Raw genomic sequence first — 56486 nt, forward strand, 5'->3', positions numbered from 1 at the left:
CGATCTCCAGCGACCCGATGGCACCCAGGGAGTGGCCGATCATCGACTTGATGGAGCTGATCGGGGTGGCGTAGGCGTGGGCGCCGAGGCTGCGCTTGAAGGCGCCGGTCTCGTGGCGGTCGTTCATCTTGGTGCCGGAGCCGTGGGCGTTGATGTAGTCGATCGAGGTGGGGTCGAGGCGGGCCTCGGCCAGGGCGGCGTCGATGGCGGTGGCCATCTCGATGCCGTCGGGCTTGAGGCCGGTCATGTGGAAGGCGTTGGCGCGGGAGGCGAAGCCGGCGATCTCGGCGTAGATGTGCGCGCCGCGGGCCTTGGCCGCCTCGTACTCCTCCAGGACCAGGATCGCCGCGCCCTCGCCGAGGACCAGGCCGCTGCGGGTCCGGTCGAAGGGCCGGCACGCGCTCTCGGGGGTGTCGTTGCGCGGGGTGGTGGCGTGGATGGCGTCGAAGCAGGCCGAGGTGATCGGGGAGATCGGGGCCTCGGTGGCGCCGGCGATCATCACGTCGGCGGTGCCCTCGCGGATCAGCTCGACGGCGTGGCCGAGCGAGTCCAGTCCGGAGGTGCAGCCGGTGGACACGACCGCGGCGGGGCCTTCGGCGCCGGCCGCTCTGCCCACCTCCGCGGCCATCGAACTGGGCACGAAGTGGCTGTACAGCTCGGGGATCGCGTAGGTGTGGTCCACGTTCCACAGCCGTCCGCCGTCGCTGGTGACGACGTACTCCCGCTCCAGGCTGGTGGTGCAGCCGACCGCGCTGCCCAGCGAGGTACCGATCCGGCCCGGGTCGAGGGCGGCGAAGTCGAGACCGCTGTCGGCGACCGCCTCCCTGGTGGAGACCACGGCGAACTGGGCGGCCCGGTCCAGGCGGCGTATCTCCTGGTGGCTGAGGCCTGCGGCCACCGGGTCGAAGTCGCACTCGGCGGCGACCTGGGAACGGAACGGGGAGGGGTCGTAGAAGGAGATCCGCCGGCTGGCGGTGCGTCCCGCGGTCAGCAGGTCCCAGTACTCCTTGACGCCGACCCCGCCCGGGGCCACCACACCGAGGCCGGTGATGACGACTCTGCGCATGGCGGCTACCTCGACTTCCTGAGTGAAACGGTGCGGGACACTGTGGAATCTCCTCCGTCGGGTGCGACTGTCCGTACGGCGGCCGGGGCGGTTCGGGATCGGGCCTGGCCGCCCCGGCCGTCCGACCGGACGGGAGCGCGCTCGTGACGTGCTGCCCTACGCCGGTGCCGTCATGGAACGGGCGCCTGCTCGACAGCCGCTCGCGTCCGCGTGGACAGGGCGTCGTACCTGTTCAGGGCGGTTGCCGAGGGGGTATCAGGTGGGCGGGTTGCCGTGCTTGCGGTCGGGTATCTCGGCCTTCTTGGAGCGCAGTGCGGCCAGCGAGCGGATCAGTACGGAGCGGGTCTCGCCGGGGTCGATGACGTCGTCCACGAGGCCGCGCTCGGCCGCGTAGTAGGGGTGCATCAGCTCGGAGCTGTACTCCTTGATGCGTTGCTGCCGCAGCCCCTCGGGGTCGTCGGACGCGGCGATCTCGCGGCGGAAGATGACGTTCGCGGCGCCCTCGGCGCCCATCACGGCGATCTGGTTGGTGGGCCAGGCGAAGGAGAGGTCGGCGCCGATGGAGCGGGAGTCCATGACGATGTACGCGCCGCCGTACGCCTTGCGCAGGACCAGGGAGATGCGGGGCACGGTGGCGTTGCAGTAGGCGTACAGGAGTTTCGCGCCGTGCCGGATGATGCCGTGGTGTTCCTGGTCGACGCCGGGCAGGAAGCCGGGCACGTCGACGAGGGTGACCAGCGGGATGTTGAAGGCGTCGCAGGTGGAGACGAAGCGGGCGGCCTTCTCGGAGGCGTGGATGTCGAGGACCCCGGCGAGGGCGGCGGGCTGGTTGGCGACGATGCCGACGGGGTGGCCGTCGAGCCGGGCGAGCGCGCAGACCACGTTGCGGGCCCAGCCCTCGTGGACCTCGAAGTGGTCGCCGTCGTCGACGATCTCCTCAATGACGTCGCGGATGTCGTAGGACCGGCCCGGGTCGGCGGGGACGAGTGCGGTGAGCGCGTCGGTGCGGCGGCCCGCGGGGTCGGCGGTGGGCTCCACGGGGGGCATCTCGCGGTTGTTGGCCGGGAGGAAGGACAGCAGGTGGCGGACGTCTTCGAGGCAGTCGCGTTCGTCGTCGTACGTGAAGTGGCTGACTCCGGAAACGGAGCCGTGGACGTCCGCGCCGCCCAGCCCGTTGTGGGTGATCCTCTCCCCGGTGACGGCCTGCACGACGTCGGGCCCGGTGATGAACATCTGGGCGCTCTCGCGGACCATGAAGACGAAGTCGGTGAGGGCCGGGCTGTAGGCGGCGCCCCCCGCGCAGGGTCCGAGCATGACGGAGATCTGCGGGAGGACCCCGGAGGCGGCGACGTTGCGGCGGAAGATGCCGCCGTACCCGGCGAGCGCGGTGACGCCCTCCTGGATGCGGGCGCCCGCGCCGTCGTTGAGGGAGACCAGCGGGGCCCCGGCGGACTCGGCGAGGTCCATCACCTTGTGCACCTTGGCGGCGTGCGCCTCGCCGAGGGCGCCCGCGAAGACGCGGAAGTCGTGGGCGTACGCGAAGACGGTGCGGCCGTGCACCTGCCCCCAGCCGATGACGACCCCGTCGCCGTGCGGCTTGCGGTCCTCCAGACCGAAGCCGGTGGCACGGTGCCTGCGCAGCGGCTCGATCTCGGTGAACGTGCCCTCGTCGAAGAGGAGGTGGAGGCGTTCGTGGGCGGTGAGTTTGTTCTTGGCGTGCTGGCGGCGGGTGGCCTCCGGGTCGGGGCCGCGGCCGACCTCCTCCTTGAGCCGGCGGAGTTCGGCGGTGGCGGAGGCCAGGTCGGGGGGCTCCGCGGCGGCAGGGCACGGGGCGACCGGAGCGGCGGCAGCGGTGGGAGGACGCGGCACTGTGGGAGCGGTGGGCGTCCGCGGGGTGGTGGGAGGTGTGACGGCGACGGGGGCGACGGGCCGGTGGTCATCGAGGATCGTCATCGGCGCACCGTAGGAACGGTGCCTAGAGCCCCGATGGAGGGGCCGGGGGGTGGGTGGCGGCCTCGTCAGCGTCCGGCGCCGGCGTGCGCGTCGTCGAGGTCCAGGTTCGGATCGGCGTTGAGGATCGCCTGGTGCAGGCGCTGGATGCGGGCGGAGGGCTCCAGGCCGAGCTCGTCGACGAGGGTGTCGCGCAGTCGCTGGTACTCCTCCAGGGCGCGCCAGGCGCTGCCCGACCGGTGCAGGGCGGTCATCAGCTGGGAGCAGAAGCTCTCGTGCATGGGATGACGGGCCATCAGTACCCGTAGCTCCGGCACGATCTCGGTGTGCCGGCCCAGCCGCAGGTCGCTGTCGAGGCGCAGTTCGAGCGCGGCCATCCGGTCCTCCTCCAGCCGCAGCACCTCCAGTTCCAGGACACCGCCGATGCGTACGTCGACCAGGGCGGGCCCCTGCCACAGGCCGAGCGCGCGGCCCAGCAGGTCGGAGGCGGCCCGGTGGTCGCCGGACTCGTGGGCGCTGCGGCCGGACGCCTTGAGCTGCTCGAACTCCTGGAGGTCCACCACTCCGGGCTGCACCTGGAGGAGATATCCCCCGTGCCGGGTGACCAGGACGTCCTTGGCCTGCCGGCCGGGACCGCCCTCCAGCGCGGCGGCGAGCTTGCGCCGGAGCTGAAGGACGTACGTCTGCAACGTGGTGGCGGCACTGCGCGGGATGTGCTCGCCCCAGATCTCCTCCATCAGCGTCGGCACCGTGACGACATGGTCGGACTGCATGGCGAGCAGGGCCAGGATCTGCCGTGGCTTCGCTGCGGTGGGCACGATCGAAATGCCCTGCTCGTCCACGGTGAGCGGTCCCAAAACTTTCACGTCCATGGACACGGTCCCTTCACGTCCCGGTGGAGCCCGAATACAGGAGCGCCATAGTGGCACCGCCCCGCACGGCCAGACCAGTGCGGGAATCATGACCCGAATCCTGAAGTTCGCATGCCCCAATGGTGACGATGACACTGGGCCAATTGATCGGGACGCACACAGAATCCTCACTGCGAGACGAGCACTCGACGCACACCCCATCACGTCTCAAGGAGATTCCTATGAGCACTACGGTCACTGCTGCCCCGAGTAACTTCGCCCCTGCCGCCTCCCCGGTCCTGTCCGAGGAGGAGCGCGTCGCGATGCTGAGCATTCGCCGCGTGCTGGAGCCCGAGCTGAGCCTCCAGTACGCGACGGACCCGCTCGCCGTCCTGGCCGCGTTCGGTCTGTCCGCGGCGGAGCCCGTCTTCACCTCCGCCGGCTCCTCGGCCACCGTGTCCATCGAGGAGCTGGACCGTCCCGGCCCGGCGACGATGCTGCTGCCGACCTGGCGCACCTTCAGCGACGCTCCGAAGACGGCATGACCCTCTCGCCCACGACCGGCGGCCTTCCGGTCGGATTCAAAAGGCATCTGCGGGTCGAAACGGTCGCGGGCGAGGCCGTCTATCTGCTGACCGAGAGCGGGACCACCGCGATACACGGCGCTCATGTCGAGGCGCTGGTCCCGCTGCTCGACGGCACCCGCTCACTGGCCGAGGTCCTTCATTCGGCGGCGGGCGCGATGCCCGCCGCCGATGCGGGCCGGACGATCACCGAGCTCGCCTCGTCGGGGCTGCTGGGCTACCGCACCCGGGTGGACTGCCCCGCCGAGCAGGCCGCACACGCGTACTGGGACGCCGCCGGGCTGGACGGCGCGCGCACTCAGCAGCAGGTGGCGGACACCCTGGTGGACGTGGTGGCGCTCGGCCGGACGGATCCGGAGGCCGCCCGTGCGGCCTGCCGGGCCGCCGGTCTCGACGTCGCCGGCCCCGACCGGACGGCGGCCCTCTCCCTGGTGCTGTGCGACGACTATCTGCATCCGGGGCTGCGCGAGGTGGACGCCGGGCACCGGGCGGCGGGCCGGCCCTGGCTGCCCGCCCGGATCTCCGGCAGCGAACTGTGGGTGGGTCCGTTCTTCGACGGCGCCGACCCGGAGCGTGCCTGCTGGTCCTGCCTGGCCCACCGGCTGCGCGGCCACCGCGCCTCGCAGTCGCCGGTCCGGCGGACCCTCGGGCCGGACGGCGCGCTGCCGCTGCCCGCCACCGCGCTGGCCCCCACCGGGGCGCTCGGGCTGCACCTCGCGGTGCTGGAGGCGGTGAAGTGGGCGGCCGGGCTGCGCGGTCCCGCCCAGCGCGGGGTGACCCGGTTCGACACCCTTTCCCTGAGTGCCGACCTGCACCCGGTGTCCCGGCGTCCGCAGTGTCCCGACTGCGGCGATCCCACCCTGGTCGCCCGGCGGGTGAACGCACCCGTCGTCCCCGTGTCGCGGCCCAAGCACCGGGCTCAGGGCGGCAACGACCGGGCACTGCCGGCCGCCGCGGTACTGGAGCGGTACCGGCATCTGGTCAGCCCGGTGAGCGGGGTCGTCACCGAGGTGCGGCCCGCCGACCGGACCCCCGACGGGACCTATCACTACGTGTCGGGCCGCAACCTGGCCCTGGGCGGCCAGGGGCTCGCCGAGCTGCGTGGCGGTATGCGCACCCACAGCGGGGGCAAGGGCACCACCGCGCTGGAGGCGGAGGTCGGCGCGCTGTGCGAGGCCGTCGAACGGTTCTCGGGCACCCGCCAGGGCGACGAGCCGGCCGTGCGGGGCACCCTGCGCGGGCTGGGGGCCGCGGCGCTGCACCCCAACGACTGCCAGCTCTACTCGGAGCGCCAGCTGCGCACCCGTGACGACTGGAACACCCGGTATGCCCGCTCGCCGTTCCAGCTGGTGCCACAGCCCTTCGACCCGCTGGCCCCGGTGGACTGGACGCCGCTGTGGTCGCTGACCTCGGGCTCCCAGCGGCTGCTGCCGACCTCGATGCTGTACTTCGGTCCCGGCCGGGACGGCCGCACCCACTCCCCCTGGGCCGACTCCAACGGGAACGCGGCGGGCAGCAGCCTGGAGGACGCCCTCGTGCAGGGCTTCCTGGAACTGGTCGAGCGGGACGCGGTCGCCCTGTGGTGGTACAACCGCACCCGCCACCCGGCCGTCGACCTGGACGCCTTCGACGAACCGTGGCTGGCGTCCGCCCGGCGGTCCTACGGCCGGGCCGGGCGCGAGGTGTGGGCGCTGGACCTCACCTCGGACTTCGGGATTCCGGTGGTGGTGGCGCTGTCCCGGCGCACCGACGGCCACACCGAGGACATCTGCTTCGGCTTCGGCGCTCACTTCGACGCGCGGCTCGCGCTGCGCCGGGCCGTGACGGAGATGAGCCAGTTGCTGCCGCCGGCCGACGCGAAGGTGGACCGGACGGTGTACGCGGGTGATCCGGAGGTGGCGCGCTGGTGGGACCGGGCGACGCTGGCCACCCAGCCCTACCTGCTCCCCGATCCGGGCCAGGTGCCGCGCACACCGGGGCACTGGGCGCCGTCCGCACGCGGCGACCTGCTCGACGACGTGCTGCTGGCCGGCCGGCTGGTGGCGGAGCGCGGCATGGAACTGCTGGTGCTGGACCAGACCAGGCCCGACACGGGACTCCCGGTGGTCAAGGTGGTGGTGCCCGGGATGCGGCACTACTGGGCGCGCTTCGCTCCGGGGCGGCTGTTCCAAGTACCGGTGGAAAGAGGCCTGCTGACGCGTCGTACACCGGAGTCGGAGGTCAATCCGGTGCCCATGTTCGCCTGAACAGTGCGTTTCTGGCGTTCCGTCATACGATGTGCCCATCGCATCCGAATGGGTGGCCGACGGACCGGACCCCACATACGATACGGCCGGTCCCCCACAGTCGCCAGGAGGCTGCATCCGTGACAGGCCCCGCTGAGGAATCCACTCCGGAAGGCGGCGTGGGACGCCGGACGGTGCCACGGGAACTGCTCGCCCCGCGGCTGGCACGGGGCATCGCCGTGATGGCCCTGCTCTGCTACAGCACGATCACCATGCTCAACGTCGTCGCGTCGTGGAAATTCTCGCCAACCGTCGCGGCGAGCCTGGTGTGCGTGGCGGTGATCTTCACTCTGCAATTCATGATCACTTCGCCCCGCTCGGCTCAGTGGCCGACGGACCGGCGGATCGTCGCACTGGTCACCCAACTCCTGCTGACCTACGTCCCGTTCATCTGGTTCGGGCTGAACTGGGGAGCCATGGAAGGGCCGATGGGAGCCTCCCTGCTCCTGCTGCTGCCCGGCCGGCTGGCCTGGCCCGCGTTCGCCGTACTGCTGGCGGCGATTCCCGTCTACTCGATGCTCGCGGGCACCCAGCCGGCGGAGGCCGCGTACTTCACCGTCTCGGCACTGCTGTGCTCGATCCTGCTGTACGGGCTGTCCAAGCTCAGCGAGATGGTGCAGGAACTGCACGACGCCAAGGAGCAGTTGGCGCGCATGGCGGTCAGTCAGGAGCGGCTGCGGTTCGCCCGCGACCTGCACGACCTGCTCGGCTACAGCCTGTCGGCGGTCACCCTGAAGGGAGAACTGGCCAACCGGCTCATCACCCGGCATCCGGATCGGGCCCAGGAGGAGATCCAGGCGCTGCTCGTGGTGGCCCGCCAGGCGCTGGCGGACGTGCGGATGGTGGCCAGCGGATACCGGCAGATGTCGCTGCGGGACGAGGCCCAGGCGGTGGCCGCGGTGCTGTCCGCCGCCGGGGTGCGGGCCGAAGTGGCCCTGGACCACGGCCGGTTGCATCCGATGATCGACACCGTACTGGCGACCGCCCTGCGCGAGGGGGTTACCAATGTCCTCCGGCACAGCCGGGTCCGGTTCTGTAGCATCAGCGCCACCGGGGAGGGCGAATCGATTCGCCTGGTCCTGGTCAATGACGGGGTGACACATGCGCTCGACTCCCACCCGAGCCGGGACGGGAGCGGGCTGGACAACCTGCGGACCCGCTGCCACGCGGTAGGGGGGCGGCTGCGGGCGGGTGTACGGGAGGACGGGCGCTTCCAACTGGAGGCATGGGTGCCGGAGAAGCCGCGGGAGCCCGCGGCATCCGTACCGCAGCCGGGGGGCGGGCCCCGGCCCGTACAGCCGCTGCACACAGAGTGAGCGAAGAAACGGGGGAACGATGCTGATGGTGAACATCCTGCTCGCCGAGGACGTGCACATGATCCGGGGCGCCCTGGTGGCGCTGCTGCACCTGGAGCCCGACCTCAAGGTGGTGTCCACCGTCGACCGGGGGGACCTCATCGTGCAGGCCGCCCTGGAGTCCAGACCCGACGTCGCGGTGATCGACCACGATCTCCCCGGCACCGACGGGCTCACCGCGGCGATGGAACTCCACGAGCGGCTCCCCGAGTGCCGCACCCTCATCCTCACCAGTCTGGGCCGCCCCGGCATCCTGCGCCGGGCGCTCCTCGCCCAGGTCCACGGGTTCCTGCTGAAGGACTCCCCGCCCGACCAGCTCGCCACGGCCGTGCGCAACGTGGCGGCGGGCAAGCGGGTGGTCGACCCCCAGCTCGCCCTGTCCGCCTGGGACTCCCCCGACATCCCGCTCTCGCCGCGCGAGGTGGAGGTGCTACGTCTCGCGGCGCGCGGCGCGGACACCTCCGAGATCGCCGGATGCCTCTACCTCTCCACCGGAACGGTCCGCAACTACCTCACCGCCATCGTCACCAAGCTGGGCGCCCGCAGCCGGATCGACGCCGTGCGCATCGCCGAGGACGCGGGCTGGATCCCCTGATTCCGCCGCCAGCAGCACATCGAGCAGCCCGCCGTCCAGGACGGTGTCGACGGACAGGTCCGCCAGATCGCCGAAGCCGGTGTCGTGCACCGCGGCACTGACCACGTACGCCGCCACCGGGAAGGTGCCGAAGACCCACGCACCGTGGTCGGCCGGCCCGCCCTCCGGGCGGGTCAGCCGGGCCCCGTCCGCGAGCAGTTCGAAGCCGAACTCGGTGAACCTGAACCGCAGTCCCTGCCCGAGCGCCTTGCTGTACGCCTCCTTGAGCGTCCACAGCCGGACCATCAGGTCGTTGCGCACCGCGGGTCCCGCCGCGTCCAACTGCCGTTTCTCGTACGGGGTGCAGGCCTGCCGCTCCGAGCCGGTGCCGGCCAGTCTGCGGTCGGCGCGCTCCACGTCGACGCCGATCCGGCCGCGCCGGGTGATGCCGACGACCATCATCTCCTCGGTGTGGCTGAGACTCACGTCGATCTGGTCGCAGCCGCGCACATAGGGCCTGCCGCCCGGCTGGTACGCCAGGTCGACCTGCTCGGGTGTCGAGCCGATGGCCGCGGCCGCGGCGTACCGCAGCAGCAGCCGCGAGGCCATCAGCCGCTCCCGCATGCGGGGCCGCTCCATGCTCTGGTAGCGGTGCCAGTCACGGCCCAGGAGTGCGCTGAGCCGTTCCTGGGACACGTCCGCGGACGGCTGCCACTCCGGCATGCTCGCGTGCACCAGCACCGTTCCGGAACTCGCCAGTTCCCGCGGCACGACGTCCCAGGGACCCGCGGGCCCGCGGACGTGGTGCGGGGCGAGGACCCGGGTACGCCGGGCCGCCACCCCGCTCATCCCCTCGCCAGGACGGCCGCCAGCGGGCCGGCGTCCAGCGTGGAGATCACTCCGGCCAGGTCGACGGCGTCGCTCCGGGGTCCCCGGCAGACGGGGAAGCAGTGCAGGCCCGCGTCGGCGCCCATCCGGTTGAGGAAGGGCGTCAGCACGGCGCGCGGGCCGATCTCCACCACGTGGGTGAGGCTCTGCTGGGCGAACAGCGCGCGGGCCGCGTCGGCGAACCGCACCGGGGCGGTCACCTGCTCCGTCCAGTACGGGGCGTACAGCGGCTCGGTGGCCAGCCGGCCGTACACCGTGGAGTAGAACGGCACCCGGGGCACACCGCCGGGCAGCCGGCGCACCGCCGAGGCGAACTTGGCGACCATCGGCCGCATCAGCGGCGAGTGGAAGGCGTGGGCGACCTCCAGCATCCGGGACGCCAGGCCCTGCCCGGACAGCCGGTCGGCGATCCGGGCGAGGGCGTCGACCGGGCCCGCCAGCACCGTCGCGCGGGCCGCGTTGATCGCGGCGATGCCCACCTCGGGCTCGTCGGCGATCAGTTCGGCCGCCTCGAAGGGGGCCGCGCAGGTCGCCATCATGCCGCCGCCCATGGGCAGATGCTGCATGAAGGCGCCCCGCAGCGAGACGAGCCGGGCGGCGTCCTGCAGCGTCAGCGCGCCCGCCACCACCGCCGCGGCGAACTCACCGATGCCGTGGCCCAGCACCGCGACCGGCCGCACCCCCGCGTCCTGCAAGGTGCGGGCCATCGCGTACTCGACGGCGAACAGGGCGGGCTGGGTGAAGCCGGTGAGGTGCACACGGGGGTCGCCGGAGAGGATCAGGTCGACGACCGACTCCTTGGTGTACGGGCGCAGTTCCTCGGCCGCCTCGTCCAGGTGGCTGCGGTAGCCGGTGGAGTTCAGGTACAGGCCGGAGGTCATGCCGGGGTGCTGGGAGCCCTGGCCGGTGAAGACGAAGGCCGCCCGTACGCGTTCGGCGGAGACGAGGACGTCCCGCTGGGCCATGCAGCGGGCAAGCTGGTTCACCGTGGGGTAGGACCAGATGTCGCCCGGCTCGGCGAGCGGGCCGAACTCCTCCTCGATGTCCCCGTAGAGACTGAGTGCGGCGACCGAGTCAAGGCCGTACTCGGCGAACGGCACATCGGGGTCGACCGGCCGCCCCAGGTAGTGCGTGAGGCGTTGCATCAGCCATTCGAAGTGGACGTGTTCGGGCCGGTCGTCGGGCGAGGTCGGCACTGAGTTCTGCATGGCGGTCCTTCATCCTGTGAGGGGGCGGGTGCGGGGCCCGTCAGGCCAGTGGTGAGGCATGGAGGTCGTAGCTGCGGCGGCCGTGCAGCCGGTCCAGCACTTCGGTGAACACCCGCTCCTCGGCGGCGGCGGGCCGCTCGCCCACCGGCAGCCCCAGCCGGCGCGCGAGCCTGTGCAGGGCCGCCGACACCCAGGCGGGATCGGCCAGGAACCCGCCCAGGGCGGACTGCCCCTGCCACACTCCGAGTACCGCCGCGGCGGCGGTCACCAGCGTGTACCGGTCACCGAGCCCGAGGTGGTGCGGGCTGGCGAGAGCACGCCGGTCGCCGGGCCTTACGTCGAGGAACGCGGCCCGCAGCTCGTGCAGTTCGGCCACGAAGAGTGCCGAGCGGGCTTGGATGTCCGCGTCCCCCGGGGTGCCGCCCGCCCGGTCCGCGCCCGCCACCAGGGTCGCGGCCAGCGGGTCGCCGTCGCCGAGCAGGGTGGCCCGGGAAAGCTCCAGCGGGGGCAGTTCCCCGTCGAGCGCGAACAGTGCGGCGGGTGCCGCCGGGCCCCGGAACCAGGAGGAGCGGGCGAAGTGCGGCAGCTGCGGCAGGATGCTGACCTGACGGCCCGCGCTGCCGGCGTGCCCCATGGAGGTGACGGGCAGATCGCGCAGCTGCTTCTGGAACATCCCGTACGCGCCGTCGCGTGCGAAGCTCTCCTCGCCGAGCACGGCGGACATCTCGTCCATCGCCTCCGCGATGAGCCTCGGCGCGAGATAGGCGGCGCCGGCCGCGTACGCGCTGGTCTCCCGCGGTATCAGGTGCAGCGCCCGGGTCGCCACCAGTGCCAGCGAGTCGCTGATCAGCAGGTCGAGGAAGGCGCCGGTGAGCACGGAGCGCACGTGCTGCACATCGAGGGACGAGCGGCCGTCGGCGCGGTGGCGGGCGGCGAACCGGGCGACCGTCCGAAGCGCGGTGTCCGCCCCGGCCAGCACGATGGAGGGAATCAGCCCGCGGATGATCAGTGAGGAGCGCAGCGAGAGTTCGTAGCCCCCGCCGGGCGCGCCGACCACCGCGCTGTCGGGGACGCGCACGTCGGTGAGGCGCAGCCCGCCGAACTCCGCGCTGCGCATCCCGTCGGTGATGCGCCGGTCCAGGTCGAGGACCCGGTCAGCCGGCAGGTCACGCCGGTCCAGCAGCAGCACGGTGTGGCTGCGGGCCCCGGCGTCGGCGTCCCGGGAGCGGGCGAACACCACCAGGCCGCTCGCCCGGGAGGCGTTGGCGATGGCCGACTTGGACCCGTCGACGACCAGTCCGCCGTCGGGGTGCGGCCGTACGGTGAACTCGTCCCGGACGAAGTCGTTTCCGTGCGCGACCTCGTGCCGGGCCACCGCGACCCGCTCCCCTTCCAGCAGCAGCCGGGCCACCTGTGCGCGCTGGCCGGCCGTGCCGCCGGTCCAGACCGGGGTGGCCGCGAAGAAGCAGTTGAGCCCGTACCCGAAGCCGAGCGAGGCGTCCCGGCGGAAGACCGGGCGCAGCACCCGGCCGAGCACGTCCATCCGCTCCAGCCGGCCGCCCAGTGCCGTCGGCACGAACTCCGCGTTGAGCCCGTGGTCGTCCAGCACCCGCTCGGCCTCCGCCGGGACCTCGCCCACCGCGTCGGCGGCGAGCAGGGCGGCGCCGCCCAGCGGGTTGGCCGGATCGTCGAGCGGCCCGAAGGCGCGTTCCAGCGCGTCGATGCGGTCCTGGGCCCGGTCCTGCCGGGGGCCGCCCCGGGCCTGGTGGTACTGAGGGATCATGTGCGCCTCCCGGCGGCGCCGGCGGTGTCCGTCGGCGCCTGCAGTTGTTCGATCTCGGGTTCCAGGCGCTGGTGCAGCGGGCTGATCCTGCCCTGGAGGAACAGGCCGCGCATCGCCGCGCGTTCGAGTTTGCCGCTGGTCGTGCGGCGTATCGTGCCCGGCCGCACCAGCAGGACACCGCCGGTGCGTATCTCGTACTGCTCGGCGAGCCGCCCCTCCACGGCGGCGGCGAGCTTGTCCAGGTCCAGGTCGTAGCGGCTGCGCGCCCGCAACTCCTGTACCACCACGACCCGTTCGCGGCCGCAGGTGACGCCGAACACGGTGGTCGCGCCGAACAGTGAGCTGACCTGTTGCACCGTCCGCTCCAGGTCCTGCGGGTAGAGGTTGCGTCCGGCGACGACGATCATGTCCTTGAGCCGGCCGGTGACGCAGAGCTCGCCGTCGCGCAGCATGCCCAGGTCGCCGGTGCGCAGATGGCCGCCCCCGCCGGCCTGCCGGACCCCGAAGACCTCGGCGGTCTCGGCCGGCCGCCGCCAGTAGCCCGGGGCCACCGCGTCCCCGCGCACCCAGATCTCACCGGTGGCGCCCGGGGGCACCGCCCGCCCGGTGTCCGGGTCCACGATCCGGACCTCCGTGCCCGCGGCAGGCGGTCCGCAGGACACCACCGGCGGCCCGCCGTCCGGATGGTCGAAGGTGCGCCACGGCATGCGGCCCCGGCCGGGCCTGGCGGCCACCAGAAGGGTCGCCTCGGCCAGGCCGTAGGCGGGGGTGAGCGCGTGGGGACGCAGCCCGGCCGGGGCGAACCGTTCGGCGAAGGCGCGCAGGGTCTCCGCGCGCACCGGCTCCCCGCCGCTGACCGCCGTCCGCCAGCGGGACAGGTCGAGTTGGGCGATCTGCGCGTCGTTGACGCGGCGCACACACAGCTCGTACGCGAAGTCGGGGGCGGCGCAGGCGGTCAGCCCGTAGTCGGAGATCATCCGCAGCCAGCGCAGCGGGCGCTTCACGAACGCCTGCGGGGTGAGCAGCACGGTGGTGCCGCCCAGCCACAGGGCGTGCAGCAGCTGGCCGACGAGGCCCATGTCGTGGTGGAACGGCAGCCAGCCGCCGATCCGCTCGCCGGGGCGGGTGCCGAACGCCTCGGACAGGGCGTGCTGGTGGGTGAGGAGTGCGCCGTGCGTGATGATCACGCCGCGCGGTTCGCGGGTGGAACCGGAGGTGTACTGGAGCAGCGCCACCGTCTCCGGTCCCGCCTGCGGCAGTGGCGGGTCCGGTACGCCGTGGGGGTCCGGTACGAGTTGCGGGTCCGGTACGTGCTGCGGGTCCGGTTCGCCTTGCGGGTCCGTCGTGCCGGGGCCGTCGCTCAGCACGCAGGTGATGTCGCCGTGCCCGGTGCGGGCGAGCAGTTGGGAGACCTCGGGTGCCAGGGCGCGCGGGGTGAGGGCGCAGACCGCCGCGGCGTCCTTGGCGATGCCGGCCACCCGTTCGTCGTGGTGGCCGGGTCCGCCGGGCGGTGCCACCGGAACGGCGACCACCCCGGCGTACCAGCAGGCCAGCAGCCCGGCCGCGAACAGCCGGCGGGAGGGCTGTACGAGCAGGACGCGCTCGCCGGCGGCCGCGTGCGGGCGCAGCCTGCGGGCGATCTCCCGGGCGAGGGAGTCGAGCTCGGCGTAGGTGACGGTCTCCTCGATGAGGGCGTCCGGCGCCGCGGCGCCCGCCCCGCTCCCGCGCGGGTCGCCCTCGGAGAGCAGAATCAGTGCCGCCCGCTGCGGCGTCTGGGCGATCCGGGCCCGGACGGCCTCGGTGAACGTGCGGTGCTCGTGCATGGTGTCCCCCTCTCCTGCGGCACCGGTCTTCCCGGCGGCGTCGACCGGTGCGGTGGTCACGGGCGGGGCCGGGCCGGGGTGCGGCGGCGCCCGCCGCCCTTGACGGTCCAGTGCGCCAACGCCGTCTCACGCGCCTGCGCGGGACGTTCGCCGCGGCGCAGGCACAGGATGAGCGCGGCGGTGACCGCGGCGAGTTCGGCGTCGTCGGGGCAGCCGCGGACCACCGTGAGGGAACCGAATTCCGTGGGTGGGTGTGTCATGCCCGCAGGATGGGCGCAGCTGCTTGAGGCGACCTCGGGTACGGAACGCGACTGGGCCGAGCAGATGTGGACTTCTGCTCCCGCACTGCCGGAGGCACGCCGCGGCCGCACCCCGGGACGGGTCCCGGAGGTGCGGCGGGCGGGGGTCAGCTGCGGTCGGTGGGTTCCTTGGCCCGCTGGTAGGCGAGGTGGCTGGTGCGTTCGGTGTGGAGCGCGGCGATCTCGGACAGGGCCCGCACCTCCTGCCGGTAGCCGTTGCCGCTGAGCGCGCGGTCGCAGTCCTCGGCGTGCCGCCACCACTGGAGGCCGGTGTAGGTCAGCGGGTGGACCGTGGAACGGAGCAGGTCGCTGCCGCCGAACCCGCCGGAGGCCGCGCACTGGTCGCCGAGCTGCGCGAACCGCCTCTCGAACGCGGGGCGTTCGCTCTCCGAGGGCAGTACCGCCCGGGTCACCACCACGTTCGACGCACCCTCCTCCGCCGTGTCGTGCAGCACCCGTCGCACGCTGACCGCCTGGTCGGCCTCGACCTCGGCCATCGGCCCCAGGCTGCGGACCTGGGCCAGGAAGGCGGGGTCCCCGACGGTGCGCAGGAATCCGCGCCTGGAGCGCCAGTGGCCGAGGTGCACGTACACGTTCGGCTGCTCGGTGACACGTACCGTGACCAGGAAGGCGAAGCCGTCGCGACCGCGCAGGAACTGGGAGTGCTCGTGGAACTCCCGCTCGAAGTCATGGGGGTCCCCCTTCGCCCTGAACCGGTAGATCACGGTGAACGGCTGATCCGGGTCACGGAACCGGTCATCGCGTGCCATGGGCTCCCTCCGTCGCTCCGGCCGCCTGCCGGCCGGCGAACTCCGCAGCGTGGCGCAGCGTGGCCGAGCTGTTGGCCCCGAGCGTCCGGCGCACCAGGGCGCGCGCCTCGTCGAGGGTGACGTCGGGGCCGAGCAGGGTACGCACGCCCTGCGGATCGAGGGTGACGGTGTGCCAGGAGGTGACCTCGAAGGTGCCGTCCACGTCGGGCACGATCGTCCAGCGGCCGGTGTGACCGGTCATCGCGGCCGGTACCCGCGACTGTTTGTAGACGATCTCGCGCCGGTCGGGGAAGGAGATCCGGGTGGAGACGGTGTTGTGGGTGGAGCCGTCGCCGCCGCGGGTGTCCATGTCCATGTGCTGCACTACCGCCTGGCTGTCGGTGGTGTCCTCGATGAGGTCGAGGCGGGCCACGTGCGGCAGCCTCTCGGGCCACCGGCCGGCCTGGTCGAGGAAGGCGAAGACGTCCCCGGGGTCGGCGCCGGAGACGGTGACGCTGTCGTGGAAGGTGAAGTGCAACTGCGCGCGGGCGGCACCGAGTTCGGCGGTCGCCTTCAGTGCGCCGAGTTCGGCGTTGCTGTTGCGGTCGATGGCCTGGGCGATGAGTTCCTCGGCCTGCGGGTCGTCGTCGACCGCCCGGTAGTCGTGCAGCAGCTCCACCCGGCTGCCCTCGCCGTCGGCCTCGATGCGCCACTCGCCGCCCATGGCGGCCACCGGGGCGGCGCAGACGACCTGGCGGAAGCCGACCGTGCGGGCCGCCGGGTCCAGTACGCGGCGCGAGGTCCAGTTGCGTACCTGGCCCGCCGCGGTGGCCCAGATCCGCAGGAGCTGCTCGCCGCCGGTCTCCGGGGCCTCTCGCAGGACATCGACATGCACGGTGGGGCCGAAGATCTGCGGCCAGCCGGACACATCGGCGACGAGCCGGTAGACGGCGTCGGGCGGGGCGGCCACAGCCACGGAGTGCGAGGTGGTGCGCGTGATGGGCGTAGCGATCGGCGCCACGGTGGACTTCCCTTCGGTACGGCCGCACCGGCGGCCCGGTACGACAGCGTGACAGAACCGGGCTCGCACGGTGGTGGAGCCCGGGTGGAGTTCTCATGCGGAGGTACGTCGAGGACTCCGGCGCAGGCTCTCGGGGGGGATCCCTCCGCGTACCTGCGCAGGGCCTCGCGCGGCGGGCCACGCGTCCGGGGCGCTCCCCCGGGCGGGCCGCCAGGTGCTCAGCCGGCCGGTACCCAGTCCGGCCTGCGCAGCATCTCGATCACCGCGCACCCCCAGCTGTAGCCCGCGCCCACGCCGATCAGCACGATGTGGTCGCCCGGCGCGGCCTTCCCCGTCACCAGCAGGTGGTCCAGGGAGGCGAACTGGTCGCCCGCCCCGAGGTGCCCCACGGTGCGGCTCCAGTCCCAGGTGGTCCGGGAGACGTCGATGCCGAACGGCTGGTGGTAGATGGACCGCAGTCTGCGCAGTCCGAAGTGCGGCAGCACCACCCAGCGGGCGTCGGCGAGTTCGATGCCGGCGTCGGTGAGGGCGTGCTTGACGACGGTCTGCTGTCCCTGGTGGGCGCGGGAGATGGCGTACGACATGCCCACCCGGCCCACGAACGCCTTCTTCGCCTCCTCGAAGTCGACCGGGATGCGGTGGCTGAACGGGGCGCGGGAGAAGGGTTCGTCGCCGCGGTGCATGGGTTCGAGGTCGGGGTCTGCGAGGACGGCAACCGACTTGAGCCGGGCGAAGCCGCCGCGCCGGGACAGCACCAGGGCGGACGCGCCGTCCGCGTACGGGGTGCCCGGGTCGGTGAGCCAGCGGTCGATGCCGGGCGGGCAGAACCGGTCGGCCGCGGTGAGCAGCGCGTCCGCGTGGCCGTGGCCCGCGCTCAGGTAGGCGGTGGCCAGGTCGAGGGCGGCGAGTCCGCCGTTGGACATCTGCCGGATCTCGATCGCCGGGGAGCTGTTGCCGACCGCCTCGCGCTGGATGTACGAGCCGACCGGCCACAGGTCCTGTCCCTGGTGGTAGGTGTCGGCGTGCAGCAGCAGATCGACGTCGCCCGGGCCGGACGCGGAGCGCTGCAGTGCGGTGCGGGCCGCGGCCGCCGCCATCTCGGCGGCCGACTCGTGCGGTGAGTGGGCGACCGAGAGCATGCCGGTCGCCCTGGCGACGCGTTGCGGGCACGATCCGTCGGCGACGGCGTCGGCGATGCTGAGGGAGGAGGGGAACCGGACGGAGGTTCCCCGTATGTAGGTGTCTTCCACGCGCACGGCTGGCTCTCCAGTCGGAAGTCGGTACGTCGGTGGGGTGGGCGGGGGCCGGTCAGGTGACGGTCGCGGGGACGGCGGTGCCCTGGTCGAGCAGGACGAAGTGCACGGCGTCCAGCAGCGCCCGCCAGCCCGCAGTCACGGTGTTGGTGTCCACACCGACGGTGCTCCAGCTGCGGCCGCCGCTGGGCCGCTCGCGCCCGTCGCGGTAGGAGATGAGGACCCGGGCGGCGGCATCGGTGCCGGTCTGCCCGCTGAGCAGCCGTACCTGGTAGTCGACGAGGACCAGCCGGGCCAGCGCGGGGAAGAACGGGTCGAGGGCGCTGTGCAGCGCGTTGTCGAGGGCGTTGAGCGGACCGTTGCCGGTGCCGGTGGCGCTGAGCGGCACGCCGTCCACGCGCAGTCGCACCTGCGCCTCGGTACGGGTGCCGCCGCCGCGCTCCCGGCTGACGCCCACGCTCCATTCCTCGACCTCGAAGGGGCGGTTTGCCCGGCCGCCCGCGAGTTCGTCGCGCAGCAGCAGCTCGAAGGAGGCGTCGGCGGTCTCGAAGCTGTAGCCGCGGCTCTCCATTTCCTTGATGCGCTCGGCGGCCCGTGCCACCGCCTCGGAGCCGGCCCGGACCTCGTATCCCAGTTCCCTGGCCTTGAGTTCGACGGAGGAGCGGCCGCCCATGTCGGAGACGAGGGTGCGCATCGTGTTGCCGACCAGGGTGGGGTCGGTGTGCTGGTAGAGGCCGGGGTCGACGCGCAGGGCGGAGGCGTGCAGTCCTGCCTTGTGGGTGAAGGCGGACGAGCCGGTGTACGGGTCGGCGGGCGAGGCGGGTACGCCGGTGATCTCGGCGATGGTGCGGCCGGTGGCGGCGAGGTCGCGCAGCTTCTCCAGCGGGATCACCTCACGGCCGCGTTTGAGGACGAGGTTGGCCGCGACCGTGAACAGGTTGGCGTTGCCGCAGCGTTCGCCGTAGCCGTGGGCGGTGCCCTGGGCGTGGATCGCGCCCGCGTCGATGGCGGCCATGGTGTTGGCGACGGCGCAGCCGGAGTCGTTGTGGCAGTGGATGCCCAGGGGGACACCGGTCAGGTCGAGGGTGTCGACGACGACCGCGCCGATCTCCTCGGGCAGCATGCCTCCGTTGGTGTCGCAGAGCACGACGGTGGAGGCGCCCGCCTCGGCGGCCGTCCGGACGACGGCCAGGGCGTACTCGCGGTTGGCGTGGTGGCCGTCGAAGTAGTGCTCGGCGTCGAGGAACACGGTCCGCCCGGCCCGCACCAGGTGGCGCACGGTCGAGCCGATCATGGCGAGGTTCTCGGCGAGGGTGGTGCGCAGCGCCCGGTCGACGTGTGCGGGGTGGCTCTTGGCGACCAGGGTCACCACGGGGGTCTCGGCGGCGAGCAGGGCCCGCACCTGTGGGTCGACGGAGACGGACACTCCGGCCCTGCGGGTTGCCCCGAAGGCCACCAGCCTGGCGTTGTCCAGGATGAGTTCACTCTTTGCGCGGCGGAAGAACTCGGTGTCCTTGGGCACCGCTCCGGGCCAGCCGCCCTCGATCCAGCCGATGCCGAGGCCGTCCAGCAGACGGGCGACGGCGAGCTTGTCCTCGACGCTGAGGACCAGCCCCTCCTGCTGAGTGCCGTCGCGCAAGGTCGTGTCGTAGAGCTCGAAGCTCTGCTCGGTCATCACCCCTCCTGTTCACGGTGTCCTCGTGCTTCCCCGCCCGGCCGTGGTTTTCCGGTCCTGGCGGTGCGGAGCGCCCACGGTCGGGCGGCCGGGTGGAGCACCACCACAACGCCGCTCGAACCGGGCTGGAACCTGGCGGGGCCCGGCGGGACCGCCCGCGGCCGACGTGCCCGGGCGGAAGCGGTCCCGGTCAGTGCGCCCGGACGGACGCGGCCTTGCTGAACCGCGGGGCGGGCACGGCGGGGCCGCCCGCCCGTGCCACCTGGTGCGGGTGCGCGGCGGCCTCCTGGAGCGTCAGCACCGGGGTGACGCAGCCCTCGGTGCCCTCGAAGCGGGCGGCCCACACGTCGCGGTCCGCGGTGGCGAAGCGGTCGGCGAACCGCCGTTGCAGCTCGGCCCAGTTGGCGGGGTCCTCCCGGTCCGGCAGAGCGGCCGCGTCGAGCCCGAGGCCGTCGAGCAGGGCGGCGTAGAACCGTTCCTCCAGCGCGCCGACGGCCACGTGCCCGCCATCCGCGCAGCGGTAGCACCGGTAGTACGGCGCCCCGCCGTCCAGCAGGTTGCTGCCACGTGCCGCGCGCCACTGGCCGGCCTCCGTCATCGCGGTGAGCATGGCGAGCATCGCCCCCGCGCCGTCGACGACCGCGGCGTCGACGACCTGCCCGAGTCCGCTGGAGCGGCGTTCGTACAGGGCCGCGAGTATCCCCGCGACCAGGAACATCGCGCCGCCGCCGAAGTCCCCCAGCAGGTTCACCGGTGGTACGGGCGGGCCGTCGGCCTCCCCGATGGCGTCCAGGGCGCCGCTCAGCGCCAGGTAGTTGATGTCGTGGCCGGGGGTACGGGCGAGCGGACCGTCCTGGCCCCAGCCGGTCATCCGGCCGTACACCAGGCCCGCGTTGACGGCGTGACAGGCGTCCGGGCCGATGCCCAGCCGCTCCGCCACCCCGGGCCGGAACCCTTCGACCAGGACGTCGGCGTCGGCGACCAACCGCAGCAGCGCGGTCCTGCCCTCCTCGCTCTTGAGGTCCAGGGCCGTGGACCGCCGGCCGCGGTCCAGCTCCCGGTGCCAGGTGGCGAAGGAGCGCCGGCCGTCGGCACGGTCGACCCGGATCACCTCGGCGCCGAGGTCGCAGAGCATCATGCAGGCGAACGGCGCCGGGCCGATCGCCGCGAGCTCCACGACCCGCAGCCCCCGCAGCGGTCCCCGGGCGCCGCCGGTCACCGCCGTTCCCCGCCCTGTGCCGCGTCGCGGACCGGCTTCCACCAGCCGGGGTTGTCCCGGTACCAGGCGACGGTCTCGGCGAGGCCGTGCGCGAAGTCCACCTGGGGTGCGTAGCCGAGCTCCTCGCGGAGCTTGCGGTCGGAGAGGGCGTAGCGCACGTCGTGGGCCTTGCGGTCGGTGACGTACCGGACCAGCGCGGGGTCGGCGCCGAGCAGGTCCAGCAGGAGGTCGGTGAGCTGCCGGTTGGTGCGCTCGTCACCGCCGCCGACGTTGTACGTCTCGCCGGCCCGGCCCCGGGTGAGGACGAGCTGGACGGCCCGGCAGTGGTCGTCGACGTGCAGCCATTCGCGGACGTTGCCGCCGGTGCCGTAGAGCGGGACCGGCTCGCCGTTGAGCAGGTTGGTGACGAAGCGCGGGATGAGCTTCTCGACGTGCTGGTGGGGGCCGTAGTTGTTGGAGCAGCGGGTCACCGACAGGTCGAGGCCGTGGGTGCGCCAGTAGGAGCGGGCGATGAGGTCGGACGCCGCCTTGGAGGCGGCGTAGGGCGAGTTGGGCAGCAGCGGGCAGTTCTCGTCCCAGCTGCCGTGCTCGATGGACCCGTACACCTCGTCGGTGGAGATGTGCACGAAGCGCGGTACGCCCGTGCTGACGGCGGCGTCCAGCAGGACCTGGGTGCCGCCGACGTTGGTGGTGACGAAGGCGGAGGCGTCGGTGAGCGAGCGGTCGACGTGGGACTCGGCCGCGAAGTGCACCACGGCGTCGTGCCCGGGGAGCAGGTCGCGCAGCAGGCCCAGGTCGCAGACGTCGCCGCGGACGAAGGTGAGGCGGGGGTGGTGGGCGGGCAGGTTGGCCCGGTTGCCGGCGTAGGTGAGCTTGTCGAGGACGGTCACCTCGGCGTCCTCGTAGCCGGGGTAGGCCCCGGCCAGCAGCGAACGGACGTACGTGGAGCCGATGAAGCCGGCTCCGCCCGTCACGAAGACCTTCATGCGGCGACCTCCACGCTGGCGTGGTCACCGACCACGAGACGGTTGCAGTGCGCGAACACGGCCGAGGATACGGTGGCGTCGCGGCCGATCACGGAGCCGCTGACCCCGCCGACACGCTGCACGCTGGCCCCGTCCAGCAGGATGGAGTAGTCGACGCCCGCGGCGCGCAGCACGCAGTCCCGGCCGATCGAGGTGTGCGGGCCGATCCTGCTGTCCTCGACGAGGGTGCCGGCGCCGATGATCGCCGGACCCTCGATGCGCGACCGGACCACCCGGGCGCCCGCCTCGACGCGCACGGCGCCGATCAGCTCGCTGGCTCCGTCGACCTCGCCCTCGACCGCGGGGGCGAGCGCGTCGAGGAACTCGCGGTTGCAGTCCAGTACGTCCTCCACCTTGCCGGTGTCCTTCCAGAAACCGGAGTGCACCCGGGCCCGGACGTCGGCACCGGAGTCCACCAGCGCCTGGATGGCGTCGGTGATCTCCAGTTCGCCGCGGGCGCTGGGTCCGATGGTGGCCACCGCGTCGTGGATGGCGGCGGTGAAGAAGTACACGCCGATCACCGCGAGGTCGCTGCGCGGGTGCTGCGGCTTCTCCACCAGCCGGCTCACCCGGCCGTTCTCGTCGACCTCGGCCACCCCGAAGGCGCGCGGGTCGGCCACCTTGTGCACCACGACCTGGGCGGCCGGGCGGAAGGCGCGGAAGTCGTCGGCGATGGTGTGCAGGCCGCTGCTGAGCATGTTGTCGCCGAGGTACATGACGAAGTCGTCGTCGCCGAGGAAGTCCCGGGCGATGCTGGTGCAGTGGGCGAGTCCGCGCGGGGAGTCCTGCTGGATGTACGTGAGGCGCACGCCCATCGAGGAGCCGTCGCCCAGCGCGCGGGCGATCTCACCGCCGCGGTCCCCCACGATCACGCCGATCTCGGTGACACCGAGATCGCGCAGGTTCTCCATCACATGGGCGAGAACCGGCTTGTTGGCGATCGGGATCAGCTGTTTGGGCATGGAGTGGCTGAACGGACGCAGCCGGCTGCCCAGCCCTCCGGCCAGCACCAGTGCTTTCATCGTCGTTCCTCCTTCAGGAGCGTGGCGGTGTCGCCGGGTGCGGGACCCCGGGCGGGGCCGCGCGGGTGTGGGGGTCACGCGAGTTGGTTCAGGACCTCGCGCAGGGCGCTGATCACCTTGTCCTGCGTGCCCTCGGGCAGTGAGGCGTACATGGGCAGCGAGAAGATCTCCCCGGCCAGCCGCTCGGTCACCGGGAAGTCACCCTCCGCGTAACCGAGGTGCGCGAAGCCGGTCATGGTGTGGATGGGCCACGGGTAGCTGATGTTCAGCATGATGTCCTGGGCCGCCAGCGCTTCGAGGATCTCCTCGCGCCGGGGGTGGCGGACCACGTACACGTAGTAGACGTGGTCGTTGCCCGGGGACGTGGCCGGCAGGACGAGGCCACCGGGGCCCACGAGGTCGCCCAGGCCCTCTTCGTAGCGCCGGGCGACGGCCCTGCGGGCCTCCAGGTAGGTGTCCAGCCGGGTCAGCTTGCGGCGCAGGATCTCGGCCTGCACCTCGTCGAGCCGGCTGTTGTGGCCGGGGGTGCGCACGACGTAGTACGTCTCCTCCATCCCGTAGTAACGCAGCCGCCGCAGGTTCTCCTCGACCTCGTCGTCGTCCGTGAGGACGGCGCCGCCGTCCCCGTAGGCGCCCAGGACCTTGGTCGGGTAGAACGAGAAGGCCGCGGCGTCCCCCAGGGTTCCGGCCGGGCGGCCGTGGTGGCGGGCGCCGTGGGTCTGGGCGCAGTCCTCCAGGATCTTCAGCCCGTGCGCGTCCGCGAGGCGGCGCAGCGGCGCCATGTCGACGCACTGGCCGTACAGGTGCACCGGCAGCAGGACCTTGGTGCGCGGGGTGATCGCGGCGGCGACCTGCGTGGTGTCCATCAGGTAGTCGTCCTCGCGGACGTCGGTGAACACCGGGGTCGCGCCGGTCCCGGTGATCGCCAGCACCGTCGGGGCCGCGGTGTTGGCGACGGTGATCACCTCGTCACCCGGCCCGACGCCCAGGGCTTCCAGGCCGAGCTTGACCGCGTTGGTGCCGTTGTCGACGCCCACGCAGTGCCGGGCACCGTGGTAGGCGGCGAACTCCTCCTCGAAGCCCTGGACGCTGGCGCCGAGCACGAGCCGGCCGGACGAGAAGACCTGTTCGACCGCTGCCAGCAGGTCGGCCTTCTCGCTCGCGTACTCCGGCAGGTAGTCCCAGACGTGGATGGTCATGGTGTCACCGGTCTCCCCGCGCGGAACCGGCGGTGCCGGCCGGCCTGGTGGCGACGAGCAGTCCGGGCCCGGACTGGTCCCAGGCGGCGAACTCCATGGTGAGGCCGGCCCCCGCGAAGGCGGCGGCGTACTCCTCGCGGGAGAAGAGCGTCATGACGTGCAGGTCGGTGAAGGTGCGCAGACCGGTTTCCCCCTCGGCGACCGCGTAGTTGACCTCCATGCGGCTCGCGCTGCGGTCGGGGTGCAGGGTGGTGTGCGAGACCCGGGAGATGGTGCGGCCGTCGACCTCGACCAGATCCGCGCCCACGTGGCCGGGGGTGAAGGTGTCGGGCGACCACCAGGGTTCGATCACCAGGGTTGCGCCGGGGTTGAGGTGGTGGGCGAGGCGGACCAGCGCCCGGTCCAGCTCCCCGGTGTCCGCCAGGTAGCCGATCGAGCCGAACATGCAGGTGACGGCGTCGAAGGTGGCGCCGAGGTCGAAGTCGCGCAGGTCGCCCTTGTGCAGCGGCACACCGGGGACGTGGGCGCGGGCGAGGACGAGCATCTCCTCGGTCAGGTCGACACCCTCGACCCGGGGGAACTCCTCGGCGAAGTACTTCAGGTGGGAGCCGGTTCCGCACGCGACATCGAGCAGCGACCGGGCCTGCGGGGTCCGGGACCGGACATGGGCGAGAGCGGCCTTCGCCTCGCCCTGGTAGTCCTTCCCCCGTCCCCGGTAAATGGCCTCGTAGATGTCCGCCCGTTCGTAGATCCCGACCACGTCGGTCTCATTCATCTTCTCGCTCCTCATGGTGGTGGCTGGCCGAGCCGGGTCACCGTCCCAACCACCCCTTGCACGCCTCTCGCATTCGCCTGGAGCGTGCGGCGGCGAGGTCTCCAGCCGTTGTCGAGCGGCCCCTGTGACGTTTCTCCGAGGTCTGTCCGGAAAACCCCGGACCGGTGACGGAGAAAGAGGAATGCGACATGGCTGAGAGCGGCATGCCCGAAAGCAGCGAATCCCGGAGCGGCGGGCCGGGGAATTTCGACGGGGCCTGTGTGGTGGTCACCGGCGGCGGCACCGGCATCGGACGCGGCACCGCCCTGGAGTTCGCCCGGCAGGGGGCGGCGACGGTGATCGTCACCGGGCGGCGCAAGGAGCGGCTGGCGGAGGTCGCGGCGGAGCACCCCGCGATCCGTGCGGTGGCCGCCGACGTCACGACGGAGTCGGGGGCGGACGCCGTGGCGGACGCGGTGCGCGCGAGCGGCGGGCGGCTCGACGTGCTGGTGCACAACGCCGGCATCTTCCGGTTCTCGCCGCTGTCCGGGCTCGACGTGGCGGTGGCGCGCGACGTGCTGGACACCAATGTGCTGGGGCCCGCGCTGCTCACCGCCCGGCTGCTGCCGCTGCTGGCCGCGCCCGGCGGCAGCATCGTGCTGGTCTCCAGCCGGGGCGGCCACAACCCCGGTCCCACCAGTTCGCTGTACGGGGCGAGCAAGGCCGCGGTGCACAGCTTCACCCGCAGCTGGGCGGCCGAGCTGGCGCCGCAGGGCATCCGGGTCAACGCGGTGGCACCGGGCTTCGTGCGCACCGAGGCGTACGCCGCCAACGGTCTGGGCCCGCAGGAGGTGGAGGGGCTGTTCGCCGGGGTCGCGCACACCATCCCGCTGGGGCGGGTGGCCGATGTCGCGGACGTCGTCCCGTGGATCACCAGGCTGGCCGAGCCCGCCTCCGCGCTGGTGACGGGCCAGATCCTCACCCTGGACGGCGGGCTGGACGTGAGCGGCGGCTGACGTCGCGGACCGCACACCACCGCGCCCGACCGGATCCGCCGGTCGGGCGCGCTGGTGTCTTCGGGGGCGGCAGGCCGCGCGGGCGGCGTCCCGCCCGGTCAGCGGCGGGCGTCCACCAGCTCCTCCAGCCAGCGGACGGCGGCGGAGGCCGGGGGCTGGGCCGCGTTCTCGGCGGCCAGGTCGCGGGCGCGGGCGGCGAACGAGGCGTCGGAGAGGATCTTGTCGCAGGACGCGGCCACGTCGTCGGCGGTGGCGTCCGCGGGCAGCGAGATCCCCGCCCCGTACTCCTGGATGCGGCCCATCGGGATGGCCGACGCGGGCATGTCGACGAGGACGAGCTGCGGGATGCCCGCGTTGACCGCGGCCATCGCGGTGACCCCGCCGCCGTGGTGGACCAGCAGGTCGCAGGTGGGAGCGACCACGTCGAGCGGGACGAACCCGGCTCGCAGCGCCGGGTGTTCCCGCTTGAGTTCGACGGCCACCTCCTCCTTGGTCGCCACCACCACCTCGACGTCGTCGAAGACGGGGTTGGCCAGGAGCGGGCGGAAGAAGGCGATGCCGAGGCCGGGGACCATGGTGGAGCGCGACCCGGAGGTGATGCAGACCCGGCGGCGGCCGGACGGGCGGGTGTACATCCACGGTTCCAGCGGGACCTGGCTGTTGCCGGGGACCCAACGCATGTGCCGGGCCGGCTCGGCGTCCGGGGGGCGGACGCTGGGCGGCGTCTGGTGGATGTACAGGTCTTCGGCCGGCAGTCCGTCCAGCCCCAGTGCGTCCAGTTCGGGACGCAGCACCCCGGCGGCGTGCACCAGGTCCTCGGGCACCCGCTCCAGCTGGTCCCAGGCCTGGCAGACGTACGGCAGGCCGAACTCGTGGGCCAGCAGCGCGGCGGCGTAGTTGCGGGTGCCGCCGACGAGGATGTCGGGCCGCCAGGTGCGGACCAGCTCGCGCAGGGCGTGGAGGCTGCTGGCGGTGAGGTGCCCGAAGCCGCGGCTGGCGAAGGCGAGCGCGTCGGCCGGATTGCGCGGCGGCGGGTTCTTGTTGCCGTCGCGGTCGGTGAACATGGCCTGGAAGACGCCGAGTTCGGTGACTTCCACGGTGGGCAGGCCGCGCTCGGTGAGTTCCTGGACGTTCTCGCGCGGGGCTGCGACGAGGATGTCGTGGCCCTCGGTGCGGGTGGCGGATGCCAGCGGCGCTATCGCGCAGGCGGGGCCCGAGCCGCCGCCGGTGATGAACAACGTACGCACAGCGATCTCCTTGTCATGACGGCCGGCGGCCGACGGGGGTGTCTTCACGTGCTGGTGCGCGGCCGTCACTTGCCGGCCGTTACCTGCCGGCTATTTGCCGACCGTCTTCTTGAAGCGGTTCACGGCGAGCGGCACGAAGACGGCGAGGATGAGGAGGATCCAGCAGAGCGCGGCGGCCACCGGGTGCTGCATCGGCCAGGCGCCCGAGGAGGTCAGGCCGGGCGGGTTGTTGCCGAACAGTTCGCGGGTCGCGCCGACGACCGCCGACACCGGGCTCCACTCGGCCACCACCCGCAGCACGGAGGGGAGTCCGTCACTGGGCACGAAGGCGTTCGAGATGAACATCATCGGCATCGTGATCATCATCAGCCCGTTGGCCAGCGCCTCGGGGGACTTCGCGCCGACGCCCAGCCAGGCGGTGATCCAGGCACAGGCGTACGCGAAGAGCAGGAGCAGCACGAAGCCGCCCAGCGCCTCGAAGAACGAGGAGCGGATGCGCCAGCCGATGAGCAGCCCGGTGCCCGCCATGATGGCGATGACCAGGATGTTGTTCAGCATGTCGCTGGTGGTGCGGCCGATGAGCACCGACGACGGTGCGATGGGCAGCGACCTGAACCGGTCGATCAGCCCCTTCTTCATGTCGTCCGCGATGGCCGCGCCGGTGTTCAGGGAGGTGTTGAGCATGGTCTGGACGAGGATTCCCGCGATCAGGTACTCGCGGTAGTTCGAGCCGGGGACGTCGATCGCGCTGCCGAAGACGAAGGCGAAGAGCAGGGCGAAGGACACCGGCGCCATGATCGTCCAGACGACGACGTCCGGCGTGCGGCGGTTCTTGATGACGTTGCGGCGGGTGAGGGTCACTCCGTCGCTGATGAACTCGGCGACGGTGCTCATGCCACGGGCTCCTTGAGGTCGACGGGAACGGATACGGCGGACGCGGGCTCCGGCACGGACGCATCCCTGCCGGGCGCCTTCACGGTCGCGTCCCCGCCGGGCTCGACGGGCGCCGTCCCGGTCAGGGCGAAGAACACCTCGTCCAGGCTGGAGCGGCGCACATGGGCGCCCTTGAGGGGTACCGCCGCGCCGTCCAGCAGCCGTACCGCTGCCACCAGCGCCTCGGCCGCGACGTTCACGGGCACGTCGACGCGCAGTTCCGCGGCGTCCACCGTCAGCTCCCCGCTCGCCAGCGACCCGAGGAGGGACCTGGCGGTCTCCAGGTCGGCCGCCCGGCTCACCGTCAGCTCCAGCCGCTCCTGGCCGATCCGGCTCTTGAGGCGGTCCGGGGTGTCCTCGGCGACCACCCTGCCGTGGTCGATGACGGCGACCCGGTCGGCGAGGTGGTCGGCCTCCTCCAGGTACTGGGTGGTGAGCAGCAGCGTGCTGCCGGACGCGACCAGCTCGGAGATGACGTCCCACATCACGCTGCGGGCGCGCGGGTCGAGGCCGGTGGTCGGCTCGTCGAGGAAGAGCACGCCGGGCCTGGCCACCAGGGCACAGGCCAGGTCGACCCGCCGGCGCATGCCGCCGGAGTACCCCTTGACGACCCGGTCCGCCGACTGGGCGAGGTCGAACCGCTCCAGCAGTTCGGCCGCCCGGGTGCGCGCTCCCGCGCGGCCCAGGTGGTAGAGGTTGCCGATCATTTCCAGGTTCTCGCGCGCGGTGAGGTCCTCGTCCACCGCCGCGTACTGCCCGGACAGGCCGATGCCCCGGCGCAGTCGCACCGGGTCGGCGAGCGCGTCCACCCCGCCGACGACAGCCCGCCCCGAGTCCGGCTTGAGCAGCGTGGCCAGCACCCGGACGGTGGTGGTCTTGCCCGCGCCGTTGGGGCCGAGAAGCCCCGTCACGGTGCCCTCCTCGACCGCGAGGTCGAGGCCGTCCAGCGCGACGACGTCACCGAAGCGCTTGGTCAGTCCTTCGGCGAAGATCGCATCCGCCATTGTGTTCCTCCATGGTCAGTGAATGGGAAATCATAGGAACGGCGGGTGGAAAGGGAGTTGAGTTCCGCTCGACCTTTCCGGCCCCGTTCACAGAATCAGCCGCGCCTTTTCGGACAGGATTTTCCGGCTGCCCCGGGCACTGATGCCCACGTCGATGACCAGGTGGTCCTCGGCGTCGTACACGCGTGAATGTCCCGTACTGACGAAGGAATCGCCGTCCTGTACGGCGTGGTGGTCTATGTCGACCCAGCCCGCGTATTCGCCGCTCCGCACGTCGATAATGCGTTCGGATATCCGGTACGCGAAGGAATCAGGTCCGGTGGCCTGCCAAGTGCCCGCCCCCGAACCGCCGTTGGCGGGGCCGGCGAGGATGAATGCCTGCCCGCCCGGTGTGAAGTGCAGGGTGCTCGCCTTGGGTTCGCCCTGCACCGAGAAGTGCTCCACCCAGGTTCCGACGGGCGAGACGGCAGTGTCCGTCCCCCGGTCGTCCTGCGTCGTCGTCCCGTTCACTGTGTCCTCCACTGGATCGGCTGGTGCCTCCGGCCGGGTCGGGTCCGGCCGTCGTGCCGCGCACCGTAGGGACGCGGCCTCAAGCGCCTGACGAGAACCGCTCAAGAGACACCGCCGATCCTGGCCGCCCACCACGGAACGACGAAGGAGACCGATGGACACGCACGTTCCCAGCAAGGCCAGGGAGATCCAGCTGGCGGCGCACGTGGAGGGCAGCGGGCGGGCCGCCCCCGAGCACTTCCTCGTCGCGGAGGTCGAGGTTCCGGAGCCGGCGCCGGGCGAGGTGGTGGTCCGTCTCGACCACCTCTTCGTCGCGGCCGCCTACCAGGATCTGATGCGCCCGGACTGCCCGCTGCCCGTGCCTCCGTTCCAGATCGGCGGCCGGGTCGGCGGCGGCGAGGTCGGCACCGTCGTCGTCTCGCGCAGCGAGGCGCTGGCCGTCGGTGACCTGGTGCAGACGGCGGGCGGCTGGGCCGAGTACACGGTCGGCCCGGCCGAGCACTTCCACCGGCTCGACCGGGACCTCTTCCCGAGCTCCGCGCACTATCTGAACCAGGGCCCGACCGCCTACTACGGCATGGCCGACATCGCCCGGGTGGGCGAGGGCGACGTGGTCTTCGTGTCCGGCGCGGCGGGCGGGGTGGGTTCGCTGGCCGGTCAGATCGCCCGGCTGCGCGGGGCGAAGAAGGTGATCGGCAGCGCGGGCAGCAAGGAGAAGGTCGCCTACCTCGTCGACACGCTGGGCTACGACGCCGCGTTCGACTACCACGACGGACCGGTCGTGGACCGGCTGCGCGAGCTGGCGCCGGACGGGATCGACGTCTTCTTCGACAACGTCGGGGGCGAGCAGTTCGAGGCCGCGGTCCAGGTGGCCTCCCCGCACGCCAGGTTCGCGCTCTGCGGCGCGCTGTCCGGGCAGATCGGCCAGGGCGGCGGGGCTCCCCGGCTGGACCTGATGACGGCGATCACCAAGCATCTGGAGCTGCGCCCGTTCGCCACGTACCACACGCCCGAGCAGATCCAGGCGTGGACGGAGCACTTCGCGGGCTGGCTGGCGGAGGGCCGGTTCGTCTTCCCCCAGACGGTGGTGGAGGGCGGCATCGAGGCCGCCCCGAAGGCGCTGCTCGCCCTCCTGGACGGCCACCACCGCGGCAACGTGGTCGTCTCGCTGCGGAGTTGACCCCCGGCGGACGGCACAGACGGCTGGGGCGTCCTGGACGGACAGGACGGACAGGGCAGCCGGGACGGCAAGGACGGCTGTCGGCCGATGGCCCCGGGCATGCGGAGATCCGCAATGCCCGGGGCCTTCGGCTGCGTGCCGGGGGCCTTCGCCCGCGTGCCGGGCCCCTGGGCTGCGTGCCGGGCGGCGTGCGCCCGGCCGGGGGCCGGGGTGCGGACTCAGGCGCTCAGGCGTGCGCGCCCACCGTCACCGTGCCGAGGGTCAGTTCCGCGGTCGCCTCCAGGATCGTGGCGGTGCGCTCCACCTGCTCGTCCAGCTCCCGCAGCTGCGCCCTGTCGAGCGGGGCCAGCGGCTCGACGGTCACCGCAAGCCGGCGGCCCGAGCGGCGCTGGTGCCAGACGCCCGCGGCCACCCCGTCCACCAGCAGCACCGGGAAGGGTCCGGCCTGACCGCCGGCGAGCGCCCGCTCGGCGGCTCGTCCGGGGAAGACCAGGGGGCGCGGGTGGCTGCCGATGACGTACGCGTCGAAGTACGGCAGCAGACGCACCCCGCGCACCGGTTCCGCGGGCATCCGCTCGTCGCCGCTCACCAGGTACGCCGGTGCGCCGTCGAGCAGGACCTCGGAGATCCGGCCCTCCCCGGCGAGCCGCCCGAAGAGCTCTCCCGCCCAGCCGCGCGGCGCGTTCAGCCACTGCGCGAACTGATGGGCGGTGGCCGGGCCGTACCCGTGCAGGAACTGCTCCACCAGTGCGGCCAGTGCCCGCGGCCCCTCGTCGGGGCACAGCCCCGGCAGCCACCGGGCCGGGTTGGTGTAGGTGACCTTGCGCCCGCGGTTCGCGCCGAAGCACAGGGCGCCGCGGTGCGCGGCGGTGGCGATGGCCTGCCGCCAGCGCGGCCAGAACCCCTGGAAGGCGGGCATCACCAGGTCGCCCGCCCAGGGCCCGGTCCTGGCCACCACCTCGTCGGTGAGTTCGTCGGCGGTCAGCTCCGCGTCCTTGAGCGCGGCCCCGATGGCGGCCACCACCTCGTCCAGCTGTTCGGGGCTCAGCCGGACGTCCTTGGCGAACGGGCTCGCCGCCGAGGGCAGCGCGGACAGCGCACCGGTCCACATCGGCAGGTCCGCGGTGGGCAGCAGATGGACGGTTCCGCGCGGCCCGTACGTCTTGACCAGCGTGCGGTCCGTCCACAGCGCCGCGCGTACCTCGGCCCGCGTGACGCCCTCCAGCCGCAGCCCGACGGAGAGTTCGGCGGCCGACAGCACCTGGGCGTGCGCACCGCACATGACCCGGACGGCGTCGACAGGAGAGGCACCGGGGAGCGGTGCGGCCAGGCCGTGCCGCTGGGCGCGCCTGGCACACACCTCGCCCCAACTGACGGACGGTGCGGCGGTGTTCGGGTCGCGTGCGGTCATCTCTTGCGGACTCCTCGTACGGCGGGCGGGGCCGTCCAGTGTCCCGCGCCGTGCTCAAGCCGCACTCGACCCCGTCACGGGGCCGCGCTCGCACTGTGGAACCACCCACCGTCGCACCATGAGTTGAGGAGTTGTCATGCGTGTCATGTTCACCATGTGGCCGGCCCCGGCGCACTTCTACCCGGCGCTGCCGCTGGCCTGGGCCCTCCAGGGGGCGGGGCACGAGGTGTGCGTGGCATCCGCCCACGACCTGGCGGAGACCGTCACCGGGGCGGGGCTGACCGCGGTGCCGCTCGGCGACGCGTCGAGCACGCCGTCGCTGGAGCTGGAGACGGTGATCTCGTACGCCCTGGACGGCCCGGCCCGCGAGGAGCTGGAGGCCGCCCTGGTACGGGAGGAGGCGGACCGCGAGCCGATGACGATGTTCAGCACCTATGTGATGACGTCGATGCGCATGTTCCACACCCCGGGCGGCGCGCGCACTCCGGGCGCGGCGCCGGACCGGCTGCCCGGCGTGGACGGTCTGGTGGAGTTCGCCCGCGACTGGCAGCCGGACCTGGTGCTCTGGGACTCCGTGTGGCCGGGCGCCGCGGTCGCGGCCCGCGCCGTCGGAGCCGCGCACGCCCGCCAGTTGTGGGGTCCCGACTACTGCGGCTGGGCCACCGAGCGGCTGGGCACCGGAGCGGCCAACCCGCTCGCGGAGATGATGCGCCCGCTCGCCGCCCGGTACGGGCAGGAGGTGGACGACGAGCTGCTGCGCGGCCAGTGGACGGTCGACCCGACCCCGCCGGAGCTGCGGCTCGCCGTGAAGGGCCGGACCGTGTCGGTGCGCAGGGTGCCCTACACCGGCGTCGGGGTGTTCCCGGACTGGCTGCACCCGAAGCCCCGGCGGCCCCGGGTGGCGCTCTCGCTCGGGGTGTCCGCCCGGAAGATCGGCGGACCGGAGTCGATGATCGAGCACATCCTGGAGGTGGTGTCCGGACTGGACATCGAGGTGATCGCCACGCTGGACGAGGAGCAGCTGGCAGGCCGGCGGGTGCCCGACAACGTGCGCACCGTGGACTTCGTTCCGCTCAACCAGCTGCTGCCGACCTGCGACGCGGTGATCCATCACGGCGGCGGGGGCACGCTGACGGCGGCGCTGGCGCACAAGGTGCCGCAGCTGATCGTCATGGAGGGCATGGAGGCCTCCGCGTACTCGGCGCATCTCGCCTCGTACGGAGCGGGTCTGACGGTCGACCACCGCAGCCAGTCCGTCCCGGAGATCCGCAAGGCGCTGCTGCGGGTGCTGGAGGAGCCGTCGTTCCGGGAGGGCACCGAGCGGCTGCACGCCTCCTGGCTGGCGATGCCCAGCCCCAACGACGTGGTGCCCTCGCTGGAGAAGCTGACCGCGCTGCACCGGGTGGGCCGCTGAGACACCGGCTCCGGGCGGAACACGGCGGGCACACGGACGGCGGCGGGGCCCGGAGCAGTACTCCGGGCCCCGCCGCCGTTGCGGCCGCTGTCAGGCGGGCGGCTCGATGGAGAGCTGGTGCTCGAAGAAGTTCCGCGGGTCGTAGGCCGCCTTGACCCGTTGCAGGCGCGGGTAGTTGCCCTTGTAGTAGAGCGTCGACCAGGGCACTCCCGAGGTGTTCCAGGCCGGGTCCTTGAAGTCGGGGTCGGGGTAGTTGATGTAGCCGCCGTCCTGGCTGGCGTTGGACACCGGCATGCCGCCCGTCTCGGCGTACAGGTCCCTGAAGAGCCGCTGGAGCCAGCCGACGTGCTGCGCGTCCTCCTTCGGGTCGGCCCAGGCCGCACCGAGGGCGATCTTGAAGAGGGAGTCCCGCTGGGCGACCGCGGTGGCGTCCGGGCGCACGGTGTTGATCGCGCAGCCGTAGGCGGCGATGTACACCTTGCCCTGGCCCTGGTTGCCGGGGTCGGTGACGGCCTGGTAGATGGTCTTGATCTGCGCGTCGTTGAACGGCTTGCGCATGTGCGCGCCCTTGTTGCGGCCCCGGTCGGAGCCGGTGGGGTCGACCCAGCCCAGGTCCACGCTGTTCTCCAGCCACAGCCCTTCCCAGGTGGAGGGCACGGCGGGCACCGAGACGCCCTCGCTGACCGCGGCGATGTAGTCGTCCAGCAGCTTGCGGGCGTTCGGCAGGGTGGCATCCAGCCGGATCTCCAGGAAGATCGACTGGGCGGCCTTGCGGTTGAGGTGCAGCGAGCTGTGCAGACCGGCGTAGACGGAGTCGGCGCCGCTGTTGGCCTGGTGCCAGGCCGCGTGGTTCTTCACCAGCCGGGTGAAGTTGGCCTCGGTCATGCCCTCCCAGCTCCAGTTGACCCAGCTGCACAGCAGCTTGGCCGGCGGGCGGGGCAGCAGCTTCGTCGGGTCGTTGCCGGTGGCGCCGGGCGAACGGAAGAAGTACTTGGTGACGATGCCGAAGTTGCCGCCGCCGCCACCGGTGTGCGCCCACCACAGCTCGCGGTGCGGGTCGTTCGCCTCGCGGGTGGCGACCAGGGTGCGGGCCCGGCCGTCCTTGCCGACCACCACGATCTCGACGCCGTACAGGTGGTCGACGGTCAGGCCGTACTGGCGCGAGAGCGGGCCGTAGCCGCCGCCCATCACGTGCCCGCCGACGCCCACGTCGGGGCAGACCCCGCCGGGCACCGTGACGCCCCACCCGAGGTAGAGCGCCCGGTACATCTCGTACACGGTGGCTCCGGCCTCGACGGAGAACGCGTTCAGCTTCGGGTCGTAGGCGATCTCCTTCATCTGCGAGATGTCCAGCAGCACCTGGAAGCGCGGGTCGTCCACCAGGCCCTCGAAGCAGTGGCCGCCGCTGCGCACGGTGACCCGCTTCTTGGCGCGCACGGCGCTGGTGAGGGCCTCCTCGATCTGCGCCGCCGAGTAGACCATCTGCACGAACTCGGGGCTCGCCGTGAAGCGCCGGTTGTACCCGCGGGTGACGAGCTCCGCGTAGCGCGGGTCGTCCGGCCGCACCACCGCTCCGGCCGGGGCTGCCCGGCCGGAGCGGCGGCCGGCCGCGGCGGCCGGTGCCGCCTGGGCGGTCAGCCCTGCCGCGGTCACGCCCACCGCCGCTGCGCCGCCGAGGATCCGTCTGCGCGAAACATCCATGTCGAGTCCCTGTCCTTGCGCGAATTCGGTGGCCGAATCCAATCCGTTGCCGCTGGAAAGCGACTTGAGAGGCACCGGTGCGGCACGGCCGGCCCCCGCCGGCGGGCCGCTCGCCTCGCGTCCCGCCGGAGAATCGGTGGAGACCTGGTGGATTCGGGACGGGGCGGCCTGAATTCGGTCTGGGTTTACCCTCCGCCCACCGGTAGATTTAGGGGGGCAGAAATCGAATGGCCGCCATTTCGGAGGGAATTCGAATGGAACAGCAAGAAAAAATCGCCGACAGCCCCACCGGCTGGGTGGCCGACCACATCCGGACCTATGTGGAGTCGGCCGGCGCCGAGGGCCACGACTTCAACGGCTTCGCCACGCTCCTGCTCACCACCCGTGGCCGCAGGTCCGGGCTGTTGCGCCGCACCGCGCTGATCTACGGGCGGGACGGCGAGGAGTACGTGCTCGTGGCGTCCAACGGAGGGGAGCCCAAGCACCCGCTGTGGTACCTCAACCTGACCGCGGAACCGCAGGTGGAGATCCAGGTCGGTGCCCAGCGGTTCAGCGCCCGCGCGCGCACGGCGGGACCCGACCGGCGGCCCGCCCTGTGGCAGCGGATGACCGAGCTGTTCGAGCCGTACTCGAATTACCAGACCGGTAACCCGCGAGAAATCCCGATCGTGCTCCTCGAAGTCACTGAGGAACTCGAATCCGCCGTACCGGCCGAACAAGCCGCACCCGTCGGACAAGACGAACGAAAAGAGAAGCAATGAAGATTCTGGTCACCGGCGCGACAGGGAATGTCGGCCGGAATGTGGTCGAGCAGCTCGTCGCCAAGGGATTCGCCGTACGGGCGCTCACCCGCGATCCCGCCAGGGCCGCACTGCCCGAAGGGGTGGAAGTGGTGCGCGGCGACCTGACCGACCCGGCGTCCCTGGAGCCCGCTCTGGAGGGCATCGACCGGCTCCATCTCTTCCCCGTCAACGAGACGGCATCCGAAGTGGTGGAGCTGGCCAAGCGCGCCGGGGTCCGGCGCATCGTCGACCTGTCGGCGGCGGCCATCACCATCGGGCTGTACGAGAGCCCGGTCGAGGCGGCGGTCGAGGCATCCGGCCTGGAGTGGACGCATGTGCGGCCCAGTGAGTTCATGGCCAACCTGCTGCCGGTGTGGGCCCCGCAGGTCAAGGCCGAGCGCCGGGTGCGCTACCCGTTCGCCGACGAGGCCGGGGTGCCGGTCCACGAGGCCGACATCGCGGCCGTCGCGGTGGCCGCCCTCACCGAGGACCGGCACGTGGGCGTCGTCTACACGCTGACCGGGCCGGCCCCCGTCACCACCCGGGAGCGGGTGGCGGCGATCGGCGAGGCGCTGGGCGAGGAGGTCGTCTACGAGGAGGTGACCCGCGAGCGCGCCCGGGAGATCCTGCACGCCCAGGGCGGCTTCGCCGGGGAGAACGCGGACTTCCTGCTGGGCTTCATGGACTACGGCGGCGGCGAGGGCTCCGGCGAGGGAGGGACCTCCGAGGACGACTACTCCGCGCTGCTCAAGCCGTGGCCGGGCGTCCAGGACGCCACGGGCGAGCCCGCCCGCAGCTACCTCCGGTGGGCCCACGACCACGTCGAGGACTTCCGCTGACCTCGCACCGCACATGCCGCTGCCCCCGTCGCGACCGGCGGGGGCAGCGGAGCGCGGGGCGGCGGTCCGGCGCGGTCAGTTCCGGGCCTGCGCGTCGTCCGCGTACCGCCTGATGGCGTCCAGCAGCTCCGCCTGCTCCAGGAGCCGGCCGTCGGGTGCGGCGCCGCCGCGCACCGCCGCGACGAAGTCGGCCACCGTGTTCGCCATCTGGGGGTCGGCGGGCAGCGTGACCTCGCTGGGCTCCGAGTGCCTCTCCAGGCGGAGCACCGGCCGGAAGTCCTCCGGCGGGGTGAACGCCCGGTCCACCGTGATCCGGCCCTCGCTGCCGCACAGTTCGTAGGTGTTGCGGTAGCCGTGGTCCAGCCCGAAGGCGAGCTGGGCGAGTACGCCCCGGCGGGTGCGCAGCAGCACCGCCCCCGAGGTGTCGACCCGCTCCCCCGCCCCCCGCACCAGGGCCGCGCCCGCCACCTCCAGCTCGGGGCCCAGGAAGTGCAGTGCGGCCCTGACCGGGTAGACCCCGGTGTCCCACAGGGCGCCGCCGCCCAGCGTCTCGTCGTAGCGGATGTCGCCCGCCGACTGCCGGGGGATGGAGAACTCGGCGCGCAGCGAACGGAGTTCGCCGATCGCGCCGTCGGCGACGAGCTTGCCGACGGCCTCGTGCTGGGAGTGGTGGACGAACATCACGTTCTCGCGCAGCGCCAGGCCCCGCTCGGCGGCGAGCCGCATCAGGGCCGCCGTGGTCACCGGGTCCAGGGTGAGCGGCTTCTCCGCCAGCACGTGCTTGCCCGCCCGCAGCGCGGCCTCCGTCCACCGGGCGTGCAGCGCCGCGGGCAGCGGCACGTACACCGCCTCGATCCCGTCGTCGGCCAGCAGCGCCTCGTACCCCTCGACCCCCCGGCAGCCGTACTGCCCGGCGAGTTCCGCCGCGCGGGCCCCGTCGCGGCTGGCGACGGCGACCAGCTCGACCTGGTCACAGGCGGCGAACGCCGGGATCATGCGGCGGCGGGCGATGGCCGCGCAGCCCAGCACGCCGACGCGCACCGGTCCGGCCGTCACAGGGCCACCGATCCCGCGACGAGCACCGACAGCAGGGTGCGTGCCTGCACGTTGAGGTAGTGGCCGTGCTGGACGAGGGTGTTGAGCTGTGCCGGGGTGGCCCACTGGTATCCGGGCGGCGGTACGGCGGGTGCCTCCTGGGACTCGATGAACAGGTAGCGGCTCTCCGCGTTGAGGAAGCGTCCGCCCTCCTCGGAGTGCAACGCCTCGTACAGGATCCGGTCCGGGGCGGCGCGCAGCACCTCGTCGAGGAAGGGCGGCCGGTCGGCGGCCGGGTAGTTGCCCGGGTTGTACTGCACCGTGGGGCCGAGCTCGACGGTGTCGAGGAAGCCGCCCTCCACCCGGGCGTGCGTCAGCAGGTGCGGTACGCCGCCGAAGCGGCGCACCAGGAACGCGGTGACACCCTGCCCCACCGGCTCGAACAGGGGCTGGCTCCAGCCGCCGACCTCCCGGCTGCCGGCCTCCACGTCGACGCCGACCACCTTGAAGTAGCGGCCCTCGCGGTGCTGGATGCTGTCGGCCGAGCGCTCCCAGTGCGCCACGTCACGCAGCGGGATGCGCTCGGCGTGCACGTCGTGCCGGGAGCGCTCGGCGGTGAACCAGGACCGCAGCGCGGTGTCGGAGAGCAGTGCGGTGCCGGAGAGCAGCGCCGGGTCACCGTCCGCCGCCGGGGCGAAGGGGGCGCAGGCCAGCACGGTGCGGGAGTCCATGTTCACCACGTTGTCGCGGCCGAGCAGGACGCCGATCTGGCCGAGGGTGAGCCAGCAGAAGTCGTCGTGCAGCGGTACCTCCTCGTCGGTCTCGACGAGCATGTTGCGGTTGGACTTGCGGAAGAACCAGGAGCCGTGCTCGGACTGGAGTACGTCGGCGAGCACCCGGCCGCGGTCCGGCCGCACGAAGTGGTCGAGGTATCTGACCCCGGAACCCCCGTGGGCCTTGGTGTAGTTGCTGCGGGTGGCCTGCACGGTGGGCGAGAGCTGGAGCAGATTGCGGTTGCCCGGCTCCATCTTGGCCTGCATCAGGAAGTGCGGGACGCCGTCGAACTCCTTCACCAGGATGCCCAGGATGCCGACTTCGGGCTGCTTGATGACGGGCTGGCTCCAGTGCGGGAAGGGGCCCTCGCCGGTGGTGACGCTGAGCCCTTCGACGCTGAAGAACTGTCCCGTGCGGTGCACGAGGTTGCCGGTGTCCTGCTGGAACGACCAGCCGTCGAGTCGGTCGAGGGGAACCCGCCGCACCAGGAAGCGGTGCGCCCGCTCCCGGCCGGCCAGCCAGTCGGCGAACTCTTCGGTGCGCAGCTGCGCACCGGCGTCGGTGAGGGCCGCGGAACGGGCGAAGCGGGCCGCCGCGCCCTGCCGGGCGCGCGGAACGGTCTCGGGGCCGAGGAGGGTCATGTGCGGGCCCCCACGAACTCCTTCACCGAGGAGACCATGTAGTCGATCATCTCGTCGGTGAGCCCGGGATAGACGCCGATCCAGAAGGTGTGCTCGGTGATCAGGTCGCTGTTGGTCAGCTCGCCGACGACGCGGTGCGGCTTGTCGAAGTAGGCGGGGTGCCGGGTGAGGTTCCCGGCGAACAGCCGCCGGGTGCCGATCTTGCGGTCCTCCAGATGGGCGACCAGCTCGGCCCTGGTGAAGGGGGCTTCGGCGTCGACGGTCAGGACGAAGCCGAACCAGCTGGGGTCCGAGCGGGGGGTGGCCTCAGGGAGCAGCAGGTGCGGCAGCCCGTCCAGGCCCTCGCGCAGCCGCCGCCAGTTGCGGCGGCGCGCCTCGCAGAACGCGTCGAGCTTGTCCAGCTGGGTGAGGCCGAGGGCCGCCTGGAGGTCGGTGGCCTTCAGGTTGTACCCCACGTGGGAGAAGATGTACTTGTGGTCGTAGCCCGCGGGCAGCGTCCCCATCTGGTAGTCGAAGCGCTTGAGGCACTTGTTGCTCTCGCCCGGCTCGCACCAGCAGTCCCGGCCCCAGTCGCGCAGTGACTCCACGATCCGGGCGAGCGCCAGATTCCCGGTCAGCACGCAGCCGCCCTCGCCCATGGTCAGGTGATGGGCGGGGTAGAAGCTGACCGTGGTGAGGTCGCCGAAGGTTCCGGTGAGCTTGCCGTCGTAGGTGGAGCCGACCGCGTCGCAGTTGTCCTCGATGAGGAACAGGTCGTGCTCCTCGGCGAGTTGGGCGATCTCGGCGACCTCGAAGGGGTTGCCGAGCGCGTGCGCGATGATGATCGCCCGCGTTCTGGGGCCGATGGCCTGCTCGACCCGGGCCGCCGTGGTGTTGTACGTACCGAGCTCGACGTCGACGAAGACCGGCACCAGCCCGTTCTGCAGGATCGGGTTGACGGTCGTGGGGAAGCCCGCCGCGACGGTGATGACCTCGTCGCCGGGGCGCAGCGCGCGGTCCTCCAGCAGGTGCGAGGTGAGGGCCGTGGTGGCCAGCAGGTTCGCCGAGGAGCCGGAGTTGGTCAGGTGTGCCTTGCGGCGGCGCATCCGGCGGGCGAAGGTGGACTCGAACTTGCGCGAGCTGCGGCCGGCCGCGATGCGCATCTCCAGCGCGGCCTCCACGAGCGCCACCCGGTCCTCCTCGTCCAGCACCGCTCCGGACGGCCAGATCTCGCTCACCCCGGGCACGAACGCCCCGTCGGGCTGGGTGTCCTGGTGGTACTTGCGCACCTCGTCCAGGACCAGGGCCTTGTGATCGCTCATTTCCGTACCTCTCTGTGTCGTGTCTCTCATGCCGCTTCGTGCACGTGCACCCGCACCCCGCGGGCTTCGAGGAGGTCCGGTAGCGAGGAGTCCGGCGCCCGGCGCGGGCGCCACCCCAGCAGCCGGTGCGCCTTGGTGATGTCGAGCCGCTGCCACTCGACGTCGGCGCGCGCGGCGGCCTGCCGCGGCGCGACGAGGGGAAGGTCCAGGCCGCTGAGCGCGACCATCCGTTCGACCAGCCGCTGGGCGGGCAGCGCTTCGCCGCTGCCGATGTTGACGATCTGTCCGGCCACCGTCCGGGCGGGGGCCGAGGCCACGGCGAGCACCGCGTCCGCGACGTCCGCCACGTCGACGAAGTCCCGCCGGGCGGTCAGCCCGCCGAACGGCAGCGGCTCGGGTGCCCGCCCCGCGCGCAGCTCCGCCGCCGCCTCGGCGATCAGGTCCGCGACGGTGCGCAGCAGGCTGCCCGGCGGGGTGCCGGGCCCGATCACGTTCGCCAGCCGCAGCACCACGGCCTCGGGGCCCGCGGCGGCGGCCACCCGCAGTACGGACCGGGTGCCCCGGAGCTTGGTGCGTCCGTAGGGGGTGACGGGTGCGGGCTCGTGGTCCTCGGGGGTGCCGCGGTCCCCGGCGCCCGGCCCGTACTCGTGCACGGACCCGAGCTGGATCAGCCGGGGCCGGTGCGGCTGGGTGAGCAGGGCCTCCAGCAGCCGGTCGACGAGGACCGCGTTGCCCTGCTCCATCTGTTCGGACCCCGCCCGCCAGGCCCGGCCCGCCGCGTTGACCACCACGTCGGGGCGTTCCGCCGTGAGCAGCGCGGCCAGGGCGTCCACCCCGCCGGGCGCCAGCAGGTCGACGGGCCGCTCACCCCGGGTGGACACCGCCAGCACTCCGGCGCCGGCCGCGGCGAACGCCTCGCACAGGTGGCTGCCGACGAAGCCGGTGCCGCCCAGCACGAGCGCCTTCACCGGCGGTGCTGTGCGGTCAGCTGCTCCAGCGCCGGCACCACGTCGTTGGGGCTGGGCCGGGAGAGCCAGTCGGCGTGCAGCCGGTGGGCTCCGGCCCGGAACCCGGGTGCGGTGAGCACCCGGTGGATCTCGGCGCGGATCTGCTCCACGGACTGCTTCTCGTGGTTGAGGGTGACTCCGGCGCCCGCCGCCGTCAGCCAGTCCGCGTACGCCCACGCCTCCAGTCCGCCGCCGCCCTCGACCACCAGTTGCGGTACCCGGTGTGCCACGGCGGCGGCGGTGGTGCCGCCGCCGCCGTGGTGAATCACCGCGTCGCAGGTCGGCAGGAGCTGGTTGAGCGGCAGGAAGCCGAGGGTGCGGACGTTGTCGGGCACCGTGACACCGGCGAGTTGTTCGTCGTTCAGGGTGGCCACCACGTCGATGTCCAGGCCGCCGAGGGCCTGGAGCATGTGGTCGATCAGCGAGTTGTCGTTGCGGTGCTCGCGCACCGAGACGCCGAGGGAGAGCGCCACCCGGGGGCGGGACGGCGCGGGGTGGAGCCATTCGGGGACCACTCCGACGCCGGTGTAGGGCACCCGGCGGACCTCCACCGTCCGTGCGCTGGTGCGCAGTTGCATCTCCGGCGGAGTGGTGTCGACGGTCCACTGCCCGTACAGCAGCTCGTCGTCGATCTGCTGCCCGTACCGTTCGGCGACCGGGCGCAGGACTTCGGTCAGCGGGTCTTCGAGGCCCGCGGCACTCAGCTCGGCGCGGTGCGCCGCGAAGCGGTCGCTCGCCCAGGCCCCGACGTCCAGACCCCACAGCAGCCGGGCGTGCGCGGCCCCGGCGGCGCGGGCAGCGATCGCCGCGCCGGGCCAGGTGGGCTCCCACAGCACCAGGTCGGGCTGCCAGTGCCGGGCGTACTCCACCAGCGCGTCGGTGGCGGGTGCGGGGTCGGACGGGACGACGCCCGCCGGGTGCAGGATACGGGTGGCGATGAGGTGGTAGGTGCTGTAGACCTCCCAGGCCTGCTGGGCCGCGAAGCCGTCGGCGGCCCGCACGCCCAGCGTGTCCCGCAGCCGGGACCTGTGGTCCTCGTCGAGTGCCGCGGAGGCGTAGGTGTCGAGGTCCAGCGAGGGCATGGTCGCCGCGGTGCCCAGGGACACCGCGGTGAGCCCGGCGGCCGTGACGGCCTCGGCGAGGTCGGGGTGGGAAGCGATACGGACCTCGTGGCCCGCGCCCTGGAGGGCCCAGGCGACCGGGATGTCCGCGTAGAGGTGTGACGGGTTGGGCCACAGGGTGATCAGGACGCGCATCGGGTTCGGTCTCCTCCGGCTGCGTACGGGGCGGGCGCACGGCTGGTGCGGCGCACGGACGCGACTATCGGGGTCCCCGCTCGAAGGGCGGTCGACTCCCGGCGGTCCCCACCCGCCCTGCCCGCGCGTACCCCGCGCCGCCCGGGCAGGGCCCGCGTGTACCCCGCGCCGCCCGAGCAAGGTTTGAGTGCCGCCGCCTAGCGTGCGCCGCATGGAATCCACACGACTCGTCGCCGATCTCACCGGGGCCGTCCCGGACTTCGCCTCCGACCCCTACCGGCTCTTCGGTGAGCTGCGGGAGAACGGCCCGGTGCACCGGGCGAAGGTGCTCGACGGCCGTGAGTGCTGGCTGATCACCGGGTACGAGGTGGCCAAGGCCGCGTTCACCGACCCCCGGCTCAGCAACGACCCCCAGTTCCTGAAGGCCTGGGACGGGCTCGGGCGCAACGTCATCGGGCGCACCCTGATGATGACCGACCCCCCGGACCACACCCGGCTGCGCAAGCTCGTCGCCCGGGAATTCACCCATCGCCGGGTGCAGTCCATGCGTCCGCGCGTCCAGCAGCTCACCGACGAACTGCTCGACACGATGCTGAAGGGCGAACGGGCCGACCTGGTGGACGCGTTCGCCTTTCCGCTGCCGCTCTCGGTGATCTGCGAACTCCTCGGCGTCCCCGATGCCGACCGCGCGGACTTCCGGCTGTGGTCGGCGGACCTGTCCGCCCCGGCCACAATGGCGGCGGGCGCCGCCGCCGAGGCGGCCATGACCGGCTACCTCTCCGACCTCATCGGCCGCAAGCGGCTGCTGGGCGGCGAGGATCTGCTCAGCGCCCTGGTGCGCACCACCGACGAGGACGGCGACACCCTGTCGCACGACGAACTCCTCGGTATGGCCTTCCTGTTGCTGGTGGGCGGCCACGAGTCGACCGCGCACATGATCGCCAGCGGCACCCTCGCGCTGCTCCGCCACCCCGCCGAACTGGCCGCGCTGCGCGCCGACTTCTCGCTGCTGGACAGCGCGATCGAGGAGGTGCTGCGGTTCGACGGGCCGGTGGAGATCGCCGCCCTGCGCTACACCACCGAGCCGGTCATCCTGGCCGGTACGGAGATACCCGCCGGCGAGGTGGTGCTGATCGGGCTCTCCCCCGCCGCCCGCGACCACCGGCAGTTCCCCGAGCCGGACCGGTTCGACATCAGGCGCGGGCTGCGCGAGACGCGGGCCCACTTCGCCTTCGGGCACGGGGTGCACTTCTGCCTGGGCGCGCCGCTGGCCCGTATGGAGGGGTCGGTCGCCCTGCGCACCCTGCTGGAGCGCTGCCCCCGCCTCGCGCTGGACACCCCGGAGTCCGCGCTGGAATGGAACCCGCCGACGTTCTTCATGCGCGGCCTCAAGCAGCTCCCGGTGACCTGGTGAGCGCGCCGGGAACGGCTGTCCGCAGGCCGGCGGAGGCGCCGGACACCTTCCGCGCACTGCGGGTGGCCGGGGCGTACGCCTTCACGCCGAAGGTGCACCGCGACGACCGGGGCGCGTTCGTCTCGCCGCTCCAGGAGGGCGCGTTCACCGCGGCGACCGGCCATCCGCCGTTCCCGGTGGCGCAGGTCTCCACCAGCGTCTCGCGGCGCGGGGTGCTGCGCGGCATCCACTACTGCGCGGCGCCCCCGGGGCTCGCCCAGTACGTGTACTGCCCGCGAGGGCGGGCGCTGGACCTGGTCGTCGACGTACGGGAGGGCTCGCCCACCTTCGGCGCGTGGGACACGGTCCTGCTCGACCAGGAGGACTGCCGGGCGACCTATCTGCCGGTGGGGGTGGGGCACGCGATGCTGGCGCTGGAGGACGGGACGGTCATGTCCTATCTGCTGTCGGACAGCTATCTGCCCCGGGCCGAGCGCTATCTCGATCCGCTGGACCCCGCGCTGGGGCTGCCGCTCCCCGTCGACGTACCGCTGCTCGTGTCCGACCGGGACCGTACGGCGCCGTCCCTCGCCGACGCCCGGGCGCGGGGCCTGCTGCCCTCGTACGCGGCCTGCCAGGAGCGGGAGGCGTCGTGGCGGACCGGCTGAGGGCGAAGGCGCCGCTGGTGGTGGTGCTCGGCGGGGGCGGCTTCCTCGGCTCGGCCGTGGTGCGGGAGCTGGCCGGGCGCGCGGTGCGGGTGCGGGTGGTCTCGCGGACCCCGACGCCGCTGCCGCACGGGGGCCCGGCGGAGGTCACCGGGTGGCTCGCCGACCTCACGGAGCCGGGTGAGACGGCCCGCGCGGTGCGGGGCGCGGACGCGGTCCTGCACCTGGCGGCCAGGTTCGCGGGGGCCGCGTCGGCGGCGGGCGGCGGCGGTTCGGCGAACTGGCGGGTGGCCGCCGGGGACGAGGCCGCCGAGGCGGTGAACGTGGGCGTCATGCGCGACGTGGTGCGGGCCCTGGAGGGGCGTACCGGGCCGGGACCCCTGCCCGTGGTGCTGTTCACCGGCTCGACCAGTCAGGCGGGCGTCACCGCGCGGGTACGGATCGACGGCTCGGAGCCGGACGATCCGGTCGGGGTGTACGCCCGTCAGAAGCTCGCCGCGGAACGGCTGCTGACCGACGCTTCGGCGCGCGGCGTGCTGCGCGGCGCCGGGCTGCGGCTGACGACCGTCTTCGGGCACGGCCCGCACTCCACGGTCGCCGACCGGGGCGTGGTGAGCGCCATGGCACGCCGGGCGCTCGCCGGGCAGCCGCTGTCGCTGTGGCACGACGGGACGGTACTGCGCGATCTGCTGTACGTGGACGACGCGGCCCGCGCCGTGGTGGCGGCGCTGGGCCGCCCGGCGGAACTGGCGGGCCGGCACTGGCTGGTGGGCACCGGCCGGGGCGTACCGCTGGGCGAGGTCTTCCGCGACCTCTCCGGGGCGGTGGCCCGGCGGACCGGGGCGCCCGCCGTGCCGGTGGTGCCGGTGGCACCGCCGCACCAGTCGGAGGCGACCGACTTCCGCAGCGTCGAAGTGGACTCGACGGCGTTCCGCGCGGTCACCGGCTGGGCGCCCCGGGTGGGGCTGCGAGAGGCCCTCGAACGGACGGTGGCGGCACTGGCGGGACCCGTGCGGCGGGCCCCGGCGGACCAGCCGCTCTCGACCTCGCCTTGAGGCCCTCCGTAGAGCATCACTGCCCGTAGGTACTCATCCGGAACGGGGAGACGAGATGTTCTCACACCGCAGGTCCACCGCCCGCTCGACGGCCACCGCGCTGGCGGCGCTGCTGCTCACGGCGGGCGCCATGAGCACCGCGTCGGCGGCGCCGGCCGACGACACGGCGCGCGGCGGCAAGCACCACCGCGTCGAACTGCCCGTCGGCACCTGGGAGACGTACATAGACTTCGGCGGCGGCGCGATCATCCACGTCACCGAGGCGTACACCCGCCGGGGCGAGCTCTGCCACCGGGCCAGCACCACGGGCTACGGCAAGGGCACCTGGCGGCCCACCGGGCCCAACACCTTCCGCTACCAGGTCGTCGAGAAGTTCACCGACGCGGCGGGCAACTACGCGGGCCGCGCGGAGATGAGCGGCACCGCGGTGCAGAGCGGCGGGGTCTTCCGCACCGACCACACATCGAGCGTGTACGACGCGGCGGGCAACTTCCTGAACTCCGATCGCGGCGAACTGGTCTACACCCGCACCGGAAAGCAGAACCCGGAGTGCCTCGCCACCCCCTGAGCGGGGTGCGCGAAGGCCCACAGCAGGCCGTACGGCGCGGCCCGGGGGGGGGCAGCGCCGTACGGTTCTTGATCCGCAACGAGCACAAGGTCCTCCTCGCAGCTCTCGGCGAGGAGGACCTTGTGGTCGTTTCCGGATCGGTTCGCGGCTCAGCGGGCGGCCGGCGCGGCCCCCGTCGGCGCGGTCGCGGCCCAGTCGGCCAGCAGCCCGGCGGCGGCCGCCTCGGCCGCACTGGGCGCCGCGGCGTCCTTGGGCGAGATCAGCGGCGGTTCGTCGAACCCCCAGGGCAGGGCCAGTTGGGGGTCGAGCGGGTCGATGTCGATCTGCGTGCCGGGCACGTGGGTGCGGTCCAGCACGTAGCAGACGGTGGCGTCGTCGGTGAGGGTGAGGAATCCGTGCCCGACGCCCTCGGGCACGTACACCGACAGTCCGGTGTCCGGCTCCAGCAGGGTGCTGTCCCACTGCCCCCAGGTGGGCGAGCCGACCCGCAGGTCGACCACCAGGTCGCGCACCGCCCCGCGCACGCAGGTCACGTACTTGACCTGGCCGGGCGGCAGGGTGACGGAGTGGATGCCGCGCAGGGTGTTGCGGCGCGAGACCGAGTAGTTGATCTGGCGGGGTACGAACGGGCGGCCCAGCTCCCGCTCGAACTCATCGGCGCGCAGGGCCTCGTGGAAGCTGCCCCGCTCGTCCCTGATCAGGTCGGGCGTCATCAGGTACGCCCCCGGGACCCGCAGCGGTGCGAAGCGCACGCTCAGCTCCCCCAGGTGACCGGCAGCCGGGTCAGCGTGTGGTTGATCTCGCCGTGGTGCCACGGGAGTTCGTCCTCGTCGATGGCGAGCCGGAGGTCGGGGAAGCGGCGCACCAGGCCCTCCAGGGCGATCTCCATCTCCATCCGGCCCAGCTGCTTGCCCAGGCAGTAGTGGACGCCGTGGCCGAAGGAGATGTGCGGGTTGGGGGTGCGGGCCAGGTCCAGGCGGTCGGCGTCGGGAAAGACGGCCTCGTCCCGGTTGGCGGAGGCCAGCGAGAGCAGTACCGCGTCACCGGCGGGAATGCGCACGCCGCCGATCTCCATGTCCTCGGCGGCCACCCGGGGGAAGCCCGAGGTGTCGGTGGCGAACAGGTTGACGTGGCGCAGGAGTTCCTCGACGGCCAGCGGTATCCGGGAGGGGTCCTCGACCAGCGCCCGCCACTGCTCGGGGTGGTCCACCAGCAGGGCCAGCACCGAGTTGGCGAGCTGGTTGGCGGTGGTGTCGAAGCCCGCGCCGATCAGGGTGAAGCCGAAGGTCACCAGCTCCTCCTCGCTGAGCCTGTCCCCCTCGTCACGGGCCACGATCAGCTCGGAGAGCATGTCGTCGGCGGGCTCGGCCCGCTTGTCCGCGATCAGCCCCACGATGTACTGGCTGAGCATCTGGAGCCCGTGCAGCGATTCCGCGCCGCCCGCCCGGTCGTCGACGGTGGCGAACGCACGCGCCCACTTCTCGAAGGTGCGCAGGTCGGCGGACGGCACCCCCAGGAGCTCGCCGATGACGGTCAGCGGCAGCGGCACGGTGAGGTGCTCCGCCAGGTCGATGGGCCCGCCCTGGGCGGCCATGGCGTCCAGCAGCCCGTCGGCGACCGCCTGCACCTGGGGGCGCATCGCCTCGATCCGGCGGACCGTGAAGGCGCCCGCGACGAGCTTGCGCAGCCTGCCGTGCTCGGCGGCGTCCAGCGAGATGATCATCTCGGGCGTGGTGTGCATCGTTCCGCCCACCTTGGGCGCGTGCGGCCCGGTGGCTTTGGCCCGGCTGAGCCGGGGGTCGGCGAGGGCCGCGCGCACATCGGCGTACCGGGTCACCAGCCAGGCGTCCACGCCGCCGGCGGTGGGCACCCGTACGACCGGCTGCTCGGCCCGCAGCCGGGCGTAGGCCGGGGCGGGCCCGCGGTAGGAGGAGTCGGGGAAGGGGTAGGAGCCGTGCTCCACGGGGCAGGTGGGGCCCGGGGCCGCGGCCCCCGCCACCGGGCAGGTGGCGTCCGGCGCCTCTGCGCGGGCCCGGACCTGGCCCCCGTCCGGGGCTTCTTCCCGGACCTGGGCTACTTCCTGGATCTTGTGGGGAGCGGACACGTCGACACACCTCCGGATCGGCCGCCGCCGGGCTGCCCGGCACGGTCTCGGTCGGCACACTAGGGACGCCCGGTGGAGGACACCTCGCCCGCACCTCGGGCACCGCCGGGCCCGCGCGGACTCCCGGGCGCGGCGCCGGCCTGTGACGACGGAGCGCGCCGGGCCCACGACGGCAGAGCGCGCGCCGGGCCCACGACGGCGAAGGGCGCCGGGCCCCCACGGCAAAGGGCGCCGGATCCGCCGTTCCCGGCGGTCCCGGCGCCCCTGCGGCCACCGACGGGTGCGGCACTGCCGCACGGTCCCGGTCAGGCCGGGTTGTGCACCTTGTCGGCCCAGTTGGCGGAGTCGTGGGTGATCACCCGGTCCCGGGTGCGCAGTTCACCGTCGCCCGCGTCGCGCACCAGCACGTCGTCGACCACCGTGGTCGGCTCCCAGCTGACCTTGCCCTGTCCGTCGGTCATGCTCACGATCGCCTGGAAGCGCACCTGGAGTGTGCCGTCCGGCTGTGGCTCGATCAGCATCCGGTCGAACCAGTACCGGTAGACGAGCCCGTTGTAGTACGGGATGTTCCGCTCGCGGGCCACCCGTGCCGAGACCTCCTCGGTGCGCGGCGCGGACGCGTCGCCGCGCCGCGCCTTCATCTCGGCCAGCAGCTGGACCTTGCCCTCGAACCGCCAGCCGAACGGGAAGTGCTCCAGGGTGCAGTCGTCGGTGAGGGTCTCCAGGAACTCCTCCAGCCTGCGGCCCTCCAGCAGCGGCATCTGCCGGGCGTAGAACTGCTGTACCTCGATCCACAGTTCCGGGGTGACCCGGGTGGACGTCGCGGCGCTCTGCGCGGTGGTGGTCATCGGGTCTCCTCGGTGGTCGGGGCGCTCTGCGTCGCCGCGGTGCCCGGCTGTGCGTCGGCCTCGTCCCAGGTGACCGGCAGTTCCCACAGCCCGTAGATGACCGCCCCCTCCTTGCGGGGTATCTCCAGGAACGGCTTGGCCAGCCGCAGGCTCGGGATGCGCTGGAACAGCTTGCTCCAGACGATCTCCAGTTCCAGCCGGGCGAGGTCGGCGCCGATGCAGTGGTGCACGCCGTGTCCGAAGCCCAGGTGCTTGCGGCTGCCGCGGGTGATCAGCAACCGGTCCGGCTCGGGGAAGACCTCCGGGTCCCGGTTGCCGGCCAGGCCCAGGCACAGGATGCCGTCGCCCTTGCGGATGGTCGTGCCGCCGATCTCGATGTCCTCCAGCGCCACCCGGGGCACCGCGGTGTCGCCGATGGTCGCTATCCGTACCAGCTCCTCGACCGCGGAGCCGATCAGCGACGGGTCGGCGAGCAGCAGCGCCAGCTGGTCGGGGTTCTCCAGCAGGCAGGCGGTCCCCAGCGATATCTGGCTGGCGGTGGTCTCGTGGCCGCCGTTCATCAGCAGCCGCACCATGTTGAAGAGGTCGCGGTCCGTGTACTCCTCGCCGGACGCCTCGTAGTCGGCCATCGCCCGGCTGAGCAGGTCGTCGCCCGGCTCGCGCTTCTTGAGCCGGATCAGCTCGGCGACGTACGCGTTGACCTCGACGATCGCCGCCTGCCGTTCCTCGGGCGAGCTGTGCCCGCCCAGCAGTGCGGTGCCGTGCTTGATGAAGAAGTCGTGCTGGTCCTGCGGGATGCCCAGGAGTTCGCAGATCACGGTCATCGGCACCGACAGGGCGAAGGCCCGGTGGAAGTCGACCGGCGGGGGCATGGTGAGCAGCTTCTCCAGGTGCTCGTCCACGATCTGCTCGATGCGCGGGCGCAGCCGCTTGACCTGGCGGCTGGTGAAGGTGAGCGCGGCCTTGCGGCGGGTGGTGGTGTGCTCCTTGCCGTCGTAGCCGATGAACGAGGTCTCGGTGCGGTACTCGGGCGGGGCGACGAAGTAGAACGGGAAGTTGTCGTGCTTGCGGGAGGCGCTGACCCGGGGATCGGTGAGCAGTTCGCGGATGGTCCGGTAGTTCGTGATCGTCCAGATCCGCAGGCCCGACCCGTCCAGGGTCACTTGGGACACGTCCTGCTCGACCATCCGCGCGTACTCCGGAGGCGGTGTGAAGGGGCACTTCCTGGCGTACGGGAAGGTCTTCTCACCTTCCTCGGCGACCGCTCCGGCATTGCTCGTGCTCATGCTGAAATCCCTTCGGTACGAGGTGTCCTGTCCCGCGCGCGTGCGGTGCGCGCCGAGTGCTCCTTGAGGTCGAAGCCGGGCCGGGCGGCGTCCTGCGGGTCGAGTCCGCCGCCGCCCTCGGCCAGCAGCTTCCGGGCGATCATGTGGTCGGCCGGGCGGTTCACCGACTCCGCCGCGAGCAGCCGTCCGGCCGCGAAGGACAGGACGCTGAAGCGGCCCGCGTCCGGGTCGCCGATCAGAACGGTGCGGTCGTGGCCGTCCGCCGTACCCGCGATCTGAAGCCGGAGGCCGTGCTGCTCGGTCCAGAACCACGGCACGGCCCGGTACGCCTCGCGGGAGCCGAGCACGGCCGCGGCGACGTGCCTGGCGTGCCCGGCGGCGTTCTGCACCGATTCCAGCCGGAGCGTGGCGCCGAGCCCGGCGCCGGGGAAGCGGGCGCAGTCCCCGACCGCGTGGACGGCGGGGTCGGCGGTGCGCAGCGAGCCGTCCACCAGGACGCCGTCGGCGACGGGCAGTGCGGCCTGGGCGGCGAGCCGGGTGCGGGGCACCGCCCCGACGGCGACGACGACCAGGTCGGTGTCCAGCCGCTCGCCACCGTCCAGTTCGGCGGCGCACACCCGTCCGTCCCGGTCGCCGTGGAGTGCGCTCAGCCGGCGGGCGGTCAGCACCCGTACTCCGTTGTCCCGGTGGAGCTGTGCCAGCTGCCGGGACACCCGGTGCCCCACCGCGCGCGGCAGCAGTCGCGGCGCGCTCTCCAGCACGGTGACGTCCACTCCCCGGGCGCACGCGCTGGAGGCGATCTCCAGCCCGAGGAAGCCGCCGCCGACGACGAGCAGCCGACGGGCGCCGCCGAGGGCCGTGCGCAGCGCGTCCGCGTCGGCGAGGGTGCGCAGCACGCGTACCTGGCCGAGGCCCGCACCGGGCACGGGAAGCGTGCGGGCGGCGGCGCCGGTGGCGAGCACCAGCCGGTCGTAGGGCAGTTGGCGCCCGGAGTCCAGCCGCACCAGGCGCCGGGGCCTGTCCAGGGACCTGGCCGGATCGCCGGTCAGCAGCGCGATGTCCTGGCCGGGGTAGAAGGAGGCGGGCCGCAGCTCGTAGCCTTCGGGCGGGGCGGCGGCCAGGTGCGTCTTGGACAGCGGGGGCCGCGCATAGGGCGGCGTCCCCTCGTCACCCACCAGGGTGAGCCGCCCGGCGTAGCCCTGGGCGCGAAGCTGGGCGGCAGTGTCCGAGCCCGCCTGCCCGGCGCCCACGACGACCACGTGGCGCACCGGGCCGTCCGGTCGCTGGGTGACCATCAGCTCTGGGCCTCCGGCAGGTGCACGACCAGCCCGTCGATGGCGTCACTCACCGGCAGCTGGCAGCTGAGCCTGCTGGTCTCGCGGCGCGGGCTCGCGGTGCCGTAGAGGACGTCGTCCTCGGACTCGTGCATCTCGGGCAGCGGCAGGGTGTTGGCCTCGTCGACGTAGACGTGGCAGGTGCCGCACTGGGCCGAGCCGCCGCACTGGGCCTCGATCCCTTCGACGTTGTGGGTCTTCGCGCCGCGCATCACCGTGCTGGGCGGACTGACGTCGACGATGGTCTCGGTGCCGTTCGGATGCTTGTACGTGATCTTGGCCATGACGCTCTCCTCGACGACTCTCGACCGGCCCGCACTACGGAACGGGACTGTGGCAACCGCGACTGGGGCCCGGCTGGAGGACGCCTGGACGGCACGCCGCCGCTCCCGCCCCGCGCGGCCCTGCCAACACACCTTCCACGAGGGGGAGTTGAGCGAACATCCACCTGTCGCCGGGAGCCTCCCGGCGCATGACCTCATCGACACTCCGGGCCGCCGCGGCCCCCTCGGGGCCCTCCGTCAGGCTCTCGCTGGTACTGCTCGCCTGCTGCCTGGGCCAGTTCATGAACGTGCTGGACGCCTCGGTGGTGAACGTGGCGCTGCCGTCCATCGCCGCCGACCTGGGATTCGAGCGCCATCAGCTCCAGTGGGTGAACAACGCGTACACGATCACCGTGTGCGGCTTCCTGCTGCTCGGCGGGCGGCTGGCCGACGTGCTCGGGCAGCGCCGGGTGTTCCTCGCCGGGGTCGCCCTGTTCACGCTGGCCAGCGCGGTCGGCGGGGCGGCAGGGAGCCCCGTGACCCTGGTGCTCGCCCGCGCCTTCCAGGGGCTCGGCGCGGCGGTGATGGCGCCCGCGACCCTGACGGTGCTCGGCACCGCGTTCACCGAGGCCGGGCCGCGGGCGCGGGCGTTCGGTCTGTGGAGCGCCGTGTCCGGTGCCGCGGGAGCGGTCGGCGTGCTGGCCGGCGGGATCATCACCGAGTCGCTGTCCTGGCGGTGGATCCTGCTGGTCAACGTTCCGGTCGGGCTGTTCCTGCTCGCACTGGTGCGGGCCGCTGTGCCGCACTCCCCGGGGGTCCGTGCCCCGCTCGACGTACGTGGCGCGTTCACCGTCACGGCGGGACTGCTGGCACTGGCCTACGGAGTGGCCACCGCGGCGGAGCACGGCTGGAACTCGGCCCGGGTGCTCGGTCCGGTGGGAGCGGGCGTGCTGCTGCTGGCGCTGTTCGGCCGCCTGCAGATCACGACGGCCCGTGCCGGGAAGCAGCCGCTGGTTCCGCCGGAGATCTTCCGCGTCCGTACGGTGGCCGCCGCGAACCTGGTCGCGTTCTTCGGCATCGCGGCGCTCTTCAGCACCTTCTACTTCTTCACCCTCAGTCTCCAGCAGCTGCTGGGCTACAGCCCGTTGCAGACCGGGCTCGCCTATCTGCCGCTGTCCGCGGGGCTCGCCCTGGGCGGCTGGGGCATCTCCTCGGTCGTGCCCCGCGTCGGCGCCAGGCCCGTACTGCTCACCGGGCTGTCGCTCTCCTGCGCCGGGCTGCTGTGGCTGGCCCGGCTGAACACGGAGTCGACGTACCTGGCGGACGTGCTGGGCCCGTGCCTGCTGCTCGGATTCGGGATGGGGACCGTACTCAACGCCACGACGTCCACCGCCACCTCCGGAATCCCCCCGCACCAGGCGGGTCTGGCCTCCGGGCTGTTGAACACCACCCGTCAGCTGGGCAGCGCGCTGGGTCTGGTGACCCTGGCGACGCTCGCCTCCGCCCGGGTGGAGGCGGCGCTCGGCGACGGTCCCGCCTCGGGGCCCCGGCTGCGTACGGCGCTCACCGAGGGCTACGGACTGGCGCTGACCGGGGCCGCCCTGTTCAGCGCGGCGGGCGTGCTGGCCGCGCTGACGGTACCGGCGCGGGTCCGGGGCGCGCGGTCCAGGGACGCTCAAGGGCCTCGGGAGAACCTGACCGCCTGACGCGACGACGGAGGTTCCAGGTGGACACCACACCGACCGGCGGCCCGGCGCCCGAGGCGCTGCGCCCCTTCCATACCCAGCCGCTCCGCTGGGAGGCGCGGGAAGAGCCCGGTGGCGGGGAGCACGCGACGCTGGAGGTGCCGCGCGACTACACCGCCCCGGACGGGCCCCGGCTCACCGTCGCGGTGGCCAGGTACCGGGCCACCGGTACCGCCGGCCGCCGGGGCGTACTGCTGTGCCTGAACGGCGGCCCCGGCGGCGACTGGGGGCTCGGCCGCTCGCTGGCCGGCAAGCTGGCCGCCACCCCGCTCGGCGAGGTCTACGACGTGGTCGGCTTCGACCCGCGCGGCGTCGGCGACTCCACCCGGCTGTTCGCGGAGGTCGCCGCCCCCGCCGCCGCCTTCGACTCCCGCCCCCCGGACGAGGACTTCGCGCTGATCTCCGAGGACATGCGGCGGCGCGAGGAGGGCTGCGCCCGGGGCGGCGGCGACCTGCGGCCGTACATCAGCACCGCGAACACCGCCCGGGACATGGACGTGATCCGCGCGGTGCTCGGCGAGGAGCGGATCAGTTACGTCGGGTACGCCTACGGCACGTACGCGGGCGCCGTCTACGCGACCCTCTTCCCCGGCCGCCTGGACCGCAGCGTGCTGGACTCGTGCGTGCACCCCGGGTGGGGCTGGTACGAGCAGTTCCTGTCGCAGGGCGACGCGATCCGGCGCAACGTGGACCAGTGGGCCGCCTGGGCGGGCGCCCGCGACACCCGGTTCGGTCTTGGCCGTTCGGCGGCCGAGGTACTGGAGTCGGTGGAGGAGGCCGTGGCCGCCCTGGAGGCGCTGGCGGACGGGGTGGCGCTGCGCACCCTGCTCGACGGGGCCATGGGTTACCGCACCGCGGACCGCGGCCAGTGGGAGAACCTCGCCCGCATCGTGGCGGGCGTGCGCACGGTGCGCGGCGCGGCGGGGCAGGACACGGCCCGCGAACTCCTCGCCGACCAAAGGCTGTGGCGGCCCTCCGACAACGAGGGCGAGCTGCGCAGCGGGGTGCTGGACGCGATCACCGTGGAGAGCGACTGGCCGTCGGACCTGGAGACGTACTACGCGGCGATGCGGGACTTCCGCAAGCGATTCCCGTACGGGTACGGGGTGTTGCGCGCCCAGCCGTGGGTCGGGACCTTCCGCGGCTTCACCCCGCCGGAGCCGCCCGTCCGGATCACCGGCGGCACCTGCCCGCCGGGTCTGGTGGTCCAGTCGGACGGCGACATCATGGACCACTGGGACGGAGGTGCGGCCATGGCCCGACGGCTCGGGCACCGGCTGGTGACGGTGGCGGACTCCGGCGAGCACGAGATCTACGTCCTGGGCGGCAACGCGGGGGTGGACGACACGGTGCACCGGTACCTGCTCCACGGCGAACTCCCGGACTCCGACGTCGTACTGCCGGGCGGCACCCCGCGGCCCGACATCCCGGCGGACGGCTGAGCGGGCCGGGGCGGGCCCCCTGGCGCACGCCCGCTCCCGCCCCGGGTGCTCACCCGGGGCGGGAGCTCGTCCGCTATCCGCGGGCCCGTGCCTCCCGGTACATCCGCAGGTGCTGCCCGGTCAGGGAGTGCGCGCAGTCGAGGAGTTCACGGGGCGTGCCGGTGAAGACGACCTCGCCGCCGTCCCGGCCGCCGTCCGGGCCCATGTCCACGACCCAGTCGGCCTGCTGGACCACCTCCAGGTTGTGCTCGACCACCAGCACCGTGTTGCCCCGGTCCACCAGCGCGTGCAGCAGCCCCATCAGGGTGTCCACGTCGGACATGTGCAGTCCGGTGGTCGGCTCGTCGAGCACGTACACACTGCCCGTCTCGCGCATGCGTGCCGCCAGCCGCAAGCGCTGGCGCTCGCCACCCGACAGGGTGCTGAGCGAGCGTCCGAGGCCCAGGTAGGGGAGGCCCACCTCGACGAGCGCGGCGGCCTTGTCGCGCAGCGCCGGCTCGGTGAAGAACCCGGCGGCCTCCTCGGCGGACATCTCCAGCACGTCGGCGATGGACCGCCCCCGCAACCGGTGGACCAGCACCTCGTCCTTGAACCGGCGCCCCTCGCAGGTGGCGCAGCTCGTGGTGATGGGGTCCAGGTAGGCGATCTCGGTGAGCAGCACGCCCCGGCCCTGGCACTCCTCGCAGGCTCCGGCCGAGTTGAAGCTGAACAGCCCGGCGGAGACACCGTTGGCCTTCGCGAACAGCTTGCGGACCGGGTCCATCAGTCCGAGGTGGGTGGCGGGGGTGGCCCGCGAGGAGGCGGCGATCGGCGACTGGTCGACGTACACGGCGCCCGGGTGGGCGGGCAGGAAGACCTGGGAGACCAGGGTGCTCTTGCCGGAGCCCGCGACGCCGGTCACGACGGTCAGCACTCCGGTGGGGAACACCACCGAGACGTTCTTGAGGTTGTGCAGCGAGGCGCCCTCGACGGTCAGCTTCCCGGTCGCCTCACGGGTGCGTTCGGGCAGTGCGGTGGCCTGGCGCAGCCCTTGGGCGGTCGGGGTGCCGGCCAGGGCGAGTTCTGCTCTGGAGCCCTCGAAGACGATCTCGCCGCCGTGCTGGCCGGCACCGGGGCCCATGTCGACGATGTGGTCGGCGATGTCGATGA

Annotated in this window: 49 protein-coding genes and 1 pseudogene (2 of these 50 running past the window's edge); 15 read left to right on the top strand and 35 right to left on the bottom strand. The window is 72.8% G+C overall.

The window, feature by feature from the left end; genetic code table 11:
* From ACIA73_RS33010 to ACIA73_RS33020, 3 genes are all read right to left on the bottom strand, one after another.
* Positions 1-1066, bottom strand: partial view of a beta-ketoacyl-[acyl-carrier-protein] synthase family protein gene (locus ACIA73_RS33010; RefSeq protein WP_399442567.1) — the 5' portion only. 200 nt of this gene lie to the left of the window's left edge; only the first 1066 of its 1266 coding nucleotides appear in the window; its start codon is at positions 1064-1066; its stop codon lies beyond the left edge, outside the window.
* A 255-nt stretch (positions 1067-1321) separates the two neighbouring features.
* Entirely contained in the window at positions 1322-3019 is a 1698-nt protein-coding gene (locus tag ACIA73_RS33015; protein ID WP_399442568.1) for an acyl-CoA carboxylase subunit beta, read from the bottom strand.
* Positions 3020-3084: 65 nt separating this feature from the next.
* On the bottom strand, positions 3085-3888 hold the full coding sequence (locus ACIA73_RS33020) for a BTAD domain-containing putative transcriptional regulator (RefSeq protein WP_399442569.1): 804 nt from the start codon (positions 3886-3888) through the stop codon (positions 3085-3087).
* 221 nt (positions 3889-4109) lie between these two features.
* On the opposite strand from ACIA73_RS33020, the gene ACIA73_RS33025 reads away from it, so the two are divergent.
* The 4 genes from ACIA73_RS33025 (at position 4110) to ACIA73_RS33040 (ending at position 8686) form a co-directional block, all read left to right on the top strand.
* Positions 4110-4412, top strand: coding sequence for a hypothetical protein (locus ACIA73_RS33025; protein ID WP_399442571.1), 303 nt, complete (start codon positions 4110-4112; stop codon positions 4410-4412).
* Positions 4409-6697: a TOMM precursor leader peptide-binding protein gene (locus tag ACIA73_RS33030; RefSeq protein ID WP_399442572.1), complete on the top strand. Its 2289-nt coding sequence runs from the start codon at positions 4409-4411 to the stop codon at positions 6695-6697. The genes ACIA73_RS33025 and ACIA73_RS33030 overlap by 4 nt, the downstream gene beginning before the upstream one ends.
* Positions 6698-6816: 119 nt before the next feature.
* Entirely contained in the window at positions 6817-8052 is a 1236-nt protein-coding gene (locus ACIA73_RS33035; RefSeq protein ID WP_399442573.1) for a sensor histidine kinase, read from the top strand.
* A 25-nt stretch (positions 8053-8077) separates the two neighbouring features.
* Positions 8078-8686 (top strand): DNA-binding response regulator, encoded by a 609-nt coding sequence (locus tag ACIA73_RS33040; protein WP_399442652.1) that lies wholly within the window; start codon positions 8078-8080, stop codon positions 8684-8686.
* A 123-nt stretch (positions 8687-8809) separates the two neighbouring features.
* Here ACIA73_RS33040 and ACIA73_RS33045 read toward each other — a convergent pair.
* From ACIA73_RS33045 to ACIA73_RS33110, 14 genes and pseudogenes are all read right to left on the bottom strand, one after another.
* Positions 8810-9514 (bottom strand): annotated as a pseudogene (locus ACIA73_RS33045) (4'-phosphopantetheinyl transferase family protein); the annotation flags it as partial.
* Positions 9511-10761, bottom strand: coding sequence for an acyltransferase domain-containing protein (locus ACIA73_RS33050; protein ID WP_399442574.1), 1251 nt, complete (start codon positions 10759-10761; stop codon positions 9511-9513). The gene ACIA73_RS33050 and the pseudogene ACIA73_RS33045, both read right to left, overlap by 4 nt.
* Positions 10762-10801: 40 nt before the next feature.
* Positions 10802-12544, bottom strand: a complete 1743-nt coding sequence (locus ACIA73_RS33055) for an acyl-CoA dehydrogenase (protein ID WP_399442575.1) — start codon at positions 12542-12544, stop codon at positions 10802-10804.
* Entirely contained in the window at positions 12541-14427 is a 1887-nt protein-coding gene (locus ACIA73_RS33060; protein ID WP_399442576.1) for a fatty acyl-AMP ligase, read from the bottom strand. The genes ACIA73_RS33055 and ACIA73_RS33060 overlap by 4 nt, the downstream gene beginning before the upstream one ends.
* A complete protein-coding gene (locus tag ACIA73_RS33065; protein WP_399442577.1) occupies positions 14424-14627 on the bottom strand; it encodes an acyl-CoA carboxylase subunit epsilon in 204 nt (67 codons plus the stop codon). The genes ACIA73_RS33060 and ACIA73_RS33065 overlap by 4 nt, the downstream gene beginning before the upstream one ends.
* A 146-nt stretch (positions 14628-14773) precedes the next feature.
* Positions 14774-15436, bottom strand: a complete 663-nt coding sequence (locus ACIA73_RS33070; RefSeq protein WP_399442578.1) for a hypothetical protein — start codon at positions 15434-15436, stop codon at positions 14774-14776.
* The gene (locus tag ACIA73_RS33075; RefSeq protein ID WP_399442579.1) at positions 15423-16436 is read right to left on the bottom strand and encodes an aromatase/cyclase; all 1014 of its coding nucleotides are present in this window, start codon (positions 16434-16436) and stop codon (positions 15423-15425) included. The genes ACIA73_RS33070 and ACIA73_RS33075 overlap by 14 nt, the downstream gene beginning before the upstream one ends.
* 218 nt (positions 16437-16654) lie before the next feature.
* Positions 16655-17692, bottom strand: a complete 1038-nt coding sequence (locus ACIA73_RS33080; RefSeq protein ID WP_399442580.1) for a ketoacyl-ACP synthase III family protein — start codon at positions 17690-17692, stop codon at positions 16655-16657.
* Positions 17693-17744: 52 nt separating this feature from the next.
* A complete protein-coding gene (cimA, locus tag ACIA73_RS33085) occupies positions 17745-19364 on the bottom strand; it encodes a citramalate synthase (protein WP_399442581.1) in 1620 nt (539 codons plus the stop codon).
* 190 nt (positions 19365-19554) lie between these two features.
* Positions 19555-20583: a CaiB/BaiF CoA transferase family protein gene (locus ACIA73_RS33090; RefSeq protein WP_399442582.1), complete on the bottom strand. Its 1029-nt coding sequence runs from the start codon at positions 20581-20583 to the stop codon at positions 19555-19557.
* The gene (gene rfbB, locus ACIA73_RS33095; RefSeq protein ID WP_399442583.1) at positions 20580-21569 is read right to left on the bottom strand and encodes a dTDP-glucose 4,6-dehydratase; all 990 of its coding nucleotides are present in this window, start codon (positions 21567-21569) and stop codon (positions 20580-20582) included. The genes ACIA73_RS33090 and rfbB overlap by 4 nt, the downstream gene beginning before the upstream one ends.
* Positions 21566-22630 (bottom strand): glucose-1-phosphate thymidylyltransferase, encoded by a 1065-nt coding sequence (locus tag ACIA73_RS33100; protein ID WP_399442584.1) that lies wholly within the window; start codon positions 22628-22630, stop codon positions 21566-21568. The genes rfbB and ACIA73_RS33100 overlap by 4 nt, the downstream gene beginning before the upstream one ends.
* A gap of 74 nt (positions 22631-22704) precedes the next feature.
* Positions 22705-23829 (bottom strand): DegT/DnrJ/EryC1/StrS family aminotransferase, encoded by a 1125-nt coding sequence (locus ACIA73_RS33105; RefSeq protein WP_399442585.1) that lies wholly within the window; start codon positions 23827-23829, stop codon positions 22705-22707.
* Positions 23830-23833: 4 nt separating this feature from the next.
* On the bottom strand, positions 23834-24604 hold the full coding sequence (locus ACIA73_RS33110) for a class I SAM-dependent methyltransferase (RefSeq protein WP_399442586.1): 771 nt from the start codon (positions 24602-24604) through the stop codon (positions 23834-23836).
* 188 nt (positions 24605-24792) lie between these two features.
* Here ACIA73_RS33110 and ACIA73_RS33115 point away from each other — a divergent pair, with 188 nt between their 5' ends.
* A complete protein-coding gene (locus tag ACIA73_RS33115; protein WP_399442587.1) occupies positions 24793-25599 on the top strand; it encodes an SDR family NAD(P)-dependent oxidoreductase in 807 nt (268 codons plus the stop codon).
* Positions 25600-25697: 98 nt separating this feature from the next.
* Here ACIA73_RS33115 and ACIA73_RS33120 read toward each other — a convergent pair whose 3' ends face one another.
* From ACIA73_RS33120 to ACIA73_RS33135, 4 genes are all read right to left on the bottom strand, one after another.
* Positions 25698-26846: a nucleotide disphospho-sugar-binding domain-containing protein gene (locus tag ACIA73_RS33120; RefSeq protein WP_399442588.1), complete on the bottom strand. Its 1149-nt coding sequence runs from the start codon at positions 26844-26846 to the stop codon at positions 25698-25700.
* Between the two features lie 90 nt (positions 26847-26936).
* Positions 26937-27740: an ABC transporter permease gene (locus tag ACIA73_RS33125; RefSeq protein ID WP_399442589.1), complete on the bottom strand. Its 804-nt coding sequence runs from the start codon at positions 27738-27740 to the stop codon at positions 26937-26939.
* Positions 27737-28783, bottom strand: a complete 1047-nt coding sequence (locus ACIA73_RS33130; RefSeq protein ID WP_399442590.1) for an ATP-binding cassette domain-containing protein — start codon at positions 28781-28783, stop codon at positions 27737-27739. The genes ACIA73_RS33125 and ACIA73_RS33130 overlap by 4 nt, the downstream gene beginning before the upstream one ends.
* Positions 28784-28870: 87 nt before the next feature.
* The gene (locus ACIA73_RS33135; RefSeq protein ID WP_399442591.1) at positions 28871-29293 is read right to left on the bottom strand and encodes a hypothetical protein; all 423 of its coding nucleotides are present in this window, start codon (positions 29291-29293) and stop codon (positions 28871-28873) included.
* A 154-nt stretch (positions 29294-29447) separates the two neighbouring features.
* On the opposite strand from ACIA73_RS33135, the gene ACIA73_RS33140 reads away from it, so the two are divergent.
* A complete protein-coding gene (locus ACIA73_RS33140) occupies positions 29448-30473 on the top strand; it encodes a zinc-binding dehydrogenase (RefSeq protein ID WP_399442592.1) in 1026 nt (341 codons plus the stop codon).
* Positions 30474-30699: 226 nt separating this feature from the next.
* On the opposite strand, the gene ACIA73_RS33145 is transcribed toward ACIA73_RS33140, so the two are convergent.
* Positions 30700-31884 (bottom strand): winged helix DNA-binding domain-containing protein, encoded by a 1185-nt coding sequence (locus tag ACIA73_RS33145; RefSeq protein ID WP_399442593.1) that lies wholly within the window; start codon positions 31882-31884, stop codon positions 30700-30702.
* A 136-nt stretch (positions 31885-32020) separates the two neighbouring features.
* On the opposite strand from ACIA73_RS33145, the gene ACIA73_RS33150 reads away from it, so the two are divergent.
* Positions 32021-33298, top strand: coding sequence for a nucleotide disphospho-sugar-binding domain-containing protein (locus ACIA73_RS33150; protein WP_399442595.1), 1278 nt, complete (start codon positions 32021-32023; stop codon positions 33296-33298).
* 90 nt (positions 33299-33388) lie between these two features.
* Here the strand turns inward: ACIA73_RS33150 and ACIA73_RS33155 are convergent, their stop codons facing one another.
* Positions 33389-34999: an FAD-binding oxidoreductase gene (locus tag ACIA73_RS33155; protein ID WP_399442596.1), complete on the bottom strand. Its 1611-nt coding sequence runs from the start codon at positions 34997-34999 to the stop codon at positions 33389-33391.
* A 254-nt stretch (positions 35000-35253) separates the two neighbouring features.
* On the opposite strand from ACIA73_RS33155, the gene ACIA73_RS33160 reads away from it, so the two are divergent.
* Positions 35254-35760 (top strand): nitroreductase family deazaflavin-dependent oxidoreductase, encoded by a 507-nt coding sequence (locus ACIA73_RS33160; protein WP_399442597.1) that lies wholly within the window; start codon positions 35254-35256, stop codon positions 35758-35760.
* A complete protein-coding gene (locus ACIA73_RS33165) occupies positions 35757-36620 on the top strand; it encodes an NAD(P)H-binding protein (RefSeq protein WP_399442598.1) in 864 nt (287 codons plus the stop codon). The genes ACIA73_RS33160 and ACIA73_RS33165 overlap by 4 nt, the downstream gene beginning before the upstream one ends.
* Positions 36621-36695: 75 nt before the next feature.
* On the opposite strand, the gene ACIA73_RS33170 is transcribed toward ACIA73_RS33165, so the two are convergent.
* The 5 genes from ACIA73_RS33170 to ACIA73_RS33190 are packed head-to-tail and all read right to left on the bottom strand — an operon-like array spanning position 36696 to position 42634.
* Positions 36696-37676 carry a Gfo/Idh/MocA family protein gene (locus tag ACIA73_RS33170; RefSeq protein ID WP_399442599.1) on the bottom strand — a complete coding sequence of 327 codons (981 nt, stop codon included), beginning with the start codon at positions 37674-37676 and terminating at the stop codon, positions 36696-36698.
* Complete coding sequence (locus ACIA73_RS33175) at positions 37673-39070, bottom strand: NDP-hexose 2,3-dehydratase family protein (protein ID WP_399442600.1); 1398 nt, start codon at positions 39068-39070, stop codon at positions 37673-37675. Before ACIA73_RS33175 ends, ACIA73_RS33170 begins: the two co-directional genes overlap by 4 nt.
* A complete protein-coding gene (gene rfbH / locus ACIA73_RS33180; protein WP_399442601.1) occupies positions 39067-40371 on the bottom strand; it encodes a lipopolysaccharide biosynthesis protein RfbH in 1305 nt (434 codons plus the stop codon). Before rfbH ends, ACIA73_RS33175 begins: the two co-directional genes overlap by 4 nt.
* A 26-nt stretch (positions 40372-40397) precedes the next feature.
* A complete protein-coding gene (locus ACIA73_RS33185) occupies positions 40398-41339 on the bottom strand; it encodes an NAD-dependent epimerase/dehydratase family protein (protein ID WP_399442602.1) in 942 nt (313 codons plus the stop codon).
* Positions 41336-42634 (bottom strand): nucleotide disphospho-sugar-binding domain-containing protein, encoded by a 1299-nt coding sequence (locus ACIA73_RS33190; RefSeq protein WP_399442603.1) that lies wholly within the window; start codon positions 42632-42634, stop codon positions 41336-41338. Before ACIA73_RS33190 ends, ACIA73_RS33185 begins: the two co-directional genes overlap by 4 nt.
* A 211-nt stretch (positions 42635-42845) precedes the next feature.
* Between ACIA73_RS33190 and ACIA73_RS33195 the strand changes: the two genes are divergently transcribed.
* Genes ACIA73_RS33195 through ACIA73_RS33210 form a run of 4 tightly spaced genes read left to right on the top strand, consistent with a single transcriptional unit; the run spans position 42846 to position 46315 of the window.
* Positions 42846-44048 carry a cytochrome P450 gene (locus ACIA73_RS33195; protein WP_399442604.1) on the top strand — a complete coding sequence of 401 codons (1203 nt, stop codon included), beginning with the start codon at positions 42846-42848 and terminating at the stop codon, positions 44046-44048.
* A complete protein-coding gene (locus ACIA73_RS33200; protein WP_399442605.1) occupies positions 44045-44695 on the top strand; it encodes a dTDP-4-dehydrorhamnose 3,5-epimerase family protein in 651 nt (216 codons plus the stop codon). The genes ACIA73_RS33195 and ACIA73_RS33200 overlap by 4 nt, the downstream gene beginning before the upstream one ends.
* On the top strand, positions 44680-45747 hold the full coding sequence (locus ACIA73_RS33205) for an NAD-dependent epimerase/dehydratase family protein (RefSeq protein ID WP_399442606.1): 1068 nt from the start codon (positions 44680-44682) through the stop codon (positions 45745-45747). Before ACIA73_RS33200 ends, ACIA73_RS33205 begins: the two co-directional genes overlap by 16 nt.
* 55 nt (positions 45748-45802) lie before the next feature.
* Positions 45803-46315, top strand: a complete 513-nt coding sequence (locus ACIA73_RS33210; protein ID WP_399442607.1) for a hypothetical protein — start codon at positions 45803-45805, stop codon at positions 46313-46315.
* A 149-nt stretch (positions 46316-46464) separates the two neighbouring features.
* Here ACIA73_RS33210 and ACIA73_RS33215 read toward each other — a convergent pair whose 3' ends face one another.
* The 6 genes from ACIA73_RS33215 to ACIA73_RS33240 form a co-directional block, all read right to left on the bottom strand.
* Entirely contained in the window at positions 46465-47067 is a 603-nt protein-coding gene (locus tag ACIA73_RS33215) for a dTDP-4-dehydrorhamnose 3,5-epimerase family protein (RefSeq protein WP_399442608.1), read from the bottom strand.
* Positions 47068-47069: 2 nt separating this feature from the next.
* Complete coding sequence (locus ACIA73_RS33220; protein ID WP_399442609.1) at positions 47070-48419, bottom strand: cytochrome P450; 1350 nt, start codon at positions 48417-48419, stop codon at positions 47070-47072.
* Between the two features lie 305 nt (positions 48420-48724).
* Positions 48725-49267, bottom strand: coding sequence for a nuclear transport factor 2 family protein (locus tag ACIA73_RS33225; protein ID WP_399442611.1), 543 nt, complete (start codon positions 49265-49267; stop codon positions 48725-48727).
* Complete coding sequence (locus ACIA73_RS33230) at positions 49264-50553, bottom strand: cytochrome P450 (protein ID WP_399442612.1); 1290 nt, start codon at positions 50551-50553, stop codon at positions 49264-49266. The genes ACIA73_RS33225 and ACIA73_RS33230 overlap by 4 nt, the downstream gene beginning before the upstream one ends.
* Positions 50550-51848 carry an NAD(P)/FAD-dependent oxidoreductase gene (locus tag ACIA73_RS33235; protein WP_399442613.1) on the bottom strand — a complete coding sequence of 433 codons (1299 nt, stop codon included), beginning with the start codon at positions 51846-51848 and terminating at the stop codon, positions 50550-50552. The genes ACIA73_RS33230 and ACIA73_RS33235 overlap by 4 nt, the downstream gene beginning before the upstream one ends.
* Positions 51848-52171, bottom strand: a complete 324-nt coding sequence (locus ACIA73_RS33240; RefSeq protein ID WP_399442614.1) for a 2Fe-2S iron-sulfur cluster-binding protein — start codon at positions 52169-52171, stop codon at positions 51848-51850. The genes ACIA73_RS33235 and ACIA73_RS33240 overlap by 1 nt, the downstream gene beginning before the upstream one ends.
* A 188-nt stretch (positions 52172-52359) precedes the next feature.
* On the opposite strand from ACIA73_RS33240, the gene ACIA73_RS33245 reads away from it, so the two are divergent.
* Positions 52360-53856, top strand: coding sequence for an MFS transporter (locus ACIA73_RS33245; protein ID WP_399442615.1), 1497 nt, complete (start codon positions 52360-52362; stop codon positions 53854-53856).
* 20 nt (positions 53857-53876) lie between these two features.
* Complete coding sequence (locus ACIA73_RS33250; protein ID WP_399442617.1) at positions 53877-55337, top strand: alpha/beta fold hydrolase; 1461 nt, start codon at positions 53877-53879, stop codon at positions 55335-55337.
* Positions 55338-55410: 73 nt separating this feature from the next.
* Here the strand turns inward: ACIA73_RS33250 and ACIA73_RS33255 are convergent, their stop codons facing one another.
* A protein-coding gene (locus ACIA73_RS33255; RefSeq protein WP_399442618.1) for an ATP-binding cassette domain-containing protein crosses the window boundary here: on the bottom strand, positions 55411-56486 show its 3' end. The gene runs 1195 nt beyond the window's last position; only the last 1076 of its 2271 coding nucleotides appear in the window; its start codon lies off the right edge, out of view; its stop codon occupies positions 55411-55413.

Source organism: Streptomyces sp. NPDC051561 (genome assembly GCF_044454195.1).
Taxonomy (GTDB): Bacteria; Actinomycetota; Actinomycetes; order Streptomycetales; family Streptomycetaceae; genus Streptomyces.

Coding starts and splice junctions, on each gene's coding strand:
- ACIA73_RS33190 (WP_399442603.1), bottom strand. CDS start 42,634: ATGCGCGTCCTGATCACCCTGTGGCCCAACCCGTCACACCTCTACGCG.
- rfbB (WP_399442583.1), bottom strand. CDS start 21,569: ATGAAGGTCTTCGTGACGGGCGGAGCCGGCTTCATCGGCTCCACGTAC.
- ACIA73_RS33155 (WP_399442596.1), bottom strand. CDS start 34,999: ATGGATGTTTCGCGCAGACGGATCCTCGGCGGCGCAGCGGCGGTGGGC.
- ACIA73_RS33210 (WP_399442607.1), top strand. CDS start 45,803: ATGTTCTCACACCGCAGGTCCACCGCCCGCTCGACGGCCACCGCGCTG.
- ACIA73_RS33030 (WP_399442572.1), top strand. CDS start 4,409: ATGACCCTCTCGCCCACGACCGGCGGCCTTCCGGTCGGATTCAAAAGG.
- ACIA73_RS33245 (WP_399442615.1), top strand. CDS start 52,360: ATGACCTCATCGACACTCCGGGCCGCCGCGGCCCCCTCGGGGCCCTCC.
- ACIA73_RS33115 (WP_399442587.1), top strand. CDS start 24,793: ATGGCTGAGAGCGGCATGCCCGAAAGCAGCGAATCCCGGAGCGGCGGG.
- ACIA73_RS33055 (WP_399442575.1), bottom strand. CDS start 12,544: ATGATCCCTCAGTACCACCAGGCCCGGGGCGGCCCCCGGCAGGACCGG.
- ACIA73_RS33015 (WP_399442568.1), bottom strand. CDS start 3,019: ATGACGATCCTCGATGACCACCGGCCCGTCGCCCCCGTCGCCGTCACA.
- ACIA73_RS33110 (WP_399442586.1), bottom strand. CDS start 24,604: ATGAATGAGACCGACGTGGTCGGGATCTACGAACGGGCGGACATCTAC.
- ACIA73_RS33160 (WP_399442597.1), top strand. CDS start 35,254: ATGGAACAGCAAGAAAAAATCGCCGACAGCCCCACCGGCTGGGTGGCC.
- ACIA73_RS33065 (WP_399442577.1), bottom strand. CDS start 14,627: ATGACACACCCACCCACGGAATTCGGTTCCCTCACGGTGGTCCGCGGC.
- ACIA73_RS33070 (WP_399442578.1), bottom strand. CDS start 15,436: ATGGCACGCGATGACCGGTTCCGTGACCCGGATCAGCCGTTCACCGTG.
- ACIA73_RS33020 (WP_399442569.1), bottom strand. CDS start 3,888: ATGGACGTGAAAGTTTTGGGACCGCTCACCGTGGACGAGCAGGGCATT.
- ACIA73_RS33130 (WP_399442590.1), bottom strand. CDS start 28,783: ATGGCGGATGCGATCTTCGCCGAAGGACTGACCAAGCGCTTCGGTGAC.
- ACIA73_RS33235 (WP_399442613.1), bottom strand. CDS start 51,848: ATGGTCACCCAGCGACCGGACGGCCCGGTGCGCCACGTGGTCGTCGTG.
- ACIA73_RS33230 (WP_399442612.1), bottom strand. CDS start 50,553: ATGAGCACGAGCAATGCCGGAGCGGTCGCCGAGGAAGGTGAGAAGACC.
- ACIA73_RS33150 (WP_399442595.1), top strand. CDS start 32,021: ATGCGTGTCATGTTCACCATGTGGCCGGCCCCGGCGCACTTCTACCCG.
- ACIA73_RS33165 (WP_399442598.1), top strand. CDS start 35,757: ATGAAGATTCTGGTCACCGGCGCGACAGGGAATGTCGGCCGGAATGTG.
- ACIA73_RS33175 (WP_399442600.1), bottom strand. CDS start 39,070: ATGACCCTCCTCGGCCCCGAGACCGTTCCGCGCGCCCGGCAGGGCGCG.
- ACIA73_RS33240 (WP_399442614.1), bottom strand. CDS start 52,171: ATGGCCAAGATCACGTACAAGCATCCGAACGGCACCGAGACCATCGTC.
- cimA (WP_399442581.1), bottom strand. CDS start 19,364: ATGACCGAGCAGAGCTTCGAGCTCTACGACACGACCTTGCGCGACGGC.
- ACIA73_RS33145 (WP_399442593.1), bottom strand. CDS start 31,884: ATGACCGCACGCGACCCGAACACCGCCGCACCGTCCGTCAGTTGGGGC.
- ACIA73_RS33225 (WP_399442611.1), bottom strand. CDS start 49,267: ATGACCACCACCGCGCAGAGCGCCGCGACGTCCACCCGGGTCACCCCG.
- ACIA73_RS33100 (WP_399442584.1), bottom strand. CDS start 22,630: ATGAAAGCACTGGTGCTGGCCGGAGGGCTGGGCAGCCGGCTGCGTCCG.
- ACIA73_RS33105 (WP_399442585.1), bottom strand. CDS start 23,829: ATGACCATCCACGTCTGGGACTACCTGCCGGAGTACGCGAGCGAGAAG.
- ACIA73_RS33195 (WP_399442604.1), top strand. CDS start 42,846: ATGGAATCCACACGACTCGTCGCCGATCTCACCGGGGCCGTCCCGGAC.
- ACIA73_RS33040 (WP_399442652.1), top strand. CDS start 8,078: ATGGTGAACATCCTGCTCGCCGAGGACGTGCACATGATCCGGGGCGCC.
- ACIA73_RS33050 (WP_399442574.1), bottom strand. CDS start 10,761: ATGCAGAACTCAGTGCCGACCTCGCCCGACGACCGGCCCGAACACGTC.
- ACIA73_RS33025 (WP_399442571.1), top strand. CDS start 4,110: ATGAGCACTACGGTCACTGCTGCCCCGAGTAACTTCGCCCCTGCCGCC.
- ACIA73_RS33125 (WP_399442589.1), bottom strand. CDS start 27,740: ATGAGCACCGTCGCCGAGTTCATCAGCGACGGAGTGACCCTCACCCGC.
- ACIA73_RS33140 (WP_399442592.1), top strand. CDS start 29,448: ATGGACACGCACGTTCCCAGCAAGGCCAGGGAGATCCAGCTGGCGGCG.
- rfbH (WP_399442601.1), bottom strand. CDS start 40,371: ATGAGCGATCACAAGGCCCTGGTCCTGGACGAGGTGCGCAAGTACCAC.